Source organism: Nonomuraea aridisoli, from assembly GCF_003236395.1.
GTDB lineage: Bacteria > Actinomycetota > Actinomycetes > Streptosporangiales > Streptosporangiaceae > Nonomuraea > Nonomuraea aridisoli.
In genome coordinates, this window is the sequence record NZ_POUD01000049.1 from 1 (window position 1) to 42,742 (window position 42,742).

General features: G+C 69.3%; 43 protein-coding genes. 11 read left to right on the forward strand and 32 right to left on the reverse strand.

Going from position 1 to position 42,742, the window contains the following annotated elements:
* The coding region (gene dprA / locus C1J01_RS14310; RefSeq protein WP_235854438.1) for a DNA-processing protein DprA at window positions 1-1,012 on the reverse strand (1,012 nt) is incomplete at its 3' end.
* 160 nt (window positions 1,013-1,172) lie between these two features.
* Between dprA and C1J01_RS14315 the strand changes: the two genes are divergently transcribed.
* The gene (locus C1J01_RS14315; RefSeq protein WP_111179453.1) at window positions 1,173-1,364 is read left to right on the forward strand and encodes a hypothetical protein; all 192 of its coding nucleotides are present in this window, start codon (window positions 1,173-1,175) and stop codon (window positions 1,362-1,364) included.
* A gap of 378 nt (window positions 1,365-1,742) precedes the next feature.
* On the opposite strand, the gene C1J01_RS14325 is transcribed toward C1J01_RS14315, so the two are convergent.
* From C1J01_RS14325 to C1J01_RS14400, 16 genes are all read right to left on the reverse strand, one after another.
* Complete coding sequence (locus tag C1J01_RS14325) at window positions 1,743-3,281, reverse strand: YifB family Mg chelatase-like AAA ATPase (RefSeq protein ID WP_111179455.1); 1,539 nt, start codon at window positions 3,279-3,281, stop codon at window positions 1,743-1,745.
* Window positions 3,282-3,641 carry a YraN family protein gene (locus C1J01_RS14330; protein WP_111179456.1) on the reverse strand — a complete coding sequence of 120 codons (360 nt, stop codon included), beginning with the start codon at window positions 3,639-3,641 and terminating at the stop codon, window positions 3,282-3,284. It lies immediately after the preceding gene.
* 1,319 nt (window positions 3,642-4,960) lie between these two features.
* Window positions 4,961-5,284 (reverse strand): DUF2469 domain-containing protein, encoded by a 324-nt coding sequence (locus C1J01_RS14335; RefSeq protein WP_026215037.1) that lies wholly within the window; start codon window positions 5,282-5,284, stop codon window positions 4,961-4,963.
* Window positions 5,285-5,323: 39 nt separating this feature from the next.
* The gene (locus C1J01_RS14340) at window positions 5,324-5,992 is read right to left on the reverse strand and encodes a ribonuclease HII (protein ID WP_111179457.1); all 669 of its coding nucleotides are present in this window, start codon (window positions 5,990-5,992) and stop codon (window positions 5,324-5,326) included.
* A 52-nt stretch (window positions 5,993-6,044) separates the two neighbouring features.
* Complete coding sequence (lepB, locus tag C1J01_RS14345) at window positions 6,045-6,611, reverse strand: signal peptidase I (protein ID WP_235854439.1); 567 nt, start codon at window positions 6,609-6,611, stop codon at window positions 6,045-6,047.
* Window positions 6,612-6,637: 26 nt separating this feature from the next.
* Window positions 6,638-7,519, reverse strand: a complete 882-nt coding sequence (gene lepB / locus C1J01_RS14350; RefSeq protein WP_111179458.1) for a signal peptidase I — start codon at window positions 7,517-7,519, stop codon at window positions 6,638-6,640.
* Window positions 7,520-7,664: 145 nt separating this feature from the next.
* Window positions 7,665-8,027, reverse strand: coding sequence for a 50S ribosomal protein L19 (gene rplS / locus C1J01_RS14355; RefSeq protein WP_111179459.1), 363 nt, complete (start codon window positions 8,025-8,027; stop codon window positions 7,665-7,667).
* Between the two features lie 162 nt (window positions 8,028-8,189).
* Window positions 8,190-8,969 (reverse strand): tRNA (guanosine(37)-N1)-methyltransferase TrmD, encoded by a 780-nt coding sequence (gene trmD, locus C1J01_RS14360; protein WP_111179460.1) that lies wholly within the window; start codon window positions 8,967-8,969, stop codon window positions 8,190-8,192.
* Window positions 8,969-9,469 (reverse strand): ribosome maturation factor RimM, encoded by a 501-nt coding sequence (gene rimM / locus C1J01_RS14365; RefSeq protein ID WP_111179461.1) that lies wholly within the window; start codon window positions 9,467-9,469, stop codon window positions 8,969-8,971. The genes trmD and rimM overlap by 1 nt, the downstream gene beginning before the upstream one ends.
* 69 nt (window positions 9,470-9,538) lie before the next feature.
* Window positions 9,539-9,784 (reverse strand): RNA-binding protein, encoded by a 246-nt coding sequence (locus C1J01_RS14370; protein WP_043634919.1) that lies wholly within the window; start codon window positions 9,782-9,784, stop codon window positions 9,539-9,541.
* A gap of 1 nt (window position 9,785) precedes the next feature.
* Window positions 9,786-10,232, reverse strand: a complete 447-nt coding sequence (gene rpsP, locus C1J01_RS14375) for a 30S ribosomal protein S16 (RefSeq protein WP_111179462.1) — start codon at window positions 10,230-10,232, stop codon at window positions 9,786-9,788.
* A 248-nt stretch (window positions 10,233-10,480) separates the two neighbouring features.
* Window positions 10,481-12,028 (reverse strand): signal recognition particle protein, encoded by a 1,548-nt coding sequence (gene ffh, locus C1J01_RS14380; RefSeq protein ID WP_111179463.1) that lies wholly within the window; start codon window positions 12,026-12,028, stop codon window positions 10,481-10,483.
* Window positions 12,029-12,085: 57 nt separating this feature from the next.
* Window positions 12,086-12,646: a GTP-binding protein gene (locus C1J01_RS14385; protein ID WP_111179486.1), complete on the reverse strand. Its 561-nt coding sequence runs from the start codon at window positions 12,644-12,646 to the stop codon at window positions 12,086-12,088.
* Window positions 12,647-12,653: 7 nt separating this feature from the next.
* Window positions 12,654-13,055, reverse strand: coding sequence for a DUF742 domain-containing protein (locus tag C1J01_RS14390; RefSeq protein WP_111179464.1), 402 nt, complete (start codon window positions 13,053-13,055; stop codon window positions 12,654-12,656).
* 5 nt (window positions 13,056-13,060) lie between these two features.
* Complete coding sequence (locus C1J01_RS14395; protein WP_111179465.1) at window positions 13,061-13,483, reverse strand: roadblock/LC7 domain-containing protein; 423 nt, start codon at window positions 13,481-13,483, stop codon at window positions 13,061-13,063.
* Window positions 13,480-16,212, reverse strand: a complete 2,733-nt coding sequence (locus tag C1J01_RS14400) for a sensor histidine kinase (RefSeq protein WP_181448745.1) — start codon at window positions 16,210-16,212, stop codon at window positions 13,480-13,482. The genes C1J01_RS14395 and C1J01_RS14400 overlap by 4 nt, the downstream gene beginning before the upstream one ends.
* A gap of 525 nt (window positions 16,213-16,737) precedes the next feature.
* On the opposite strand from C1J01_RS14400, the gene C1J01_RS14405 reads away from it, so the two are divergent.
* From C1J01_RS14405 to C1J01_RS14420, 4 genes are read left to right on the forward strand one after another with little or no spacing between them, the layout of a single operon-like run.
* Window positions 16,738-17,721: an ABC transporter substrate-binding protein gene (locus C1J01_RS14405; protein WP_235854440.1), complete on the forward strand. Its 984-nt coding sequence runs from the start codon at window positions 16,738-16,740 to the stop codon at window positions 17,719-17,721.
* Between the two features lies 1 nt (window position 17,722).
* A complete protein-coding gene (locus C1J01_RS14410) occupies window positions 17,723-18,499 on the forward strand; it encodes an ABC transporter permease (RefSeq protein WP_111179467.1) in 777 nt (258 codons plus the stop codon).
* A complete protein-coding gene (locus C1J01_RS14415) occupies window positions 18,496-19,278 on the forward strand; it encodes an ABC transporter permease (RefSeq protein WP_111179468.1) in 783 nt (260 codons plus the stop codon). The genes C1J01_RS14410 and C1J01_RS14415 overlap by 4 nt, the downstream gene beginning before the upstream one ends.
* A 31-nt stretch (window positions 19,279-19,309) precedes the next feature.
* Entirely contained in the window at window positions 19,310-20,308 is a 999-nt protein-coding gene (locus C1J01_RS14420; RefSeq protein ID WP_111179469.1) for a methyltransferase, read from the forward strand.
* Here the strand turns inward: C1J01_RS14420 and C1J01_RS14425 are convergent.
* The 4 genes from C1J01_RS14425 to C1J01_RS14440 all read right to left on the reverse strand — a co-directional run bounded on the left by C1J01_RS14425 (window position 20,305) and on the right by C1J01_RS14440 (window position 24,578).
* Entirely contained in the window at window positions 20,305-20,892 is a 588-nt protein-coding gene (locus C1J01_RS14425; RefSeq protein ID WP_111179470.1) for a GTP-binding protein, read from the reverse strand. The two genes, C1J01_RS14420 and C1J01_RS14425, sit on opposite strands and share 4 nt — an antisense overlap.
* A complete protein-coding gene (locus C1J01_RS14430; RefSeq protein ID WP_111179488.1) occupies window positions 20,873-21,220 on the reverse strand; it encodes a DUF742 domain-containing protein in 348 nt (115 codons plus the stop codon). The genes C1J01_RS14425 and C1J01_RS14430 overlap by 20 nt, the downstream gene beginning before the upstream one ends.
* Before the next feature lie 95 nt (window positions 21,221-21,315).
* Window positions 21,316-21,738 carry a roadblock/LC7 domain-containing protein gene (locus C1J01_RS14435; RefSeq protein ID WP_111179471.1) on the reverse strand — a complete coding sequence of 141 codons (423 nt, stop codon included), beginning with the start codon at window positions 21,736-21,738 and terminating at the stop codon, window positions 21,316-21,318.
* A complete protein-coding gene (locus C1J01_RS14440; protein WP_181448746.1) occupies window positions 21,735-24,578 on the reverse strand; it encodes a sensor histidine kinase in 2,844 nt (947 codons plus the stop codon). Before C1J01_RS14440 ends, C1J01_RS14435 begins: the two co-directional genes overlap by 4 nt.
* A gap of 619 nt (window positions 24,579-25,197) precedes the next feature.
* Here C1J01_RS14440 and C1J01_RS14445 point away from each other — a divergent pair.
* The 4 genes from C1J01_RS14445 to C1J01_RS14460 all read left to right on the forward strand — a co-directional run bounded on the left by C1J01_RS14445 (window position 25,198) and on the right by C1J01_RS14460 (window position 28,799).
* A complete protein-coding gene (locus tag C1J01_RS14445; protein WP_181448747.1) occupies window positions 25,198-26,193 on the forward strand; it encodes an ABC transporter substrate-binding protein in 996 nt (331 codons plus the stop codon).
* The gene (locus C1J01_RS14450) at window positions 26,190-27,005 is read left to right on the forward strand and encodes an ABC transporter permease (RefSeq protein ID WP_235854441.1); all 816 of its coding nucleotides are present in this window, start codon (window positions 26,190-26,192) and stop codon (window positions 27,003-27,005) included. The genes C1J01_RS14445 and C1J01_RS14450 overlap by 4 nt, the downstream gene beginning before the upstream one ends.
* Window positions 27,002-27,799 (forward strand): ABC transporter permease, encoded by a 798-nt coding sequence (locus C1J01_RS14455; RefSeq protein WP_111179474.1) that lies wholly within the window; start codon window positions 27,002-27,004, stop codon window positions 27,797-27,799. Before C1J01_RS14450 ends, C1J01_RS14455 begins: the two co-directional genes overlap by 4 nt.
* A gap of 229 nt (window positions 27,800-28,028) precedes the next feature.
* On the forward strand, window positions 28,029-28,799 hold the full coding sequence (locus tag C1J01_RS14460) for an ABC transporter ATP-binding protein (RefSeq protein WP_220039912.1): 771 nt from the start codon (window positions 28,029-28,031) through the stop codon (window positions 28,797-28,799).
* A 6-nt stretch (window positions 28,800-28,805) separates the two neighbouring features.
* On the opposite strand, the gene C1J01_RS14465 is transcribed toward C1J01_RS14460, so the two are convergent.
* From C1J01_RS14465 to C1J01_RS14495, 7 genes are all read right to left on the reverse strand, one after another.
* Window positions 28,806-29,702: an SDR family NAD(P)-dependent oxidoreductase gene (locus C1J01_RS14465; RefSeq protein ID WP_111179476.1), complete on the reverse strand. Its 897-nt coding sequence runs from the start codon at window positions 29,700-29,702 to the stop codon at window positions 28,806-28,808.
* A gap of 179 nt (window positions 29,703-29,881) precedes the next feature.
* Complete coding sequence (locus C1J01_RS14470; RefSeq protein ID WP_111179477.1) at window positions 29,882-30,460, reverse strand: GTP-binding protein; 579 nt, start codon at window positions 30,458-30,460, stop codon at window positions 29,882-29,884.
* The gene (locus C1J01_RS14475; protein ID WP_235854442.1) at window positions 30,441-30,848 is read right to left on the reverse strand and encodes a DUF742 domain-containing protein; all 408 of its coding nucleotides are present in this window, start codon (window positions 30,846-30,848) and stop codon (window positions 30,441-30,443) included. The genes C1J01_RS14470 and C1J01_RS14475 overlap by 20 nt, the downstream gene beginning before the upstream one ends.
* 20 nt (window positions 30,849-30,868) lie before the next feature.
* Complete coding sequence (locus C1J01_RS14480) at window positions 30,869-31,291, reverse strand: roadblock/LC7 domain-containing protein (RefSeq protein ID WP_020546551.1); 423 nt, start codon at window positions 31,289-31,291, stop codon at window positions 30,869-30,871.
* Window positions 31,288-34,491, reverse strand: a complete 3,204-nt coding sequence (locus C1J01_RS14485) for a sensor histidine kinase (protein WP_146615590.1) — start codon at window positions 34,489-34,491, stop codon at window positions 31,288-31,290. Before C1J01_RS14485 ends, C1J01_RS14480 begins: the two co-directional genes overlap by 4 nt.
* 251 nt (window positions 34,492-34,742) lie before the next feature.
* The gene (locus C1J01_RS14490) at window positions 34,743-36,140 is read right to left on the reverse strand and encodes an aminobutyraldehyde dehydrogenase (RefSeq protein WP_111179479.1); all 1,398 of its coding nucleotides are present in this window, start codon (window positions 36,138-36,140) and stop codon (window positions 34,743-34,745) included.
* Window positions 36,141-36,166: 26 nt separating this feature from the next.
* On the reverse strand, window positions 36,167-37,438 hold the full coding sequence (locus C1J01_RS14495) for a glycosyltransferase (RefSeq protein ID WP_111179480.1): 1,272 nt from the start codon (window positions 37,436-37,438) through the stop codon (window positions 36,167-36,169).
* A 125-nt stretch (window positions 37,439-37,563) separates the two neighbouring features.
* On the opposite strand from C1J01_RS14495, the gene C1J01_RS14500 reads away from it, so the two are divergent.
* Entirely contained in the window at window positions 37,564-38,169 is a 606-nt protein-coding gene (locus tag C1J01_RS14500; RefSeq protein ID WP_235854443.1) for a TetR/AcrR family transcriptional regulator, read from the forward strand.
* Here C1J01_RS14500 and C1J01_RS14505 read toward each other — a convergent pair.
* The 4 genes from C1J01_RS14505 to C1J01_RS14520 are packed head-to-tail and all read right to left on the reverse strand — an operon-like array spanning window position 38,163 to window position 41,973.
* Window positions 38,163-39,212 carry an ABC transporter ATP-binding protein gene (locus tag C1J01_RS14505; protein ID WP_111179481.1) on the reverse strand — a complete coding sequence of 350 codons (1,050 nt, stop codon included), beginning with the start codon at window positions 39,210-39,212 and terminating at the stop codon, window positions 38,163-38,165. The genes C1J01_RS14500 and C1J01_RS14505 overlap by 7 nt on opposite strands.
* Window positions 39,199-39,984 carry an ABC transporter permease gene (locus tag C1J01_RS14510; RefSeq protein WP_111179482.1) on the reverse strand — a complete coding sequence of 262 codons (786 nt, stop codon included), beginning with the start codon at window positions 39,982-39,984 and terminating at the stop codon, window positions 39,199-39,201. Before C1J01_RS14510 ends, C1J01_RS14505 begins: the two co-directional genes overlap by 14 nt.
* Complete coding sequence (locus C1J01_RS14515; RefSeq protein WP_235854444.1) at window positions 39,977-40,843, reverse strand: ABC transporter permease; 867 nt, start codon at window positions 40,841-40,843, stop codon at window positions 39,977-39,979. Before C1J01_RS14515 ends, C1J01_RS14510 begins: the two co-directional genes overlap by 8 nt.
* Before the next feature lie 11 nt (window positions 40,844-40,854).
* Window positions 40,855-41,973 carry a polyamine ABC transporter substrate-binding protein gene (locus tag C1J01_RS14520; RefSeq protein WP_111179483.1) on the reverse strand — a complete coding sequence of 373 codons (1,119 nt, stop codon included), beginning with the start codon at window positions 41,971-41,973 and terminating at the stop codon, window positions 40,855-40,857.
* Between the two features lie 388 nt (window positions 41,974-42,361).
* Between C1J01_RS14520 and C1J01_RS14525 the strand changes: the two genes are divergently transcribed.
* Window positions 42,362-42,742: hypothetical protein (locus C1J01_RS14525; protein ID WP_220039913.1), on the forward strand; the 381-nt coding region annotated here is incomplete at its 3' end.

The window sequence follows — 42,742 nt, forward strand, 5'->3', positions numbered from 1 at the left end:
CCGCCACAGCGATCGAAGCCGGCCCCGCCCCTCCCCGCGCCGGGATCGCGTCCAGAACCCTCTTGGTCACGTAGTTGAGCCTGTCTCTCGGCAGCACCGAAACCCGGGCCTGCGGTGCGAGATCGTCGCCTATGACACCGACGAGCTCGATCATCTCCTCAGGAGAGGTCACGCAGACAGCCTTGCGCTCGCGGAGAAGTTTGTGGCAGCCGGCCGACATGGCCGAGGTGACCGGCCCGGGTACCGCTCCCAAGTGCCGGTTGAGTGACAGTGCGTGGGCGGCTGTGTTGAGGGCTCCGCTCCGGACCGCGGCCTCCACCACCACCGTTCCTCTCGACAACGCGGCGATCAGCCGGTTGCGGATGAGGAAGCGAGCTCGGGTGGGATGAACGCCGGGCGGGCACTCGCTGATCACCACGCCCTGTCCTCTCACTGCGGCGAACAGGGTGTCGTGACCGCGTGGGTAACAGACGTCCACACCGCAGGCCAACACCGCGACCGTGGGAGAGCCGGCGGCCAACGCACCTCGGTGAGCGGCCCCGTCCACGCCATAGGCACCTCCCGACACCACGGTCCAGCCTGCCTCGCTGAGGCCCACACCGAACTCCGCCGCGATGTGCGAACCATAGGGGGTGGCGGCCCTGGCCCCGACCACGGCCACGGATTTGAGGCAGGCGAAGCGCAGATCCGCCGAGCCGTGGATCCACAGCCCGAGGGGACGGCTGGAGCCCAGCTGGTCGAGCTGGGTGGGCCAGGCCGGAGTGCCCGGGATGATCAGCCGTGCTCCGGAACTCTCACCGGCTTCGAGATCGGCCGGCGGGTTGGCGGCGGCGAGCCGCGCGTACCAAGCGTTGAGGCGGGAGGTCAGATCCGGTCGGCTTTCCTGCTCGGCCTCCTGTGCGATGAACTCCGCGGGCAGAGCGCGGTTGCGGATCGCCTCCACCGCCGCCGGAGCACCGAACGCGGCGACGAACCGGCCCATGACGGGATCTCCCACGTCGGTGGCGCGCATGAGCGCGACTCTGGCCTCGGCATCCCGCCGGAGGCTCGTGCTGTCGGTGGTGGGTTGCGCCGCGGCGGTCACGGCGGTTCGGGGCACAGCGGGCTCTCCGGGTGTACCGGGCGACTGTGGTGTGCTGTTCACGGCGCCTCCTTGGGGGCGTACGAAGGGCATGGGGCTGCTGCTGGTGGCGGCGCCGGCGTGGAACGCGGCATGGGCGCCGCACGACGAGGTCCACGGCAACTGCTGGCTGCGGCGCGCGAAACGGATCGTCGAACTGCTGGCCGCGCGCCAGCGTGAAGAGGGTTATGGAACTGCCTGCCGCGCCAACATGGGAAGGCGCATGCGGGACTGGCATCGCTGACGTGGTGGAAGGGTGCGTGCAACCGCTGGCATCGCCGGTGTGGTGAGGCGCATGCGCCGCTGGCATCGCTGACGTGGTGGAAAGGCGCGTGAAGCTGCTGGCATCGCCGGTGTGACGAAAAGGCGCACACTGCCGCCGGCATCGCCGACGTGACGGAAAAGCGCACACCGCCGCTGGCATCGCCGACGTGGAAGAAGACTGCTGGACCCGAGTGGTCGGGCGAGGAGTCACACGACCGCCGCTACGGACCGTTCACGATCAACGTCGAGTACAGCAAGCGATGGCACACACTCACCGGCCGCCATGCACGCGCTGACGTGAAAGGGCTGGGCGTGCGTGCGTGGGCCGGGGTGGCCGCTCGCCGGTGTACGGCCACGGTCAGGACCTGACGCCGAGCCAGAAGCTCAGCGCGGCGTTGGTCTCGTCTTCTCCCGGGCTGTCCTTGCCGGCCAGATCGGCGAGCGTCCAGGCGACCCGTACGACGCGGTCGAGGCCGCGGGCTGTCAGCGTGCCCGAATCGAGGCAGGACGTCATCGGACGCATCGCCGCGGGCGGCGGCCGATAGTCGGCGTGCAAGGCAGCGGACGGAATCTCGGCGTTCAACCGCCACGGAGTGCCGGCCAGGCGTTTGGCGGCTCGCTCGCGGGCCACGAGAACGCGTTCGGCCACGGTCTTGCTCGTCTCCACGAACTGGCGGTCGGCCAGCAGCTCCCGTCTGGATGAGCGGACCACCGTGACCTTCATGTCGATGCGGTCGAGGAGCGGCCCCGACAGCCTGCCGAGATAGCGCCGCCTGACCGTGGGGGTGCAGGTGCAGCGTTCGGCCTGGTCCTCCGCGCGGGCGCACGGGCACGGATTGGCCGCCAGCACCAGCATGAACCGCGCCGGGAACGTCACTGATCCCGCCGCCCTGGACACGGTCACCCGCCCCGACTCGAGGGGCTGCCGCAACGCGTCGAGCACATGTCTGGCGAACTCAGGGGCCTCGTCCATGAACAGCACCCCTCGATGCGCGAGCGAGACCGCACCAGGACGGACGATCGTGCTGCCACCGCCGATGATCGCCGCCGACGTCGCGGTGTGGTGCGGGCTGACGAACGGGGGGCGGCTCATCATCGGCGCACTGGACGGCAGCGCACCCGCGACCGAATGAATGGCGGTCACCTCCAGCGCATGGTCGAGCTCCAGGCCGGGCAGCAGCGTGGGCAGGCGTTCGGCCAACATGGTCTTGCCGGTGCCCGGCGGGCCGAGCATCCAGAGATTGTGGCCGCCGGCCGCACACACCTCGAGGGCTCTGCGGGCCACCGGCTGGCCCACGACCTCAGCCAGGTCGACGCCGGGGTTCGTGCCGGGTGGGGACGGCTCCGCCCGTTCGTCTGCCTCGGGTGTCGGCGGAACGTCGCCCTTGCGCAGCCACTCCACAAGATCACGCAAGTGACCGACGGGGACCACCTTCACCTCAGGCACGAGAGACGCCTCCGCCGCGTTTCCCGACGGGACCACCACCGTGACGTCGCCGCCGTGCTGCGCCGCGCCCAGAACCGAAGGCAGCACGCCGCGTACGGGCCTGATGCGGCCGTCGAGGCCGAGCTCCCCCAGGAAGAACGGCTCCGCGATGCGCTCTGCGGGCACCACCCCGGCCGCGCCGAGGATGGCGACGGCTATGGCCAGGTCGAACTGCGAGCCGCGTTTGGGCAGGCTGGCCGGGAAGAGGCTGACGGTGATGCGGGCGTCGGGCCACGGGTAATGGCTGTTGACGACGGCCGACCTGACCCGATCGCGAGCCTCGCTGAGCGCCGTGTCAGGGAGGCCGATGAGGTGGATGCCGGCCAGGCCGTTGCCCACGTCGGCCTCGACCTCGACCGTACGGCCTGCGACTCCGACCAGCGCCACGCTGCGGGTGCGGGCCACGGCCATCTACACCACCCCCCGCACGTGCCGCAGGGCGAAGTCGCCCGCGAACCGTTCGAGGGCGACGACGTCGACGCGTACGGCCTCGAACGTACGGGGCTGCGTGGTCAGCCATCTGCTCGCCAGCATCCGCAACCTGGCGACCTTGGCGGGACGTACCGACTCCAGGGCTGTGCCGTGCGAGCGGCTCGATCGTGTCTTGACCTCCACGACGACCAGGTGGGAGTCGTCTTCCGCGATGATGTCGATCTCGCCGTGGCGGCAGCGCCAGTTGCGTTCGAGCACCGTCATGCCCTGGCTCTCCAGGTAGGTCACGGCCACCTGTTCGCCTTGTTTGCCGAGATCGAGCTTGCTCTGCGTGGCCAAGTGCCACCTCCGTCGGGTAGGTCGGGGTCCGAGCACCGACCTTCGCGGATCCAGCCCACCGCCCTCGTCCCCGAACGGGATTCTGTGGACATCGCCCCAGGCATCCGCCCGGCTTGTGGATAACCCACAGCTTGAGGGCCCTCGACATCTCGCCCCTGGACCCGTGCCGCAAAGAGACAGCCCCGCGACTCGCTCCGAGCGCGATGAGCAGCCCGCCCGTCCAGGCGTCGCCGACAGAGCCGCATGGGTTGCTGTCCGACCAACATGCCGGACGATGGCGCGTCAGTCGGTGCGGGCTCATGCCCGGAACGGCATCGCAGGAGGGAGCAGATCAGGCACCCAGAACAACTTCACAACGGCAAGAGCAGGGGAACGCGCCCCAGGACAACGCTGCGAGGGTGAGAGCGGGCCACCCGACTTGGACAACGCCGCGACCGTGAGAACGGGCCACGTAGCCGGAACGGCGCTGCATCGGTTGCTGTGGGTAAGTGACGAGGCCGGCCGCGTCGTCAGGGTCCGCCTTCAAGCGCGGCCAGCGGTCTGCCGAACGTGATCCCGTCCAGGAGCTCAGCAATGCAAGTCCCACGAGCAGCTCTGTACAGGCGGGAAGTCGATCCCTCCCTTGCCGAGCTCCAGGTGCTCGTGAACCGCACGGCGCATGTCGTCGATCGACACGTGCGCGTGCACAGCGCACGGCTGGCAGCGCCGCGCCGCAGGCACGTCGCCACGTCCTCTCGCTCCACGCAGTGGGCGTGGCCGGACGTCGAAGGTGCGGCCGTAGCACGGTGGGCACTGGCGGCGCTGGCGACGTGGATGCCCGCGTCCTGGAGGTTGTCGAGTACGACGAGCACACCGGCAGGCCAACATCGCCCACAGCCGCTCGAGACAACACAGCACCGGTCGCCAAGACCCTCCGCCGCCCGCACACTGCGAGAACACGCTAATCCGTCGCCAGGCGACTCCCGAGCGTACGCCCGCGGTCGACGTGGAACTGCGGGCCGCCGGGCGCGGGGAGGCGACGCAGCCGCTGGCCGGCGGCCGAGCCGACCGGCAGGATCGATGATTCGACCGCAGAGGTCGATGGTCAGCCCGCGTCGATGGGCGGGCCGCAGAGCACGTCACGCTGCCGCCCACACGCACGCCGCCCCACAAACGCAGCCAACCCACGTCCCGGCAGCGCACCCCGTGACCTGAACGCGCATCCCTGGCCCTCGAACGGCGCATCCCGGAACCCGAGCGGCGCACACCCCGCCCACAGCACGCCGAACCCAGCCCCCGCACACCGGAAACCCCCGTACGAGGAAGAACCAGAGAGGGCCTTAGCCGGAGAACCCCTCCTTCGGCATCTCCAGGTCCGCCTTGGCCAGCTCCTCCACGTTCACGTCCTTGAACGTGACCACCCGCACGTTCTTCACGAACCGCGCAGGCCGATACATGTCCCACACCCAGGCGTCCTGCATCTTCACGTCGAAGAAGACGTCGCCGTTCTCCGCAGTGCGGACGTCGAGATCGACCGAGTTGGTCAGATAGAACCGCCGCTCAGTCTCCACCACGTAAGTGAACAAACCGACGACATCGCGGTATTCGCGGTAAAGCTGCAGCTCCATCTCGGTCTCGTACTTCTCGAGATCCTCTGCGCTCATCGCGGTCCTCCTGTCGTACCGGTCCCCCGGTGTGCCTGGTCAGGCAACCCCGGCCCCCAATTCATTCTCACCCATCCCCCTCGCCACCGTGACGAAGGAGTAACGGTGATCAGGACACGGGCCGTGCGTTTCCAGCGCCAGCCGATGTCCTGGTGTGACATACCCCTTGTGCTCGGCGAAGCCGTACTGCGGGTAGCGCTCGTCGAGCGCGACCATCAGGCGATCTCGGGTCACCTTGGCCACGATCGACGCGGCCGCCACGCACGCGGCCACCTGGTCCCCCTTCCACACCGCCAGCGACGGGGCGGGCAGCCCCGGCACCGGGAATCCGTCCGTGAGGATGTACTCCGGGTCACAAGGCAACTGTGCGACAGCCCGCCGCATTCCTGAAACGTTGCACTTGTGAAGACCTTTGGCGTCGATCTCCCCAGGAGGGATGATCACTATGCCCACATGGGAGACGCGCATGATCTGGTCGTACAGGCGCTCGCGCACCGCGGGCGCGAGCAGCTTCGAGTCGTCCAGGCCGTCGATCCGCCTGCGCAGGATGACGGCCGCGACGACCAGCGGCCCCGCGCACGCGCCGCGCCCTGCCTCGTCGACACCCGCGATGGGGGCGAGGCCGCGGCGGGCGAGCGCCCGCTCGTAGGCGTAGAGTCCGGAATCTCGCCGGACGACACTCGGTCGAGGGCGGAACGCAACTGTCATGACACAGGCAGCGTACGCCCCATTCGCCGCGAACCGCGACCGAAAGCCCGCTCTACTTGACCTTGTCGAAGATGTCGGGCTGGGAGAAAAGGTAACCGCGCGACAGCGGCCAATAGCGCACCACGGCCTTGCCGATCACGTCGTCTTCCGAGATGAAACCCCCTCCGGGCTCCTCCATGTGGGCCCGCGAGTCGGCGGAGGCGCTGCGATGGTCGCCCATCAGCCAGAGCTTTCCGGCGGGCACCGTGACGTCGAAGTCATCGCCAGAAGCGAAATCGCCCGGGTAGAGGTACGACTCCTCCTCGAGCGGGGTGCCGTTGACGGTGATGCGCCGCTGCTTGTCGCAGCACACCACCTTGTCGCCGCCGACGCCGATGACCCGTTTGATGGTGTCTTCGCCGTTCCAGCCCTTGAAAACCACGATGTCGCCGCGTTCGGGCTTGCCCGCGAGTTTGTTGACGAACACCCGGTCGTTGACGAGGAGCGTGCGCTCCATCGACTCCGACGGGATGTAGAACGAGCCGATCACGAACGCCTGCAGCAGCAGCGCGATCCCGACCCCCATCGCGATCAGCAGGACGGTCTCGCGGAAACCGCCCTTCTTCTTCTCTTTTGCCACGCCCTCCGCCTTCTCCGTGACGGCCGTCAGCGCGTCTTGCGCAGCCGGCGCCGACGGGCCAGCACCAAGGGTACGGCGAGCCCGAACCCGGCGACCATCGGCTCCGGCCCGCCGAGCGCCTGCAGCGCGGGCTGGGCGAACGCCTGCAGCGCGGGCTGGGCGAACGTCTCGGGGATGTCGATCGAACCGAACCGGTTGAACGGCCACACGATCACGAAGGCCCGCCCGATGACCTGGCTCTCGGGGATGGACCCGCCGCCGGGATCGCCGGTGTGGGAACGCGAGTCGAGCGAGACCGAGCGGTGGTCGCCCATCACCCACAGCCGCCCGGGCGGCACGGTGATGTCGAAGAACTCGTTGGACGGCACATCACCCGGGTAGAGGTAGCTCTTCTCGTCGATGGGCGTGCCGTTGACCGTGATGCGGCCCTTGGGGTCGCAACACTTGACGTGGTCGCCACCGACGCCGATGACCCGCTTGATGTAGTCCTTCTCGCCGGGCACGATGCCGAACGCCGTGCCGACCCACCGGAAGAACCCCGCGACCGCGTTGGACGGCTCCTCGAGCTGGAACTCACCGTCCCAGGAGTCGACGCCGGAGAAGACCACGACGTCGCCGCGCTCGATGTCACGCGTGTGGTAGACGAGCTTGTTGACGAGGACCCTGTCGTTCTTCAACAGGGTGTTCTCCATCGACTCGGACGGAATGTAGAACGCCTGGACCACGAATGTCTTGATGATCAGGGCCAGCACCAGGGCCACCACGATGAGAACCGGGAGTTCTTTCCAGAACGAGCCCTTCTTCTCTTTATCGCCCTTGGCCGGCTTCTGCGTCTCTTCCGCGACCACGTCCACCTCGTCCTCGACAGGGCGGCGCGCCGCGCCGTGCTCCTGGTTCTCGCTTGTCATCGCTGACGAGCCTAGATGATGCGCAGGCTCGACAACCCCCGACCGACGTTACACCCACCCCTGATTCCCTCCACATAAAGGGAAGGGCCCTGTAAAGCGGAAAAGGCCCGCGCATGGCGCGGGCCTTTTATGAGCACGGCTCAGATTACTTGGCGGCCGTGGTCTCGCGCTTCTCGCGGATGCGGGCGGCCTTGCCGCGCAGGTCGCGCATGTAGTACAGCTTGGCGCGGCGGACGTCACCACGGGTCACGAGGACGATCTTCTCGATGACCGGGCTGTGCACCGGGAAGGTGCGCTCCACGCCGACGCCGTAGCTGACCTTGCGGACCGTGAAGGTCTCGCGGGCGCCGCTGCCCTGCCGGCGCAGCACGAAGCCCTTGAAGACCTGGATACGGGACCGGTTGCCTTCGACGACTCGGACGTGAACCTCGAGCGTGTCACCGGGACGGAAGCCCGGCACGTCGCTGCGCAGGGTCGCCTTCTCGAGCTCCTGGATCTTCGTGTGCATGAGAGTCAATTCCTCAACGTTTCGCGAAGCAGGCGGAGGTCCACCCGGCCACGCCCCGACCACGAGCACGGCGACAGGAAGTGGACACGCTTGCTGTCTCCTGGGGGCCCGGGGTCGCTCTTCCCGGGCACGCAACACCGACCGATGATGGACGGCAGCGCTTCAGTTTGCCACATCTTTCGGACCGACGCGAAATGACAGCTCTTCGAGCAGCTTCCTGTCGTGCTTGTCGAGCGTGTCGGGGTCGAGCTCCGCCGCCAGCTCGGGCCGGTTGCGCACGGTACGCCGGATCGCCTGCTCCCGCCGCCACCGGGCGACATTTCCGTGATGTCCGGATAGCAGCACGGCCGGCACCTCGTGCCCTCGCCACACCGGCGGCTTCGTGTAGACCGGCCCCTCGACCAGGTTGCGCATCGACCCGGGCGCGAACGAGTCGTCCACGGCCGACTGGGCGTTGCCCAGCACGCCGGGCAGCAGCCGCCCCACGGCCTCCACGATGACGAGCACCGCGACCTCTCCCCCGGCCAGCACGTAGTCGCCGATGCTCACCTCGTCGACGCGCAGCCGTGCGGAGTATTCGTCCATGACGCGCGAGTCGATGCCCTCGTAACGCCCGCAGGCGAACAGCAGCCACGGCTCCCCGGCCAGCTCCTGCGCCAGCTCCTGGGTGAAGGGCCGCCCGCTGGGCGTCGGCACGACCATCCGCGGGGAGCCGTCGCCGATCACCGCGTCGATGGCCTCGCCCCACACCTCGGGCTTCATGACCATGCCGGGCCCGCCGCCGTAAGGGGTGTCGTCCACGCTCTTGTGCACGTCGTGGGCCCAGTCGCGCAGCTGGTGGACGCGTACGTCGAGGGTGCCGCGCTCGCGGGCCTTGCCGATCAGCGAGACGTCGAGCGGCGCGAAGTACTCGGGGAAGATCGAGATGATGTCGAGCCGCATCACAGCAGCCCCTCGGGCGGATCGACCACCAGCCGCCCCGCCTCCACGTCGACCACGGGCACGAGGGCCTTGACGAACGGGATGAGCGCGTCGTCCTGCCCCTTGCGGCGCACCACGAGGAGGTCCTGGCCGTGGTGGAGGACGTCCTCCACCTCGCCGACCCGCTCACCCGCGACGGTCTCGACCGTCAGCCCGATGAGCTGGTGGTCGTGGAACTCGTCGGGGTCGTCGGGCGGCGCCACCTCGGCCGAGTCGATGACCAGCATGGTGCCGCGCAACTCCTCGGCCGCGTCGCGGTCGGCGACCCCCTCGAAGGTGACCAGCAGCACGCCCTTGTGCCAGCGGCGGCCCTCGACGACGAGCGGCCCGCGCTCGGCGGGGTCGGTCGCGATCGAGGTGCCGGGGGCGAAGCGCAGCTCGGGATCGTCGGTGCGCACCTCCACGGTCACGTCACCGCGTACCCCGTGTGGACGGCCTATCCGGCCGACGACCAGCTGCACGTGATCTGCCTTTCTCAACGCGAGCGCCCCCATCGGAACGAAGCCGATGAGGGCGCGCTTTTCCTGACGCTAACGGACTGCTTCGTGCAGATCGAGCAGGTCGACCCGCACGTATTTCCCGTCGGCCAGGGCGTTCACGACCGTGCGCAGCGCCTTGGCGGTGCGCCCGCCGCGTCCGATGACCTTGCCCAGGTCCTCGGGGTGCACCCGGACCTCCAGGACGCGCCCGCTGCGAATGCGGCGTGCGCGGACCCGGACATCGTCTGGATGTTCGACGATGCCCTTCACGAGGTGCTCGAGAGCCTCCTCGAGCACGTCAGGCCTCGCCCTCGGTCTTGGTCTCGGCGGTGGCCTCGGCCTCGGCCTCGTCCTTCTTCTTGGCCTTCTTCGGCGTGGTGGCGGCCGTGCCGGTGTCGCCACCGGACAGGGCCTCCTTGGCCGCGGCCTCGTAGATGGCGTGACGGTCGGGCGCGGGCTCGGCGACCTTCAGGGGCGCCGGAGCCGGCTCGCCCTTGAACTTCTGCCAGTCACCGGTGAGCTTGAGCAGCTTGAGCACCGGCTCGGTCGGCTGCGCGCCGACACCGAGCCAGTAGGCCGCACGCTCGGCGTTGACCTCGATGCGCGAAGGGTTGTCCTTCGGGTGGTACAGGCCGATCTCCTCGATCGCCCGGCCGTCACGCTTGGTGCGGCTGTCGGCGACGACGATTCGGTACTGAGCGTTGCGGATCATGCCGAGCCGCTTGAGCTTGATCTTGACTGCCACGGGTGTGGTCTCTCCTGCATTCGAGCGTGGGTGAACGGCATCTCGCCGAGTGGGGCACGACGGGACGACGCTCCAGGGACAGGCGCGTCCGGCGGGAGATGAGAGGGCACCCGCCTGGTCACGATGTTCCAACATGTCATTGTGCCAGACCGACGGCCCTGCTCACGACACTGCCCACAACCTCGTACGGCAGCGGACCGCAAAGGGCCGGGCAAGACCCGGTGACCGATCGGGTCACCGGGTGCGCGTCACTTCTGGCCGGGCAGCTTCAGCTTGGACGGGTCGAAGCCGGGGGGCAGCTCGACGCCGGGCGGCAGCTTGCCGCCCAGGTTGCCCAGCACTCCGCCCGGCTTCGGCTCGGAAGGGGCCGTCTCCGCACTGGCCTTGCCGAGCGCGGCCTTGCGCGGGTCGCCGCTGACGCGCCGCCCCTTCTTGCCCTTCTTCTGTGCCTTGGCCGCCTTGCCGCGACCGCCCGGCATGCCGGGGATGCCCATGCCGCCCGCCATCCGCTTCATCATCTTCTGCGCCTCGAAGAAGCGGGTGACCAGGTTGTTCACGGCGCTGACCGAGACGCCGGAGCCGGCGGCGATGCGGGCGCGGCGCGAACCGTTGATGATCTTGGGGTCCTGGCGCTCGGCGGGGGTCATCGAGCGGATGATGGCCGCGATGCGGTCGAGGTCGCGGTCGTCGATGGAGTTGATCTGGTCACGCATCTGCCCCATGCCGGGCATCATGCCGAGCAGGTTCTTGATCGGCCCCATCTTCTGGACCATCATCATCTGCTCGAGGAAGTCCTCGAGCGTGAAGTTCTCGCCCGAGGTGAGCTTGCCCGCCATCTTGGCGGCCTGCTCCTCGTCGAACGTCTTCTGGGCCTGCTCGATCAGGGTGAGGATGTCACCCATGTCGAGGATGCGCGAGGCCATGCGGTCGGGGTGGAAGGCGTCGAAGTCCTCGAGCTTCTCGCCGGTCGACGCGAACATGATCGGCCGGCCGGTGATGTGGCGGACCGACAGCGCCGCGCCACCGCGGGCGTCGCCGTCGAGCTTGGTCAGCACGACGCCGTCGAAGCCGACGCCGTCCATGAACGCCTGGGCCGTGGTGACGGCGTCCTGGCCGATCATGGCGTCGACCACGAACAGGACCTCGTCGGGACGGACCGCGTCGCGGATGTCGGCGGCCTGCTGCATCATCTCCTGGTCGATGCCCAGGCGGCCGGCGGTGTCGATGATGACGATGTCGTGCTGCAGGCGCCTGGCCTCGTCGATCGACCGGCGGGCCACCTCGATCGGGTCGCCGACGCCGTTGCCGGGCTCGGGCGCGTAGACCGCGACCTCGGCGCGCTCGCCGACGACCTGGAGCTGCGTGACGGCGTTGGGACGCTGCAGGTCGGCGGCGACGAGCATGGGCGCGTGGCCCTGCTCGCGCAGCCACTTCGCCAGCTTGCCGGCCAGCGTCGTCTTGCCCGCGCCCTGCAGACCCGCCAGCATGATGACCGTCGGCGGCGTCTTGGCCAGGCGGATCCGGCGCGTCTCGCCGCCGAGGATCTCGATCAGCTCGTCATTGACGATCTTGACGACCTGCTGCGCCGGGTTGAGCGCCTGGGAGACCTCGGCGCCCCGGGCGCGCTCCTTGACCTGCGCGACGAACGCCTTGACCACCGGGAGAGCGACATCGGCCTCCAGCAGGGCGATGCGGATCTCGCGGGTCGTGGCGTCGATGTCGGCATCGGACAGCCGGCCCTTGGACCGGAGGGAGGAGAAGACCGATGTCAACCGGTCGGAAAGCGTCTCGAACACGTGGTTGGCCAGTCCTCGAAGCGAATGTACGTCTAAGACTCCAGCCTATCCGCTCCGCTAGCCGCTCCAGCCTGGCACGGCCATCCGGACTGTCAGCGCGTGTTCGACCAGCTGGATCAGCGCGTTCTTGACCGACTCCTTCGAGCGGGCGTCCAGGCGCACCATCGGGATGTGGGGGGCGAGGGTGAGCGCGTCGCGCACCTCGCCGTCGTCGTGCAGGTACTGGCCGTCCCAGCCGTTGATGCCGACGATGAACGGCAGCTGCGCCTCTTCGAAGTAGTCGATGGCGGGGAAGCTGTCGGCCAGGCGCCGGGTGTCCACGAGGACGACCGCGCCGATGGCGCCGCGCACGAGGTCGTCCCACATGAACCAGAACCGGTGCTGTCCCGGTGTGCCGAAGAGATAGAGGATGAGGTCGCGGTCGAGCGAGACCCGGCCGAAGTCCATGGCGACGGTCGTGGTCGACTTCAGCGGCGTCATGCCGAGGTCGTCGATGCCGGCGGAGGCGTCCGTCATGACCGCCTCCGTGGTGAGCGGCATGATCTCCGACACCGCGCCGACGAACGTCGTCTTGCCCACGCCGAACCCACCGGCGACCACGATCTTCGTCGAGGTCAGACCGGGGCTAGAGCCTGCGAAGTCCACTTAGCACCCTTTCCAGCAGGTTGACGTCCGGCCTCCCTGCATCGAGCTGCGGCTGATGCACCCGTACCAGGCCCTCGGCCGCCATGTCCGCGATCAGAACACGCACCACGCCGAGCGGGATCCGCAGCAGGGCCGACACCTCGGCCACCGACCTGACCTGCAGGCAGAGCTGGCTGATCGCTTTGTACTCCGGCGTGATGTGGGAGAACTCCCGGTGCTCGGCGGTCGCCGAGGAGACCAGGGCCTCCATCGCCAGCTTGACCTTGGGCGCGGTGCGCCCGCCCGTGACGGCGTAGGGCCGTACCGGCGAGGCGGGTTCGGAGCTGGGGGGCTGCGGGCGGGGCGGCTCCCAGCCGCCGCTGTTCCACGTGGGGTTCGTCACCTACATCACCTGGTCTGCGTGGCGCGCAGCTCGGCGCGCACCGCGGGAGTCAGCACCTGACCGGCGCGATCGACCATCAATGTCATCTGGTACGCCACCAGCCCCATGTCACAGTCGGGGGCCGCCAGCACCGCCAGGCACGAGCCGTCACTGATCGACATGATCAGCATCAGCCCGCGCTGCATCTCCACGATCGTCTGGTTGACCGCACCACCCTCGAACACCCTGGCCGCACCCTGTGTCAGGCTCACCAGGCCCGACGCGATCGCGGCCAGCTGATCGGCCCGGTCCGCCGGGAAACCCGCCGACGCCGCCAGCGGCAATCCGTCGGACGAGACGACCACCGCGTGCGCGACCCCCGGAACGGTACTGACGAAGTCGGTGATTAACCAGTCCACCCCGCGTGCCGCGTGGCTCAGGTCGTTCACGCGCCCTCCTCCCTACTGTCACTCCTGGGGCCGGACCCGTACGTCCTGCCCTCGCTGATGTCGTCGCGCGCTGCTCGGAAGCCTTGCTGGAAGCTCGAAAGACGGTTGCGCACGCGGTCCGGCGAGACCGCCGGCATGGGCGCGACGCCCTTCGGAGCCGAGACGGTGTCCGCCGAGCCGGGCACCAGGTTCGCCTTGGGGACCCGCTTGGGCAGGCCCGCCGCCGTCGATCCGTCGCGCACCGGCTCCACGACCGCCTTCGCCGCGCTCCAGCCTTCGTCCGCCTTGGACGAGCCCCAGGTGGCGTTGGGCTCCGCGCCGTGTTCGAACCAGGCGGACTCGACCGAGGCGAAGATCGGCAGGTACTCGTCGCCGGTCGCCGCCGGCGGGACCGCGGGCATGGGGCCCGTGACGGCGGCCTCGTTCTCGGGGAAGTCGAAGCGGTTGCGGGCGGGCGGCGACGGAGGCTGCTCGCGGGGCCGCATCCAGGGGCTGGTCTCGTCGGAGACGTCGCCGCGCGTGGGCAGCCCGGTGTCGCCGGCGGCCGGGCCGCGGGCGGAGACCCACACGTCGTGGGCCGAGTCGGAGGTCGTCCAGCCGTTGCCGCCGGTCGGCTCGCCGCCGGACCAGGCGGGCGTCGCCGGCCAGGAGCCGCTCGGGAACGCGTCCGTCGACGGGTACGACGGATACGACGGGTGGCCGGGGCCGGGCTGGTAGCCCGAGGCGGGCCAGGGGGTCGCGGCCGGAGCGGGCGCGGGCGCCGGAGCCGGCGCGCTGAACGCCCCCTCCCGCACGCCGGCCGTTCCCGCCGCGCCGGAGCCGGCGAACGACGGGGCCTGCGTGCCCAGCAGCGACTCGGGGATGAGGACCATGGCGGTCAGGCCGCCGGAGCCGTGCGGGCGCAGCTGCACCCGGATGCCGTGCCGGTGCGCCAGCCTCGCGACCACGAACAGGCCCATGCGGCGGGAGACGGAGACGTCCACGGCGGCCGAGCCGCTCAGGCGCTCGTTGGCCTGGGCCAGCTCCTCCTGGGTCATGCCGATGCCGGAGTCGGTGATGGAGAGCATGATGCCGCCGCCGTCGATCCGGCTGCCGGAGACCGGGACGCGGGTCTCGCGCGGGGAGAACGACAGGGCGTTCTCGACCAGCTCGGCGATCAGGTGGATGACGTCGTTGACGGCCTGGCCGGCGATGGAGACGCCTTCCGGCACCTCCAGCACGACCCGTTCGTAGTTCTCGACCTCCGACAGCGAGGCGCGGGCGACGTCGACCAGCTTGACCGGCTGGCTCCAGCGGCGCGGCGGCTCCTGGCCGGCGAGGACCAGCAGGTTCTCGCTGTTGCGGCGCATGCGGGTGGCGAGGTGGTCGAGCTTGAACAGGTTCGCGAGCCGCTGCTCGTCCTGCTCGCCCTGCTCCAGGCCGTCGATCAGGGTGATCTGCCGCTCGACCAGCGTCTGGCTGCGCCGCGACAGGTTCACGAACATCGCGTTGACGTTGCTGCGGAGCCTGGACTCCTCACCGGCCAGGCGGACGGCCTCGCGGTGGACCTCGTCGAAGGCCCGCGCCACTTCACCGATCTCGTCCCTGGAGTCGATGTCGATGGGCGGCACCTGCAGCTGTTCGGGAGCCACGTCCGTGGTGCGCAGCTGGCGGACCAGGTCGGGCAGCGTCTGGCCGGCGATCTTCAGGGCGTCGCCGCGCAGGCGGCGCAGGGGGCGTACGAGCGAGCTCGCCATAAGAGCGGTGATGGCGAGGACCAGGAGGAGCAGCAGGACCACGACGCCGATGTTGACGGCGGCCAGCTGGCGGTCGGCGCTCGCGACGTCGGCGCTTCGGGTGGCCACCTGGTCCGACAGTGTCTTCTGCACCTGGTGCAGCTTGTCGACGGTGTCGGTGATGGACTCGAACCAGCGGTCGGCGTCGCGGGCCGTGGCGTTGTCGAGCCTGCGCAGCGGCTGACCGTTGTTGTGCAGCATCACGGCGCGGCTGATGTAGAACTCGGCGCGGCCGATCTTCTGGCTGGCGACCGTGTTGTCGTGGAACTGGCGCTGCGACGCCGTGGCCACCGCGTTGAACGCCGCCCGTTCGCTCTCGCGGCGGGCGCGGGCGTCCACGAAGGCGTCGAACTCCGGCTGCTCGAAGCCGCCGCGGACCAGTGCGATCGTCAGCAGCGCTCGTTGTTTGGAGGCCTCCTCCTCCGCGCGAGCGATCGAGCGCAGCGCGGCGGCGGTGGAGGCGAGCTGCTCGTCCGTGGAGCCCTGGGCCAGTTCGTCGTACAGCTGCAACATGTCGGCGATGACCTCGGAATACTTCTCCACCGTCGGCAGCGGCGGCAGCTGTGAGCCTTCGACGGTCAGTCGCAGCGACTTCAACTGGCCGAGGCGGACCTCGATACGGTCCAAGGTCCTGCGGCCGAGGTCGCTGAGCGAGGGTCCGGTGACCTTGGCGGCCTCCAGAGTACGGCTGACGCTCGCGTCCACGACGCCCTGCTGGCTCGCCAGCTTCTGCTTCTCAGCGGGGCGCCGGCCCGATACGACGTAGCGGCCGGCCAGGTCGCGTTCGAGGCCGAGATCGCGCGAGAGGTCACCAAGCTGGGCGATCAGGCCGCCGACCTCGCCGATGACCTGGTACTGCTGCGCGCTGGCGATCGAGGTGGTGACACGCAGTGCGCCGAGGATCACGGCCACGATCGTGGGGATGGCGATGAGGGCGATGAGACGAGTGCGCACGCGCCAGTTGCGCAGGGCGAACGGACTTCCCGATCGAGGGGACCGCGTAGTGGGCGGCTCACCGCCCAGAACCTGTTCCGGTACGTCCGGAGCGCTCCCACGACCGGGATCGGTCGTTGTTGTCGTCACTGGTGGCAACCTCTCGCCATGGCCTGCTTGTGGGGAATCTCAGCGGCTTCGTCACGCGGACGAGTGATCGCAGGCAAGTTCGAGGCCCAATTTGAGCACAAACATCATAGTTAGGCCAACGCCTCGCAAGTTTTCTACCGTTCCAACTCACACTTTGTTCACGTGGCAAGCTCATGAACACGGAGCGCAACCAAAAGCCTGTCAAATTCGGACATTAAGCCAGTAAGTGTACGTCGGTTATATATTTACACACATATAGGTTCGTATGAATATTTTGCAGATAAAAGTCATAAACGTGGCATAGCGCTCCCGCGGCGGTTCTCCCCTCGGGTACGCTTCACGCCCGGCATCCCGTGCCGATCTCTCCAATAGCTTCCCCTGGTAGGAGAACCCCCCATGACTCGCAAACTGCGCTGTCGCGCCATTGCCATCGGCGTCACAGTCGCTCTGGCCCTTACCGGCTGCGGTGCCTCCGACGACACCGCCACCTCGGCCGGCGCCAATGGTCTGGAGAAGACCACCATCAAGGTCGGGCATCTGCCCATTCCCGACCCTGTGGGCCTCTATATCGCCCAGACCAAGGGCTTCTTCAAAGAAGAGGGCCTGACGGTGGAGCCCGAGATCATCACCGGTGGCGCCGCCGCCATCCCGCAGATCGAGAACGGCTCCCTCGACATCGCGATGACGAACTACGTCTCGACGTTCGTCGCCGTCGAGCAGGGCAAGAAGATCAAGCTGATCGCTGACATGTACCAGGCGGCTCCGAACACCTTCAACATCATGGTGCCGAAGGATTCGCCCATCAAGACGGTCGCCGACCTCAAGGGCAAGACCGTCCTGGTGAACAACCTCAACAACATCGGCCAGCTCGCGGTGACCACGCAGCTCAAGGTGGCCGGTCTCACGGCCGAAGACGTCAAGTTCGTCGAGAAGCCGTTCCCCGACATGGGCAACGCGGTCAACAGCGGGCAGGCCGACGCCTGCTGGATCACCGAGCCGTTCATCACGGCGAACCAGAGCCAGCTCGGTTTCCGCAAGCTGGCCGACACGATGACCGGCCAGATGGCGGACTTCCCCATCGCCGGGTGGATGGTCTCCGACGAGTGGGCCGCCAAGCACCCGAAGACCCTCGCGGCGTTCCAGCGGGCCATCCAGAAGGCGCAGGCGCTTGCCTCGAGCGACCGCAAGGAGATCGAGACGCAGCTGCCGACGTACACCGCGATCAAGGCCGACGTGGCCTCGGTGATCACACTGGGCGTCTACCCCAGTGAGCTCAGCGCGAACCGCCTGCAGAAGGTCGCCGACGTGATGCTGGAGTACGGCTACCTGAAGAACGCGATCGACGTGAACTCGATCATCGTGACTCCCCCGAGCCAATGAGATGAGCAAGGCACGGCTACTCCGCGGCGCCCTCGGCGTCGCGGGGTTCCTCATTCTCGGGGAACTGGTCATCCGCTTCGGCATCAGCGAAGACCTGCTCTTCCCCGCTCCTTCCGCGATTCTGTACGAGGCCGTCTTCCAGCCGGCCGACCCCGACTTCCTGGCCGGCGTCGGCACGACCGTCACGAACTGGATGGTCGGCCTGCTCGTCGCGACCGCGATAGCCGTCCCGCTGGGCGTGCTGCTCGGGGCGCTGCCCCCGGTCGAGCGCGTGGTCAGGCCCCTGCTGGAGTTCCTGCGGCCGATCCCCTCGGTGGCGATCATCCCGCTGGCCATCCTGCTGATCTCGGTGGACGAGATGATGAAGATCTCGGTCATCGTGTACGCCGCGGTCTGGCCGATCCTCATCAACACCGTCTACGGCATGCAGGACGTCGACCCGCTGGCCAAGGAGTCGCTGCGCAGCTTCGGCTTCGGCCCGCTGGCGGTGCTGACCAGGGTGTCGCTGCCCAGCGCGGCGCCGTTCGTCATGACGGGCGTCAGGATCGCCGCGGGCACCGCGCTCGTCCTGGCGGTCAGCGCCGAACTGATGGCAGGCGGCGCCGACGGCATCGGCGTCTACGTGAACGTGGCCAGCAGCGGCAACCGGGTGGACCTCATGATGGCGGCCACGCTGTGGGCCGGCGTGCTCGGCCTGCTGGTCAACATGCTGCTGCTGACCGGCGAGCGCCGGCTCTTCCGCTGGCACCAGGTACGGACGGGGGCGTCGGAGTCGTGAGATCCATCACCAGGTTCTGGCTGGTCCCGGTGGTGCTCGGCGTCTGGGAGCTCGTCGGCTACGTGACGCAGGACACCGACTTCCCGCCGCCCTCGACGATCGTCGTCCGCATGTACGAGCTGTGGTTCTCCGGCCCCGCCGGCCGGTTGTTCCTCACCGACGATGCGATCGACAACATCCTGCCCAGCCTCGGCCGCATGTTCAGCGGCTGGATCCTGGCCGCCGTGGTCGGGATCCTGCTCGGCGTGCTGCTCGGGCGCTCGCGCGCGGCGGCCGACTTCGTGAACCCGCTGATCGAGTTCGGCCGCGCGGTGCCGCCGCCGCTGCTGGTGCCGGTCTTCGTCGTGGTGCTGCAGGCGGTGCTGGCCACGCAGCTGGCCACGATCGTGTTCGGCGTCATCTGGCCGGTGCTGCTCAACACGATCGACGGCGTGCGGGCGGTGGACCGTACTTATATGGAGACGGCCACGGTCTTCAACCTGAGCAAGGCGCAGCGCCTGCGCGTCGTCATCCTGCCCGCCGCCTCGCCGAAGATCTTCGCGGGTCTGCGGCTGAGCCTGTCGCTGGCGCTGATCCTCATGGTGATCAGCGAGCTGTTCGGCGGCGGCAGCGACGGCATCGGCTACCAGCTGCTGGTGGCCCAGCGCAGCTTCGACGGCGCGGGCGTGTGGGCGCCGATCGTGCTGCTCGGCGTCCTCGGCTACCTCGTCAACTCCCTGTTCGTGCTGGCGGAGCGCCGGGTGCTCGTCTGGCACCGGCAGGCCACCCGCAACCCCTGAAGTCCTGTTTGGAAAGGGATGAAGAACTTACATGTCTGAGCTGCTCTGGGGGGCCGTCGGCGACCTCTCCCGCTTCGCCGCGCTGCTGACCATGGCGGAGCTGGGGCTGGCCGACCATCTCGCGGACGGACCTCTGGAGATCACGGAGCTGGCGGAGCGCTCCGGCTCCGACGCCCCCGCGCTCCGGCGGGTCATGCGCGAGCTGGCCGGCATGGACATGGTCAGGAAGGCCGGGCCGGGGACGTACGAGCTGACCGAGAAGGGCGCGCCCCTGCGCTCGGACGCGCCAGGTCACGTGCGCTCCTCGATCCGCATGCTCGGCGAGGAGAGCTTCTGGTACGCCATGGGCTCGCTGCCCACCACCGTGCGCGAGGGCAGCTCGGCCTTCGTCAAGCGGTACGGGCACCTGTACGACCACCTCGCCGCCGACCCGGCGGTGAGCGACCTGTTCGACGACTACATGACGGCCAGGGCCCTGCCCTTCATCGAGGGCCTGACCGAGCGGTACGCGTTCCCCGCCACCGCGACCATGGTCGACGTGGCAGGCGGCAAGGGGCACATCCTCGCCACGGTGTTGCGCGCCAACCCGGGCATGCGGGGCATCCTGTTCGACCTGGAGCACGTGACGGGGCACGCCAGGCGCACGCTGGAGGAGGAGGGTCTGGCGGATCGTTCGGAGGTCGTCGCCGGGGACTTCTTCACCGGCGTCCCGTCCGGCGCCGACATCTACCTGCTGGCCAGCGTCCTGCACAACTGGGACGACGACGACGCCGTCAGCATCCTGCGCAACGTCCGCGCGGCCATGAAGCCGGACGGACGGGTGCTGGTGCTGGAGACGGTGCTGCCGCCGGAGGACGAGGAGGCGCACCTGGGCAACGCCCTCGACCTGCGCATGCTGGCGATCTTCAACGGCGGCGCCGAGCGCGACCGGGGCGAGTACGCGGCCCTGTTCGAGCAGGCCGGACTCGCGCTGAACGAGGTCATGACGCTCGGCGCGGGCGCGAGCCTCATCGAGGCCCGGCCCCGCTAGGCGCCCCAGCCCGGCACGGCCATCCGGACGGAGAGCGCGTGTTCCACCAGGTGGATGAGCGTGTTCTTCACCGAGTCCTTCGAGCGGGCGTCCAGCCGCATCATCGGGATGTGCGGCGCCAGGGTCAGGGCGTCGCGCACCTCGGCGTCGCTGTGGGGGTACTTGCCGTCCCAGCCGTTGATGCCGACGACGAACGGCAGCTGCGCCTCCTCGAAGTAGTCAATGGCCGGGAAGCTGTCGGCCAGGCGGCGCGTGTCGACCAGCACGACCGCGCCGATGGCGCCGCGGACGAGGTCGTCCCACATGAACCAGAACCGGTGCTGTCCCGGTGTGCCGAAGAGATAGAGGATGAGGTCGCGGTCGAGCGAGACCCGGCCGAAGTCCATGGCGACGGTCGTGGTCGACTTCAGCGGCGTCATGCCGAGATCGTCGATGCCGGCGGAGGCGTCCGTCATGACCGCCTCCGTCGTCAACGGCATGATCTCCGACACCGCGCCGACGAACGTCGTCTTGCCCACCCCGAAGCCTCCCGCCACGACGATCTTCGTCGAGGTGAGGCCGGGGCTAGAGCCTGCGAAGTCCACTTAGCACCCTTTCGAGCAGATTGACGTCCGGCCGCCCGGCGTCCAGCTGTGGCTGGTGCACGCGGACCAGACCTTCGGCGGCCATGTCGGCGATCAGCACGCGCACCACACCGAGCGGGATCCGCAGCAGGGCCGACACCTCGGCCACCGACCGCACCTGCCGGCACAGTTGGCTGATCGCCTGGTACTCCGGCGTGATATGCGAGAACTCCCGCTGCTCGGCGGTCGCCGAGGACACGAGGGCCTCCATCGCCAGCTTGACCCGCGGCGCCGTCCGTCCACCTGTCACCGCGTAGGGACGGACGGGCGAGGCGGGGTCGGGATTCAGCTGCGACTGGGGCTGGGGCGCAGGCTCGGGCTGAGACTGTGGCTGATGCTGGGGCGCCCAACCGCCGCTGTTCCATCTGGGGTCCGTCACCTACATCACCTGGTCTGGCTGGCGCGCAACTCGGCCCGCACAGCCGGAGTCAGCACCTGACCGGCGCGTTCCACCATCAGGGTCATCTGGTACGCCACCAGCCCCATGTCACAGTCGGGGGCCGCCAGCACCGCCAGGCACGAGCCGTCGCTGATCGACATGATCAGCATCAGCCCGCGCTGCATCTCCACGATCGTCTGGTTGACCGCACCACCCTCGAACACCCGCGCGGCACCCTGTGTCAGGCTCACCAGCCCCGACGCGATCGCGGCCAGCTGATCGGCCCGATCCGCCGGAAAACCCGCCGACGCCGCCAGCGGCAGCCCGTCCGACGAGACGACCACGGCGTGCGCGACGCCGGGGACCGTGCTGACGAAGTCGGTGATGAGCCAGTCGACGCCGCGTGCGGCGTGGCTCAGGTCGTTCATGCGCCCTCCTCTCTGTCACTGCTGTTCGGGCCGGGGCGGCCCGGGGGGCCGGAAGAGAACGCCCTGCCCTCGGTGATGTCGTCGCGCGCCGCCCGGAAGCCCTGCTGGAAGCTCGACAGGCGGTTGCGCACCCGGTCGGGCGAGACCGCCGGCATCGGGGTCACGCCCTTGGGGGACGACGAGGTGTCCGCCGAGCCGGGCACCAGGTTGGCCTTGGGCACCCGTTTGGGCAGGCCCGAGGCCGTCGATCCGTCGCGTACCGGCTCCACGACCGCCTCCGCAGCGCTCCAGCCCGCGTCCGCCTTCGAGGAGCCCCAGCTCGCGCCGTCGCTGCCCCGTCCGAACCAGGCGGACTCCACGGCCGCGAAGATCGGCAGGTAGTCGTCGCCGGCGGACGCGGGCGGTACCGCCGGTATGGGGCCCGTGGCGCCGGCGTCGGGGTCGGTGAACTCGAACCCCGGCCGCTGCGGCGGCATGGTGTCCTTGCCCCAGCCGCCGGGCGGCGGCTCGGGCACTGGTCGTCTGGGCAGGCCGCTGTCACCGTTCCACCCTCCGCGGACGTCCGGTCCGCGAGGCGGGGACCAGACGTCGGCGGGCTCGAACGCGGCGCCGGGCGGCTCGGCCGGCCAGCCGCCGGGTTCCCCGCGCCACGGCGGCGTCCCCCAGCCGCCTCCGTCGGGATTGGACGGGAACGACGGGTGACCGGGGCCGATCGTCAGCGGAGGCGGGATGTCCGTGACCGGCGGCGCCGGGTGCGGCCCCGAGTACGGCTCGTCCCTGGGCCCGCCGCCTCCGGCCCCGGCGAAGGCCGGCGGCTGCCCGGCGTACGGCACCCCACCCGGGCCACCAGACGGGCCACCGGACGGGCCACCGGACGGGCCGGACGGCAGCGCGGGCGGCTCGTGCCCGGCGAACGACGGCGGCTGGTTGCCCGAGAAGGACGGCATCCCGGTCAGCGGGGAGGCCTGGGAGCCCAGCATGTTCTCCGGGATCAGCACCATCGCGGTCAGCCCGCCGGAGCTGTGCGGGCGCAGCTGCACCCGGATGCCGTGCCGGTGCGCCAGCCTGGCGACCACGAACAGGCCCATCCGCCGCGACACCGACACGTCCACGTCGGGGGCGTCGGTGAGCCGCTCGTTGGCCTGGGCCAGCTCCTCCTGCGTCATGCCGATGCCGGAGTCGGTGATCGACAACATCACGCCGCCGCCGTCGATCCGGCTGCCGGAGACGGTCACCCTGGTCTCGCGCGGGGAGAACGACAGCGCGTTCTCGACCAGCTCGGCGAGCAGGTGGATGACGTCGTTGACGGCCTGCCCGGCCACCGACACCCCGTCGGGCACCTGGAGGACGACGCGCTCGTAGTTCTCCACCTCCGACAAGGAGGCGCGGGCGACGTCGACCAGCTTCACCGGCTGGCTCCAGCGGCGCGGCGGCTCCTGGCCGGCCAGCACCAGCAGGTTCTCGCTGTTGCGCCGCATGCGGGTGGCCAGGTGGTCCAGCTTGAACAGGTGGCCGAGCCGCTGCTCGTCCTGCTCGCCCTGCTCCAGGCCGTCGATCAGGGTGATCTGCCGCTCGACCAGCGTCTGGCTGCGCCGCGACAGGTTCACGAACATCGCGTTGACGTTGCTGCGCAGGCGCGCCTCCTCGCCCGCCAGCCGTACCGCCTCGCGGTGGACCTCGTCGAAGGCCCGCGCCACTTCACCGATCTCGTCGTGGGTGTCCACGCTGATCGGGATGACGGGGCCGACGTCGCCGTCGCCGCTCTCGCGCAGCTGCCGTACGGTCTCCGGCAGCCGCTTGCCGGCGATGGCGAGGGCCTCGCCGCGCAGCCTGCGCAGCGGCCGGATGAGCGAGCGGGCGATGAGCGAGATGATCGCGGTCACCACGACCAGCAGGAGGAGGATGAGACCGCCGGAGATCATGGCCGAGCGGTTGGCGCCCTCCTCCAGGGCGCGGGCGCGCAGGATGACGGAGGAGGACAGCTCCTTCTCCACGCTGCGCAGCGCGTCGATCTTGCCGGTGCTGACCTCGACCCAGGTGGCGACGTCCTGGTCGGGCCGGACGCCGATGCTCAGCTCCTTGCCCTCCTCCGATTGCGCCATGGCCCGCAGCCGGAACAGGTCGGTCTGGTCGACGTCGCGGCCGACGACCGTGTTGCGGTAGAGCTCCAGCTGGTCGAGGGTGGCGAGGGTGGCGAACAGCGTCTCCTCGCTCTCCTCACGCGACTTGGCGTCGGTGAGCGCGTCCAGCTCGCCGCTGTCGAAGCCCTTCTTGTCCAGCGCGCTGGCGAGGACGCCGCGCTGCTTGGACGCCTGTTCCTTGGCGCGGGCGATGGCGGCCATCGCGCTCGCGCTGTCGGCCACCTCGTCGTCCACCGCCACCTGGCCGACCTGGTCGTGGAACTGCAGCAGCGCCGAGATGATCTGCGAGTACTTCTGGATCGTCGGCAACGGCTGGATCTTGCCGTTGACGGCCGTCTCCCGCAGCGTCGGCACCTCCTCCAGGCGGCGCAGCACCGGGCGCACGGCCTCCGCGTGGGTGTCGGAGAGCGCGTTCGCCTGCTGCTGGGCCTCCTCGATGAGGCCGTTGACGCGGCTGTAGGTGGTGCGCAGCTGCGCCTCGCGGTTCTCGGGCCGGCCCTGGGCGATGTAGAGGGCCGTCTCGTCCCGTTCGAAGCCGAGCTCGTGGGTGACGGCGCCGATCTGCTGGCTGAGCTCGGCGACCTCCCGGAGGTTCTGGTACGTGTGGGCGTCGTTGAGCGAGGTGACGACGTTCAGCCCGCCCAGACCGACGGCGACGGCCGTAGGAACGACGATCAGCGCGATGAGGCGCGACCGCACGTGCCAGTTGCCCAGTGCGAACCTGCGCGCGGACGGTTTGGGCGGCCGTCGCTTCTGATGGCCGTGCGGCTCGCGGTCAGCGGAAGCTTCAGCGCTCTGCGTTCTCACTTGCCTTCGCAACCTCTCGCCCCGGAGGGGAATTCTCGGTGACCGTGCAGGTAAATGCAGGTGGGGCAATATCTCGTTCGAGACAAGCGCCATTTGAGCACACGGACCGACAAGCACCAACCACTACTAGTGCCACATTGGGGCCTTTATCCCTGGATGTCCAGAAAATAGGACGGAATCGGTAAACATGCTTCTATCTGGCGAAACAGGCAATAACAGAGTGCCCACGAGGCCGAACACGACTCGCGGAAAGATCAGGCAGCAGGCACGTCAGTAACTCAGGTCCCGTCAGTCACCTCATTCCCCAAATCGGACATACATTACGTCCATCTGCGGTTGTCAAATTTTCACGATATAGCCGTAAACCGGCATTGCAACCGCAAGTGTCATTTTCACGATAATGACCGGCAATTTGGTGCTACGGTCGATCTCTGTCGTGCGTCAGGCACACAGCCCCCGGGAGCAGAAGCCACCCGGTCCCCCCTGGCTCCATCCGAAGGGAGTCCCTGACATGAGGCTTGGCCGTTCCGCCAGGGCCGCCATCATCGGGTTCGCTTTGACACTCGGCGTCGCGGCGTGCAGTTCTGCCGGCACCACCACCGCGGCCCCACCCTCCGCGGCCGCCGGAGGACTGGAGAAGACGCAGATCAAGGTCGCCACCCTGCCCGCCATCGACAGTGCCGCCCTTTACGTCGCCATCGACCAAGGGCTTTTCGAGAAGGAAGGTCTGGAGGTCACCCCGCAGGTCGTCCAGGCCGCACCGGAAGCCATTCCCATGCTGGTCAAGGGTGAGATCGACGCGATGTTCGGCAACTACGTGTCGATGTTCGCCGCCCATGACAAGCAGGCGCTGAAGCTGCGCATCCTGGCCGAGGGCTCTCGCGCGGCCCCCGACTCGCTCAGCATCATGGCCCTGCCCGACTCCCCCATCAGGACGCCGAAGGACCTGGAGGGCAAGACGATCAACGTCAACGTGTTGCGCAACTTCCAGGAGCTGGCCCTGGCGCAGGTCCTCAAGGCCAACAACGTCGACCCCGCCAGCATCAAGTACGTCCAGGTGACGTTCCAGAACATCATGCCCTCGTGGAAGGGCGGCCAGATCGACGCCGCCTACCTGGGCGAGCCGCAGGTCACCGCGGCCGTCTCCACGATGGGCGCGCGCAAGATCCTCGACCCCGCCTCCGGGCCCGCCGCCGAGTTCCCCATCTCCGGCTACGTCAGCACCCAGGAGTGGTACGACGAGAACCCGAAGGTGGCGGCGGCCTTCCAGCGCGCCATCCACAACGCGGCCAAGCTCATGGAGAACAACCGCGAGGTGGTGGCGAAGGTGCTGCCGAACTTCACGCAGATCGACGCCGCGACCGCGGCCACCGTGACCTTCCCCTACTTCTCCAGCAGCGACAACCCGGTCCGCCTGCAGCGGGTGGCCGACTGGATGCTGGAGGCCAAGTGGCTGTCGAAGGCCATCGACGTCGAGTCGCTCATGTCTCCCACCACCTCAGGGTGAGCGCCGAGACCCTGGCCCCCCTCCGCCCGGTGTCGCCGGCCACCCGCTGGTCGCGCCGGGCGGCCGGGGCGCTCGCCTTCGCCGCGCTGATCGAGCTGGTCAGCCGCACGGGGCTGGCCGATCGGGAGTTCCTGCCGCCCGCGACGGAGATCGTCTGGCGGGCGGTGATCCTGGTGACCGACGCCGACTTCCGCACGCACGCCCTGACGAGCCTGCTCGCCTGGGCGATCGGGCTCGCCGTCGCGGCGCTGATCGCGGTGCCGCTCGGGCTCCTGCTCGGCAGCGTGCCGCTCATCGACGCGGCCACGCGCTCGGTGGTGGAGTTCCTGCGGCCGATCCCGTCCGTGGCGCTGATCCCGCTGGTGGCGCTGGTGATCGGCACGGGGCTGCAGCACCGCGTCGCGCTGGTGGTCTACGCCTCGCTCTGGCCGATCCTCTACAACACGATGTACGGCCTGCGCGGCGTCGACCCGGTGGCCAAGGAGTCGCTGCGCTCGTACGGCTTCGGGCCGCTCGCGGTGCTGCTGCGCGTGTCGCTGCCGTCGGCGGCGCCGTTCATCGCGACCGGCGTCCGGCTGGCCGCCGGGGTGGCGCTCATCCTGACGGTCAGCACCGAGATCGTGGCCGGGCGGGGCGAGGGCATCGGCGTGTTCATCTTCTTCGCCGGCATCGCGGTGCCCGCCCGCATGGACGCCATCCTGGCCGGGGTGTTCTGGGTGGGGCTGTTCGGGGTGCTGGTGAACGCCCTGCTGGTGGCGGCCGAGCGGCGGGCGTTCCGCTGGCACCACGCCCAGCGCGGGGAGGCCGGATGAGGGGCACGCGGACGACCGTGTTCCGGATCACGGTGCTGGCCGTGCTGGTCCTGGTCTGGGAGGCGGCCACGTGGCTGGCGGGCAGCGCGTTCTTCCCGCCGCCCAGCACGATCGTGACGCGGATGCACGCGATGTGGTTCTCCGGCCCGTTCGCCACGTTGTTCCTGACCGACGCCGCCATCGGGGACATCCTGCCCAGCCTGGGCCGGATGGCGCTGGGCTTCGCCGGGGGCGCGCTGGCCGGGGTCGTGCTCGGGCTCGCGCTGGGCCTGTCGTCGCGGGTGTACGACTACCTCGACGGCGTGCTGCAGTTCCTGCGCGCGATCCCGCCGCCGGCGCTGGTCACCGTCTTCCTGGTGGTGTTCGGGTTCGGGCTGCGGATGCAGCTGGCGTTCATCATGTTCAGCATCGTCTGGCCGGTGCTGCTCAACACCGCCGACGGCGCCCGTTCGGTGGAGCCGCTGCACCTGCAGACCAGCCAGGTCTTCCGGCTCTCGCGCGGCGAGCGGCTGCGGCGGGTGGTGCTGCCGTCGGCGCTGCCGAAGATGTTCGCCGGGTTGCGGCTGGCGTTGTCCTTGTCGCTCATCGTCATGGTCTTCTCGGAGCTGCTGCCCGGCACCACGAACGGCATCGGCTTCCAGCTCACCAGCGCGTACGCGACCTTCGACCTGCCCGCCATGTGGGCCGGGATCGTGCTGCTCGGGGTGCTGGGCTACCTGCTCAACGAGGTGTTCCTGGTCGTCGAGCGGCGGGTGCTCGCCTGGCACCACGCCGCCCAGCAGGTCGTGATCTGACGTGCGGCCGAGCCGGTGGGGGGCGCCGGTGAAAATGGCGGCGCCCGGGGGAATCGGCTCGGCGGCCCGCCCGATGAGCGCAGCGCATGGCAGCCGCTCGCGCCCGCCGGTAGGATTCTGCCCAGAATAGGTTTACCTGACTGACATGTCCATCATTTCCCGCTCCGCTAGAGTCATTTCCGACTCCGAAAAGTTGCGGTTTCGCGGTCTCGCCCCCCAAGGACATCCATTGCTCGAGATAGACAACCTTTCTCATGTGTACGGCGGCGGTACTCCCAACGCGCACCACGCCATCGAAGGGCTCAACCTGAGCGTCGCCGCGGGCGAACTGCTCTGCATCGTCGGTCCTTCGGGCTGCGGGAAGTCCACGTTGCTGCGCTCCATCGCCGGCCTGATCAGGCCCACGGGCGGACAGGTCAGGATCGAGGGCCAGGTGGTCCGGCAGACACCGGACAATCTCGCCGTCGTCTTCCAGGACTACAGCCGCTCGTTGTTCCCGTGGATGTCGGTCGAGGACAACGTGGCGTTGCCGCTGCGCCGCAGGAACCTGGACAAGCGCCAGCGGCAGGAGGCCGCGAAGGAGGCGCTGGAGTCGGTGGGCCTGGCGGGCGCAGCCCGTAAATACCCGTTCCAGCTGTCGGGCGGCATGCAGCAGCGGGTCGCGATCGCGCGGGCGCTGGCGTACCGGCCGACGCTGATGCTGATGGACGAGCCGTTCGGCTCGGTGGACGCGCAGACCAGGGAGGACCTGGAGGATCTCGTGCTCCAGGTCCGCGGCCACCACCAGATGACGATCGTGCTCATCACGCACGACATCGACGAGAGCGTCTACGTGGGCGACCGCGTGGTGGTGTTGTCGAAGGCGCCCGCGCACGTGGTGGGCGACCTGAAGGTGCACCTGCCGGGGCCGCGCGACCAGATCTCCACCCGGGAGCACCCCGACTTCGTGCACCTGCGCGCCGAGGTCGGCCGCCTCGTCCGCGGCCACGCCACCGTCTGACTCCCGCTACCCGGCGGCGTGCGGGGCGAGCAGGTCGTCGAGCCCGACGCGCCGCAGGAAGCGCTCGCGGACGCGGTCGGCGACCTCGCTGACCTCCTCCGAGCCGTCGTTCGCCGGGTCGACGTGCACCCGGAAGGGACGCGTGCCGTGCGGGGCGTCGACGACCCGGACGACGGCGTCGGCGACCATCGACACGTCGGCGCCGGGCGGCTGCAGGGCGGCCAGCCGCTCCCCCACCTGCTCCATCAGCCCGCCGTACCGCTTGTCGTAGGCCGGGACCACCGTCTGGTCGGAGGGGTGACCGGCGTTGGCGAAGTGGCGGGTGCCGATGGTGAAGGCGCCGGGCACCACGATGGTCGTCTCGATGCCGAAGCGGGCGAGCTCGGCCGCGTACGACACCGCCAGCGCGTCCGCCGCCGCCTTCGCGGCGAAGTACGGCCCGAGGTACGGCGGCGTGCCGCCTCTGGTGGAGCTGGAGCCGATCCACAGCAGCAGGCCGTGTTGCCGCTCGCGCAGGTGTGGCAGGACCGCCCGGTTGAGCCGCTGCGCGCCGAGCACGTTGGTGTCGTAGACGGCGGCGAGGTCGTCGGTGGTGAACGCCTCGGTGGGCCCCAGCACCATGTGGCCGGCGTTGTGCACCACCACGTCGATCGTGCCGGCCTCGGCCAGCACGGCGCCGACCGCCGCGTCGACCGACTCCTGCGACAGCACGTCGAGCTCGACGGTGCGCAGGTCCACGCCGTGTTCGCGGGCGTAGGCGGCGGCTTCGGCGACGCGCGGGGCGTTGCGGCCGGCGGTGGCGCGCATCGCCGCGTACGCGGTGTGGCCGGCGCGGGCGAGGGCGCGCGCGGACAGCGCGCCGAAGCCGGAACTCGCGCCGGTGATGAGGATGGTCTTGCTCATGAGTGCTCCCTGGAAAGACCGCCCGGGGCGGCGATCATCGTCATCTCCAGGGTGCACCGGATCGGAGGGCGGCCATACGGCTCAGCCCGGGGTGGCCGACCCCAGATTTCCGGGAAGACGAGAGAACCCGGCACCCTCGTCCGGGTGCCGGGTCGACAATGCTTCACGACCTGGCCGGCCTACACGGGCGTGTGCATGTGCCGGGTCAGGGCGTGCTCCACCAAGGTGATCAAGGTGGACTTCACCGACTCGCGCTGACGGGCGTCGAGCCGCACGATCGGGATGTGGCCGCCGATCGACAGCGCCTCCCTGATCTCCTCCTCCTGGTGGGCGAACTGGCCGTCCCAGCCGTTGATACCGATGACGAAGGGCAGCTTGGCCTCTTCGAAGTAGTCGATGGCGGGGAAGCTGTCGGCCAGGCGTCGGGTGTCGACCAGCACGACCGCGCCGATGGCGCCGCGCACGAGGTCGTCCCACATGAACCAGAACCGGTGCTGTCCGGGCGTGCCGAACAGGTAGAGGATCAGGTCACGGTCGAGCGAGACCCGGCCGAAGTCCATCGCCACGGTCGTGGTCGTCTTGTTCGGCGTGAGGGAGACGTCGTCGACGTGGGCGGAGGCGTCCGTCATGACCGCTTCCGTGGTGAGCGGCAGGATTTCGGAGACCGCTCCCACGAACGTCGTCTTGCCCACGCCGAAGCCCCCGGCCACGACGATCTTCGTCGAGGTGAGGCCGGGGCTAGAGCCTGCGAAGTCCACTGAGCACCCTTTCGAGCAAGTTGAGGTCCGGCTTTCCCGCGTCCAGCGCAGGCTGGTGCACGCGGATCAGGCCCTCCGACGCCATGTCGGCGATCAGCACCCGGACCACGCCAAGAGGCTGGCGTAAAAGGGCGGAGATCTCGGCAACCGACCGGACGTTCCGGGTCAGCTGAATGATCGCCTGATACTCCGGACTTAGTAGGGAAATGTCTTGGTATTCCGACGTCACGGAGGACACCAGTGCCTCCATGGCGAACTTCATCCGCGGCGCGGTGCGCCCCCCGGTCACGGCATAGGGCCGTACCAGGGAGCTCTGCTTCTGCGAACGGGGAGCCGCCGAATGCGGCGGAGTGCTATCACCAGCCCAACCCTGCTGACCTGACACCATCTTCTCCTGTCATCCGCCCGCTAGCGCGGGCGGGCCGCTTGCAGTTCGGCGCGCACGGCGGGCGTCAGAACCTGCCCGGCTCGTTCGACCAGCAAGGTCATCTGGTACGCCACCAGGCCCATGTCACAGTCGGGGGCAGCCAGGACGGCCAGACAGGACCCATCGCTGATCGACATGATCATCAGCAGGCCGCGCTGCATCTCGATGACGGTCTGCGTCACCATACCGCCCTCGAAGACCCGGGCGGCGCCCTGAGTCAGGCTGATCACGCCGGAGGCCACGGCGGCCAGCTGGTCGGCCCGGTCCTTGGGGAAGCCTTCGGAGTAAGCCAGCGGCAACCCGTCAGACGACACCACCACCGTGTGAGCGACGCCTGGCACGTTGTTCACGAAGTCCGTGATCAGCCAGCTGATACCGCGCGCTCCCTGGCTCATTTCTCTCATTTGTCCTCCTCATACTCTTCTCCCCGGGTGAACGCCCGGCCTTGCCGGACACCCTGCTGGAAGCTGGAGAGCCGGCTGCGCAGCCGTTCGGGCGAAATCTGCGGTGCCGGAGACGCGATCGGGGGCTCGGCGAGGCTGGCCGTACCCGGCACCAGGTTCGCCTTGGGGACGCGGCGGGGCAGACCGGACGCCGTCGTCCCGGCCTGCTGGGGCTGGGCGGCGGCCTGCGCGGCCTGGAAGCCGGAGTCCGCGGGCGAGGACCACGACGCTCCCGCGCCCGACTGCCCGGGCTTGCGCTGCGGCAACGACGACTTGCCGGGCGTGCCACCCGATGGCGCGGCGGCCGGGGGCGCGGACGGCTCCGCCGGCACGGCCGGGTGGACGGCCGTGATCTCGTGCTCACCCTCGGACTCCGCGTCGAGACGCTGCCTGAGCACCTCCGGGTCCGGCTTGCGGAACCAGTCGGAGCCGACCGACGAGAAGATCGGCAGGAACTCCTCGCTCTGCTCCTCCATGGGCGAGTTGCGCACGACCGGCAGCGGGCCGGTCATGTCCTGCGAGGAGTAGTTGCCGGAGCCGAACGGGTTGTAGGCCTCGCGGCCGTTCCGGTCGTACTGGTCCGCCGGCTTGGGCTCCTCCCCGAACACCGAGCGGTAGAACTCGTCGGGCTGCGACTGCGGACGGCCGTCCGGGTCGAACAACGACCTGCGCGGCGCCGGCTCGGAGAACGACGACCGCTGCGGCTCGTCCTGGGACGGCGGCTCCGTCGCGAAGGACGGCCAGCGCGGCTCGTCGCCCTGGAACGGCGGCGGCTGCTCGGCGAACGACGGCCACCGGTTCTCGGCGAACGGCGCCGGCTCGGCCGCGCGCGGCGCCTCCTCGGCGAACGACGGCCAGCGCTGCTCGCCGAACGACGGCGGCGCGGCCGCGGGCGGAGCCTCGTCCGCGAACGACGGCCAGCGCGGCGCGTCCTGAGCGGGCTGCGGCGGCGCGTCCGGGAACGGCGCGGCCTGCGGCTGGGCGTCCGCGAACGGCGAGGACTTCGCGTCCCCGAACGGTGAGGGCTTGGCGTCCCCGAACGGCGAGGGCTGCTCACCGAACGCGGCGGGCTGCGGCTCCCCGAACGACGGCCAGGGCCCAGAGCCCGGCGCGGGCACCGACTCCGGCCACTCCGTGTCGACGGCGGGGTTCGGGCCGTCGAAGGACGGGTGCGAGCCGTTCGGCGACGGGTGCGTGAGCTGCCTCGGGTCGAACGTGGTGAACGCCTCGTACTGGCCGCCCTGCGGGGCGGTGCCCTGGCCGCCGCTGATGAGCACGTCGGGCAGCAGCACCATGGCGCTCAGGCCGCCGCCGTCGCGCTGGCTGAGCTGCACCCGGACGCCGTGGCGCAGCGCCAGGCGGCCGACCACGAACAGGCCCATGCGCCGGGAGACCGACACGTCCACGACCGGCGGGTTGGCCAGGCGCCAGTTGGCCTCGGCCAGCTCCTCCTGGGTCATGCCGATGCCCAGGTCGTTGATCGCGACCAGCACGCCGCCCTCGGCGGGCGCGCTGGTGACCTGGACCTTGCTCTCGCGCGGGGAGAACGAGATGGCGTTCTCGATCAGCTCGGCGAGCAGGTGGACGGCGTCGGTGACGGCCGGGCCGACGATGAGCGTGCCGGACGGGATCTGGATCTGCACCCGTTCGTAGCCCTCGACCTCCGACAGCGAGGCGCGGGCGATGTCGACCAGCGGCACCGGCTCACTCCACTTGCGCGCGGCCTCCTGGCCGGCGAGGACCAGCAGGTTCTCGCTGTTGCGGCGCATGCGGGTGGCCAGGTGGTCGAGGCGGAACAGGTTCGCCAGCCGCTCCTCGTCCTCCTCACCCTGCTCCAGGCCCTCGATGAGCTGCAGCTGCCGTTCGACCAGCGTCTGGCTGCGGCGGGAGAGGTTGACGAACATGGCGTTGACGTTGGCGCGCAGCTTGGCCTCGTCGCCGGCCAGCCGGATCGCCTCGCGGTGGACCTCGTCGAACGCCCGCGCCACTTCCCCGATCTCGTCGCGGGTGTTGACGCCGATCGCGGGCACTTCGGGGATCTGCGCGCCTTCACCCTGCTCGCGCAGGATGCGGACGGTCTCGGGCAGCCGGGTCGTGGCGACCTGGAGCGCCTCGGCGCGCAGCCGGCGCAGCGGGCGGACCAGCGAACCGGCCACCCGGGTGGTGATGATCAGGACGAGCAGCAGCAGCACGAGGATCAGCGCGCCGGAGATGATGGCGTTGCGCTGCTCGGTGTCGCTCAGCTCGCGGGTGGCGCCCACGATCTCGGTGGCCAGCGCGTCCTCCACCTTGCGGACGGCGTTGGAGGTCTCGGTGGTGGCCTCGTACCAGGAGTTGAGGTCGCGTCCGGTGGCCGTCTGCGGGGTGGTGACGTCGAGGTCCACGATCCTGTCGTACTCGCTCACCTGGGCCAGCGCGCGCTGGCGCATGGCGTCGGCGAGGTCGACCTGCGGTCCCCTGACGCTGTGCCGGTACTGCTCGAGGTCCTCGGAGTCGGCCTCGGCCTCGAAGCTCGCGAGCTCGGTCTGCTGCCTGTTCCACGAGCCGAGGAAGTCGGCCCAGTCGGCGCTGTCGACCTTGCGCTGCGCCAGGGTGACGATGAGGATGATCTGCTGCCTCGACAGCTCCTCCTTCATGCGCTGGAGCGAGCCCAGCGCGGCCACGTCACCCTGCAGGTCGTCGTCGCTCACGCCGTCGCCCAGGTCGCCCTGGATCGAGGAGAACACGTCGATCATCGTGCTGTAGGTGCCCATGGCGGCCCGCGGCGGCACGTTGCCGACCATGGACCCGCGAAGGCTGTCGAGACCGTCGAGCCAGCGGCGCATGTTCTCCACGCCGTCCTGCACGCGGACCGAGTGGGTGGCGTCGATGACCGTGGCCGCGTCGAGCGCCTGCTGCTTGGCCCGGTCGGTGGCCTGCCGCTGGGTCTTGAGCTGCACGAAGCGCTGGGCCCTGCGGCGGTCGGCGACGTACCACGCGGTGAGCGTGCGTTCCTTGCCGAGCTCGTGGTTGAGCGCGCCGATGCGCTGGACCAGCTCCGCGACCTGGCTGAGCCGGCGGTACTCGGCGCTGGTGCCGATCGCGTCGGCCAGCTGGACGCCCGCGAGCAGCACGCCCACGACGGTGGGAATGAGGATCAGCGCGATCAGCCTGGAGCGCACACGCCAGTTCCCCAGCTGGAACCGTCCGCCTGTGTACTCCCCTGACTTCGTGTGTCTGGGGTTTTCCGTCCTCACTGACTCTCGCAACCTCTCGCCGGTACGTGCTCGAAAAAAATCAGACACGCGTGGGGCGCATGGGATTCTGTCCGGCTGGGTAATTGGAACACAACCCGTACCAGATCGGCCAACCGAACATATCCCATCACATGCGTCCAAAGAGGCACTTTGGTCGCATAACGCCGTACACGTTTTCAGGCGGGCCGGAACGAATCCCGCTCAGCCGGTGCCGCGTGCTTCACCATCAGGTGGCGGGTCACCGAATACTCCTGCACCGCTTCCTGGCTCATGTCCTTGCCGAAGCCGCTGCCCTTCACGCCGCCGTGCGGTGCCTCGCTGGCGATGGGCAGATGGTCGTTGACCCAGGTCACGCCCACGTCGAGGCGGTGCGAGACGCGCATGGCGCGCGCCACGTCACGTGACCACACCGACGAGGCCAGGCCGTACCTGGTGTCGTTGGCGAGCCTGACCGCCTCGTCCTCGCCGTCGAACGGCAGGGCCACGAGGACCGGACCGAAAATCTCTCCCTGGACGATCTCGCTGTCCTGGGCGGCGTCGGCCACCAGAGTGGGCGGGTAGAAAAAGCCGGGGCCCCCGATCGGGGAGCCGCCCTGCAGCACGCGCCCGGAGGCCCGCGAGACGAAGCCGTGCACCCGGTCGCGGTGCGCCGACGAGATCAGCGGGCCGATGTCGGTCGCCGGGTCCCAGGGGTCGCCGACGGTGATCCCGGCGAGCGTCTCCCTGAGCGCCTCCACCGCGTCGGCGTAGACCTCCCGGGCGACGTAGACGCGGGTGGCCGCCGTGCAGTCCTGCCCGGTGTTGTACGTCGCCCCCATGGCCACGCCGTGGGCCATCTCCGCGAGGTCGGCGTCCTCGAACACCAGCGCCGGCGCCTTGCCGCCGAGCTCCAGGTGGACCCGCTTGAGCGTGGCGGCGGCGCCGGTCATCACGGCCCGGCCGGTCTCGGTGGAGCCGGTGACGCTGACCATGTCGACGCCCGGGTCGGTGACCAACGCCTGGCCGACCTCCGCGCCGCCGGTGACCACCCGTACGAGCCCGGCCGGCGCGCCCGCCTCGGCGAACAGCTCGGCCAGCCGCAGCGTCGTACGCGGCGTCTGGGGGGCCGGCTTGATCACCACCGCGTTGCCCGCGGCCAGTGCCGGGCCCACCTTCCAGATCGCCATGACGAAGGGGAAGTTCCACGGCGCGATCGACCCCACCACCCCGACGGGGCGGCGCAGCATGACGGAGGTGTAGCCGGAGCTGAACACCCCCGCCCCCGAGCCCTCCAGGGAACGCGCGGCGCCGGCGAAGAAGCGCAGGTTGTCGGCGGCGAAGGGCAGCTCGCCGTCGCGGAACACCGCCGCCGGCTTGCCGGTCTCCTCCACCTCCAGCCTGGTCAGCTCCTCGGCCGCGGCCTCCACGAGGTCGGCGGTCCGCAGCAGCACCCGCGCGCGCTCGCCCGGGGTGGCCTGTGACCACTCCTCGAACGCCGCCCGCGCCTCGCGTACGGCGGACGCCACGCCCTCCACCGGCGTGTCCGGAATTTCGGCACACGGGAGCCCGGTGGCGGGGTTGATCAGTTCACGCATCGGAAGACTTCGTCCTTCGGATCTTGCTACTGGCCGAGCTGCTCGATCAGGTCGGCGGCCTTGCGCAGGCCGTCGCGACGCCGGATCTCCTCGCCCGCGGCGGCGAGCCTCTCCCGCATCTCGGTGTCGCCGAGCAGCCGGTCGAGCGCGCCCTTGAGTTCCTCGTCGGTGAAGGCGTAGGTGGAGAGCCTGACGCCGTAACCGAGCTCATCGACCCTCTGGGCGTTGTCGTACTGGTCCCAGAACAGCGGCAACAGGATCATCGGCTTGCCGAAGTGCAGCGCCTCGGTGGTCGTGTTGTTGCCGCCATGGGTGATGACCAAGTCACACAGTGGAATGATCTTAGTCTGCGGAAGGAACTCCGCGCCCCACATGTTGTCGGCGAGCTTGATCTCTTCGTGCAGCGGGCCCTTGGAGACGATGTACTGGTGCGGGGTCGTGGCCAGCACGTCGATCACCCGCTGCATCAGCTCCACGTCGGAGGAGCCCAGCGAGCCGAGCGAGAAGTAGACCAGCGAGCCCTCGTTGCGCTGGAACGGCAGCGTGAACTCCTCGTCCGTCTCGCGCACCGAGGAGTCGAGGCGGTGCCACGTCGGGCCCAGCGGGCGGGCGTCGGTGTAGTCGAGGATCTCGGGGTAGACGTAGAGGTTCAGGTCGCCCTCGTGGATGAAGTCGAGGTCGGGCAGCGGCTCGGTGCCCTGCTCGACGCACCACTCGTTGTAGGCGGTCCACAGCTCGCGGTGCGTGCGGTCGTACTCCGCGCGGAAGGCGTCCCACTCGGAGCGGTCGTCCATGGGCAGCCCGGAGAAGACCGGCGGGATGTTCTCGCCGCGCACCTCCAGCGGGTTGCAGGAGACGATGCGGACGAACTTCTTGCCCGCGGTCAGCAGGGCCGGGAAGGTCAGGACGTTGTCCTCGACGATCACGTCGGGGTTCACCCGCTCGATGATGGCCTTCAGGCGCGGCTCGCAGTACTTGGCGCCGTCGATCAGCTCCGCCCAGATCGGCTTGGTGACGGTCTCCAGCTGCTCCAGCGTGCTCTTGCGGTACTCGGGCGCGGTCTCGCGGATGAAGTCCTTCCAGAACTGGCCCGCGTCCTGCTCCTCGGCGTCCTCGGCCGGGGGCGCGAGGTCCACCAGGTCCTCCTCGAAGCCCAGTGCCTCGAGCTTGCCCTTCCAGGACGACTCGGCGGCGAAGACGACGCGGTGGCCACGGCGGCGCAGGATGTCGCCGATGCCGACGCAGTTGTTGGTCGGGCCGTAGGCGCTCTCCGGCATGAACAGGATCGTGAGTGACATCGCAACTCCGGGGGGACTCATCGAATTGAACGGGAATTCAAAAACGGATCTAGCGTGAAGGTCAAGTAACCGGCACTATGGTCACGGCTAACTGAACGGCAGGCCAACGAGTGAAGGTGGTGGTGGTGGCTCAGCGCAAAAGCCGTAGCGACCGGCGCATCGATTTGATCGACGCCGCGCGCAGGGCCATCATCCGTCATGGCATCGACGGCGTTCAGCTGTCGCACGTCGCCGAGGAGGCCGGTCTGACCTCCGGCGCCGTGCTCTACCACTACCCCGACCTGCGGGAGCTGCTCGTCGAGGCCCAGCACGCCGGCATGGAGCGCTTCTACGAGCAGCGGCTGCGCCAGCTCGCCAAGCTCACCGACCCGGTCGAGAAGCTCGTCGTCACGATCCGCTCGGGATTGCCGACCGGGCCGCTCGACCCGGACGTGCGCCTGCTCAACGAGCTGGGCGGCGCCGCGGGCCGCAACCGCGTCTACGGCGTGCTGCTCACCTCGCTCTACGACCGCCAGGTGTCGATGTACCAGGCGATCCTGGACACCGGGGCCGCGCTCGGGGTGTTCCGGCTGAGCGGCGACTCGCTGACGATCTCGCGCAACCTGGTGGCGTTGGAGGACGCCTACGGCTACCGCATCACCGCCAGGCACCCGCTGATCGGCCCGGACGAGGCGGCCGAGCTGATCCTGTCGTACGCGCGGGCGGCCACGGGCAACGACCTGGCTCACTGATCGACCGCCATGACGACCGCGTCACGCGCCTCCCAGCGCACCTTGACCTTGGCGCCCGGCCGCACCGCGGCGGCGCCCTGCACGGCGACGAGCACCGGCTTGGCGTGGCCGGGGACGTCCACGGAGACGTGCGAGACGCCGCCGTAGAAGCTGACGTCCAGCACGCTGCCGGCCAGGCCCCTGGTGGCGTTCTCGTCGGCCAGCTCGATCTTCTCCGGCCGGACCGCCAGCAGTGCCTGCGCTCCTGCCGTCAGCTCGCTCAGGGGCGTGCCGGGCAACATGCCGAACTGCTCGCTCCTGATCCCGTCGAGGCCGCCGGCGGTGCCGGTGAAGAGGTTGTTGGCGCCGACGAAGTCCGCGACGAACGGCGAGCTCGGGCGCTCGTACAGGCTGATCGGCTCGTCCACCTGGCGGACCTTGCCGCTGTCGAAGACCGCGATGCGGTCGGCCAGCGACATGGCCTCCTCCTGGTCGTGCGTGACGACCACGAACGTGATGCCGACCTCGTTCTGCAGCCGCTTGAGCTCCAGCTGCATGTCGGCGCGGACCTTCTTGTCCAGGGCCGACAGCGGCTCGTCGAGCAGCAGCAGGCGGGGGCGCTTGACGATGGAGCGGGCGAGCGCCACCCGCTGGCGCTGGCCGCCGGAGAGCTGGGCCGGCTTGCGCCCGGCGTGCGCCGACAGGCCGACGGTCTCCAGCACCTCGCCGACGCGCTGCTTGATCTCCTGCCGGGGCAGGCGCTCGCGCTCCAGCCCGTAGGCGACGTTCTTGGCCACCGTCATGTGCGGGAACAGCGCGTACGACTGGAACATGAGACTGATCGGCCGGCGGTTCGGCGGGCGGGACAGCAGGTCCTCCCCGTCGAGCGTGACCTTGCCGGCGTCGGGCGTCTCGAACCCGGCGACGATGCGCAGCAGGGTGGTCTTGCCGCAGCCCGAGGGCCCGAGCAGGGCGAAGAACTCGCCCTGCCCGATCTCCAGCGAGACGTCGTCGAGCGCGATGACGTCTCCGAACCTGCGGGAGACCCCGTCAATCCTGAGCACGCGGCTCCCTCTCCCCGATCTTGGTCAGGCGCTGACCGGCGATCACCGCCGTGAAGCTCACCAGGAGCAGGATCGCCGCCAGCGCGTTGATCTCCGGGGTGACCCCGAAGCGAACCATGGAGTAGATGACGATCGGCAGCGTCGGATCGTCGTTGCCGATCGTGAAGAACGCGATCACGAACTCGTCCAGCGACAGCGTGAACGCCAGCAGCGCGCCCGCGACGATGCCCGGCGCGAGCTGCGGCAGCGTGATCTTCATGAACGTCGTCACCGGCCCGGCGCCGAGGTCACGTGAGGCCTCCTCCAGCGAGGTGTCGGCCCCGGCGAGCCGGGTGCGGACCACCGCCGCCACGAACGCCATCGCGAACAGGGCGTGCGCCAGCACCACCGAGTACAGCCCGAGCGTGAACTGGATCATGCCGTAGAAGACCAGCAGCCCGATGCCCAGCACCACGTCCGGCAGCACGGCCGGCATCAGCGCGACCGAGTCGAGCAGCTTGGAGTTGGTGTGGCGGGCCAGGCCGACGGCCAGCAGCGTGCCGAGCACCGTGGCGATCACCGTCGAGGCCGCGGCCACCATGAGCGTGTTGATCAGGCCGTCCCTGACCCGCTCGTCGCCGGCCAGCTCGCCGTACCACTTGAGGCTGAAGCCCTCGAAGGTGTACGCCGACTCGCCGGCGTTGAAGGACATGACGACCAGCACCGCGATCGGCAGGTACAGGAAGACGTACGACGCCCAGAACGGGATGTACAGCAGCTTCGACCTACGCACGGCGGGCCACCCACGACTGCGCGACGAGCAGGACCACCAGGACCACGATGAGCGCCAGCGCCAGCGTCGAGCCGAACGGCCAGTCGCGCGCCTTGAGGAACTGGTCCCGGATCAGGTTGCCCACCATGATCGACTTACTGCCGCCCAGCATCTCGGGGATGACGAAGTTGCCGAAGCTCGGCACGAACACGAACAGGCTGCCGGTCAGCACGCCGGGCATGGTGAGCGGCAGCGTGACCTTCCTGAACGTGGTGAACCCCGAGGCCCCGAGGTTGGCCGAGGCCTCCGTGAGCTGCGGGTCGAGCCGGTCGATCGCGGCGTACAGCGGCAGCACCATCAGCGGCAGGTACGAGTACAGCAGACCCGTGACGATCGCGCCCTGGGTGTAGAGCACCTCGATCGGCCCCAGCCCGAACACCTTCAGCGCGCTGTTGACCAGCCCGGGGCCGCTCAGCAGCATGATCCAGGCGTAGGCCCGGATGAGGAAGTTCGTCCAGAACGGCAGCACGATGGCCACCAGGGCGACGGTCTTCCACTTGCGCGGCAGCCGGGCGATCACGTAGGCCGTCGGGTAGCCGATCAGCAGGGCGATCAGTGTGGTGAGCGTCGCGATCTTCAGCGAGTCGACGACCACGCCCAGGTAGAGCGGGTCGAGCAGCCGCTCGAAGTTCTCGGTGGTGAACTCGTAGACCACACCGCCGAACCGGCCCCGCCGGAACACCGTGGTGCTCAGCAGCAGGGCCAGCGGCACCAGCATGAACACGACGAGGTACGCCAGCCCGGGCGACAGGAACACGAACGCGCCCAGCCGGCGTCCGCGTGAGCGGGCCACCGACCGGGCCTTGACCTCGGACTTCACTACAACGACAACTACTTCGCCTGCACGTCTGCCGACAGGCGGGTGTACTTGGTGGACGCCTCGCCGAGGTCGATGATCGACTCACCGTTGAGCAACTCGGCGGGCGTGATGCCGAGCAGCGAGCCCTCGGCGATCTTCACGCGCTCCATGGCGGCCTTGTTGGGCACCTTGTAGTTGATGTTCTCGGCCGCCCAGCTGTGCACCTCGGGGTCGAGGATGTAGTTGATCAGGGCGTGCGCGGCCTCCTTGTTCTTGGAGGACTTCATGATCACCATGGTGTCCACCCAGAGGTCGCTGCCCTCCTTCGGCACCACGAACTTGATGTTGCCGGACTTGTCGGTGGTCGGGCACCAGCCGTCCCACGCCTCGACCATGAGGGCCTCGCCGGACAGCAGGCGGTCACCGAAGGTGGTGTCGTCGTAGGTGAGCAGGTGGGGCTTCTGCTCCATCAGCAGCTCCTTGACCTTCTCGATCTCCTCGTCCTTGTCGGTGTTGACCGAGTAGCCGAGGGCCTTGATGGCGGGCAGGGCCAGCCAGCGCTCGGTGGTCATCATCGTGACCTTCTTCTCGGCCCAGGCCGGGGGCTTCAAAATATCGTTCCAACTCGTCGGCGGAGTCTTCACGAGGTCGGACCGGTAGCAGATGCCGGTGGTGCCCCAGGTGTAGGGCACGGAGTACTTGTTGCCCTTGTCGTAGGAGAGCTGGGTGGCCTCGGGGTAGAGGTTGGCCAGGTTGGGGATCAGCTCGGGGTGGATCGGCTCCAGCAGGCCCTGCTCGTTGAGGGCCTGGGCGTACTGGCCGGAGACGAACGCCACGTCGATGCCGCTGTCGCCGGAGGCGGTGAGCTTGGCCATCGCGGTCTCGTTGGTCTCGTGGAGCTGGATCTTGATGTCCTGGACCTTGAGCTTCTCCTTGACCCGCTGGGCCAGCTCTTCCGGCAGGTAACCGTCCCACACGGTCACCGCGAGGCTCTGCTTGGTGAGGTCTGCGTTGGGCTTGAGCTGTTCGGCCGTCACCGTCGTCGAGTTGGAGCCTGATGACGACTCACCGCCGCACGCCGCTACGGCGAGCGCGAGACCGACCACCGCCGCGGTGGCCGGGAGACGACGGGTGAACCGGGTACGGGACACGGCCGCTACTCCTTCTGAAATTAGCGATGTAAGAGGGGTCGCGCGACCTTACCGGGCACGGCAGACCAGAGATGGAGTGTTGCAGCAGATATCAACATCGGCAAGACTTTTCGGGACATTGCTACCAGGATGTTTGGTTCTTCAGTTGAATTGGGATTCAATAACCGCGCGCTTGATCTCACTCGGTGAGAGGCCCCTCACGGCCCGAGATCGCGGGCTCTCCGCGGCCCTTGTCGGGGTGCTGGCCGACGACCCGCCGCCGCCGCCGCCGTTCGTGGTCCGGCGTTTTCTGCCTTTGCCCACTTTCTCGCACCATGAGGGTGCTCGCGACACTGGGGTCCCAGGTGAACGGGACTTCGGGCCGCACGTCGACCAGACGAACCATTCGGTGGTCGTGGGCGAGAGCGTGGTCGTGAAGTGGCTCACCCCGCCCGCGCCGCTGCCGCATCCGGCGCTGGACATTTTCCCGCATCTCGTCGCTGCGGGGTTCCGCGGCACCGCGCCGCCGTACGCGGCGCTGACCGCGGTGCTGGACGGGCGCGAGCACCTGCTCGCCCTGGTGACGGGCTATCTGCCCGAGGCGCGGGACGGATGGGAGTGGTGCGTGGACGACGCGGAGGCCGGCCGCACCGCCTTCGCCGCCGACCTCGGCCACCTCACCGCCGACCTGCACCTCGCCCTGTCCACGTTCCCGGAGCCGCTCGACCCCGAGCCCCGCGTCGCGGGCGGCCGGGCGCCGTCCGCCGGTGGCGTGCTCGACGCGGGGGGC

Coding starts and splice junctions, on each gene's coding strand:
- C1J01_RS14315 (WP_111179453.1), top strand. CDS start 1,173: ATGGGGCTGCTGCTGGTGGCGGCGCCGGCGTGGAACGCGGCATGGGCG.
- C1J01_RS14325 (WP_111179455.1), bottom strand. CDS start 3,281: ATGGCCGTGGCCCGCACCCGCAGCGTGGCGCTGGTCGGAGTCGCAGGC.
- C1J01_RS14335 (WP_026215037.1), bottom strand. CDS start 5,284: ATGAGCGCAGAGGATCTCGAGAAGTACGAGACCGAGATGGAGCTGCAG.
- C1J01_RS14340 (WP_111179457.1), bottom strand. CDS start 5,992: ATGACAGTTGCGTTCCGCCCTCGACCGAGTGTCGTCCGGCGAGATTCC.
- lepB (WP_111179458.1), bottom strand. CDS start 7,519: ATGACAAGCGAGAACCAGGAGCACGGCGCGGCGCGCCGCCCTGTCGAG.
- rplS (WP_111179459.1), bottom strand. CDS start 8,027: ATGCACACGAAGATCCAGGAGCTCGAGAAGGCGACCCTGCGCAGCGAC.
- trmD (WP_111179460.1), bottom strand. CDS start 8,969: ATGCGGCTCGACATCATCTCGATCTTCCCCGAGTACTTCGCGCCGCTC.
- C1J01_RS14405 (WP_235854440.1), top strand. CDS start 16,738: ATGACTCGCAAACTGCGCTGTCGCGCCATTGCCATCGGCGTCACAGTC.
- C1J01_RS14410 (WP_111179467.1), top strand. CDS start 17,723: ATGAGCAAGGCACGGCTACTCCGCGGCGCCCTCGGCGTCGCGGGGTTC.
- C1J01_RS14420 (WP_111179469.1), top strand. CDS start 19,310: ATGTCTGAGCTGCTCTGGGGGGCCGTCGGCGACCTCTCCCGCTTCGCC.
- C1J01_RS14435 (WP_111179471.1), bottom strand. CDS start 21,738: ATGAACGACCTGAGCCACGCCGCACGCGGCGTCGACTGGCTCATCACC.
- C1J01_RS14445 (WP_181448747.1), top strand. CDS start 25,198: ATGAGGCTTGGCCGTTCCGCCAGGGCCGCCATCATCGGGTTCGCTTTG.
- C1J01_RS14455 (WP_111179474.1), top strand. CDS start 27,002: ATGAGGGGCACGCGGACGACCGTGTTCCGGATCACGGTGCTGGCCGTG.
- C1J01_RS14465 (WP_111179476.1), bottom strand. CDS start 29,702: ATGAGCAAGACCATCCTCATCACCGGCGCGAGTTCCGGCTTCGGCGCG.
- C1J01_RS14475 (WP_235854442.1), bottom strand. CDS start 30,848: ATGGTGTCAGGTCAGCAGGGTTGGGCTGGTGATAGCACTCCGCCGCAT.
- C1J01_RS14480 (WP_020546551.1), bottom strand. CDS start 31,291: ATGAGAGAAATGAGCCAGGGAGCGCGCGGTATCAGCTGGCTGATCACG.
- C1J01_RS14490 (WP_111179479.1), bottom strand. CDS start 36,140: ATGCGTGAACTGATCAACCCCGCCACCGGGCTCCCGTGTGCCGAAATT.
- C1J01_RS14495 (WP_111179480.1), bottom strand. CDS start 37,438: ATGTCACTCACGATCCTGTTCATGCCGGAGAGCGCCTACGGCCCGACC.